Source organism: Streptomyces flavidovirens DSM 40150 (assembly GCF_000429085.1).
In the GTDB taxonomy this organism is placed as follows: Bacteria; Actinomycetota; Actinomycetes; order Streptomycetales; family Streptomycetaceae; genus Streptomyces; species Streptomyces flavidovirens.
This window is the reverse complement of sequence record NZ_AUBE01000001.1, coordinates 1-57,546: the sequence shown is the minus strand read 5'-3', so window position 1 is coordinate 57,546 and position 57,546 is coordinate 1. Positions and strand designations below refer to the sequence as shown.

The following is a 57,546-nucleotide window of genomic DNA, read 5'->3' as shown; positions in this document are numbered from 1 at the left end:
GGCGTCCATCGTGCTCACCGGGTATCCGGGTACGGCGGAGAACCTCCTCAAGGGGCTGCGTTACCCGCGAACAGCGCACACGCAGGCGCAGGCGGGCAGGATGCAGCCGATGATCCTGGTGATGCTGCGGCCGACCGTGGCACCGCCGCGTGACACCGAATGCGTGGATGTGCCCGGCGGCCCGCAGACCGAGACCTTCCTGGCCAAGGACGTTCCGAAGGCGGTGTCGGAGTCCTACAGGGTGGGCACGAAGCCGCGGAACTGGGGCGTCATAGGGAACTCCACCGGGGGTTACTGCGCGCTGAAGTTTGCCCTCCACCATCCCGCGACGTTCGGGGCGGGCGCGGGCCTGTCCGCGTACTACAGGGCAGCCGAGGACCCGACGACCGGTGACCTTTTCCACGGCGACAACGGCCGGCGCGAGCGGGCCGACCTGCTGTGGAGCCTGGACCATGTCAAGCCGTCGAAAACGTCGTTCCTCGTGACCAGTTCCAGGGAGGGCGAGGGAAACCTCAAGGACACGGTGAAGTTCATCGGGAAGGTGCGGCCGCCCGCGCGGGTCTCCTCGATCACGCTGGACAGCGGCGGCCACAACTTCGGCACCTGGCGGCGCGAGATACCGGCCGCCATGGAGTGGATCAGCGGCAGGCTCAGGGCGAGCTGACGGACTCCACTTCCACTGCCGTACGGGGAACGGCCTGTGCGTCGGCGTCGATGGACCGGCGCAGCGCCTCATGGAGACGCGCCGGTGTGAGCACACCGAGGAAGCGCCCCGCGCTCTCCTCGTCGATGACCGCGATCCAGCCGGCGTCGTGCTGGAGCATCGTGGAGAAGGCCTGCTTGAGGGAGGCGCCGACGGGCAGCCAGGCCTCCATACGGCGCGCGTGTTCGCGTACGGTCCCGGTGGCCGTACGGACCTGCTCGGCGGAGACCCAGCCGTGCAGATCGTCGGCGCTGTCCAGGACGACGGCCCAACGGGCGCCTTCGGCGACCAGCTTGGCGGCCGCCTTCGCGGCCGGGTCGTCGAGATGGACGACGGGCGGCTGCTCCAGGTCACCGGGCTCGATGGGGGTGACGGAGAGGCGCTTGAGGCCCCGGTCGGCGCCGACGAAGTCCGCGACGTACGGCGTGGCGGGTGCGCCGAGGACGGCGGCCGGGGCGTCGAACTGCTCGATCCTGCCCTGCCCGTAGACAGCGATGCGGTCACCGAGCCGGACGGCCTCCTCGATGTCGTGGGTGACGAAGAGGACCGTCTTGCGCACCTGGGGCTGGAGCCGCAGGAACTCGTTCTGCAGGTGCTCGCGGACCACCGGGTCGACCGCGCCGAAGGGCTCGTCCATGAGGAGTACGGGCGGGTCGGCGGCCAGGGCGCGGGCCACGCCGACGCGTTGGCGCTGGCCGCCGGAGAGCTGGTCGGGGTAGCGGTCGCCGTGCACGGACGGGTCGAGGCCGACCAGGTCGAGGAGTTCGGCGGCGCGCTCGCGGGCCTTGGCGCGCTTGACGCCGAGGAGGTGCGGGACGGTCGCGGTGTTGTCCAGGACCGTCTTGTGGGGGAAGAGGCCGACCTGCTGGATGACGTAACCGATACGGCGGCGGAGCTGGACGGGGTCGACGGTGGATATGTCGTCCCCGTCGAGGAATATCCGGCCGTCGCTCGGCTCGATCAGCCGGTTGACCATCTTCATGGTGGTGGTCTTGCCGCAGCCGGAGGGCCCGACGAGCGTGACCAGTTCGCCCTCGGCGACTTCGAAGGAGAGGTCGTCGACGGCGGTGGTGCCGTCGGCGTACCGCTTGGTGACGTGCTCGAATCGGATCATGAGTCCCCATTGTGGCCGGTCCGGTGTCAGGACCATGGTGCGGGAATGAGGCGGATTCCGGCGATTGTCAGTGGCCGGGGATAGGGTCGTCAGACATGGGCTCGGGCATGAGTTCGGCATGGGTTCGGGGTCTCGGGGGAGGTGGGGCGGCATGAGCGGCCGGAGTTGCCTGACGGCGAACGACTGGATCTGCGGGGAGTACGTCCGCTCCCGCGGCCAGGAGTTGGCCGACGCGACTGTGCAGCATGTGTGGATCACGGTGGTTTCGGTGGTGATCGGCCTGCTGATCGCCTTTCCGCTGGCGTTGCTCGCGCGTGGCCGGGACGGACGCCGGTCCAGGTTCGCGGGTCCGGTCCTCGGCCTCACGACCGTGCTCTACACCGTCCCCTCGCTGGCGATGTTCTCGCTGCTGCTGCCGGTGTTCGGGCTTTCGGCGGCCGTCGTGGTCACGGGGCTCGTCCTCTACTCGCTGACTGTCCTCGTGCGCAACATCCTGGCCGGGCTCGAAGCGGTGCCGGCGGAGGCGCGGGAGGCCGCGCTGGGCATGGGGTACGGGCGTGGCCGGCTGCTGTGGGAGGTGGAACTGCCGCTGGCGCTGCCCGCTCTGCTGGCCGGGGTGCGGATCGCGACGGTGTCGACGGTCGCCCTGACGACGGTCGGCGCGATCGTGGGGTACGGCGGTCTGGGGACACTGATCGTGGACGGCCTCGACTCCCTCTTCAGGGCGCAGGTGCTCACGGCTTCGGTGATCTGTGTGCTGCTGGCGGTGGTGGCCGACCTGCTGCTGCTCGGCCTGCAGCGGGCGCTCACTCCGTGGACCAGGGCGCCGGGGCGGCGTACGCCCCGAATACGTACCGGCCGACCGTCTGTCCGTACCACCCGTATCGCGAAGGCCGGCTGATCCATGGGAGCGATCGGGGACGCCTTCACGTGGCTGGCGACGGGCGCCAACTGGCAGGGGGAGAGCGGCGTCTGGAACCGGCTCGCCGAGCATCTGTACTTCAGTGGCGTGTGCCTGCTGCTGTCCTGTCTGATCGCGCTGCCCGTGGCGCTCTGGCTCGGGCACCTGGGCCGGGGCGGCGCGCTCGCCGTGAATCTCTCCAACGTGGGGCGGGCGATCCCCACCCTCGCGGTGCTGATCCTGCTGACGCTCACGCCTCTGGGCAAGCAGGGGGACCTGCCGACGGTCATCGCGCTGGTGCTGTTCGCCGTACCGCCGCTGCTGACCAACGCGTACATCGGCATGCGTGAGGTGGACCGGGCGGTGGTGGAGGCCGCGCGCGGGATGGGGATGTCGGGGCGTCAGGTGTTCGTACGGGTCGAACTGCCCCTCGCGTACCCGCTGGTCATGACCGGGCTCAGGTCGGCGGCCGTCCAGGTCGTCGCCACGGCCACGCTCGCCGCGATGGCGGGCGAGGGCGGCCTGGGCAGGATCATCACGGCCGGCTTCAACACGTACAACACGCCACAGGTGGTGGCGGGCGCGCTGCTTGTCGCCGCGTTGGCGCTGCTGGTGGAGGGCGTGCTGGTGGCGGCGGACCGGCTGCTGGACCCAAGGCGGCGGGGCGCGGCGCGGCGGGCGACGGCCTGACGGTGTCTTTCTTGTCTCTCCTTTCTTCTTCCTCTGGATGGTGAACCTCATGAGCAGAATCTCGCGTACGGCGGGTGCGGTACTGGGCGTGATCGCGCTGGCCGGCGGGCTGGCGGCGTGCGGCGGCGAAAGCCTGGAGAACGGCGGGACCGGCGGCGTGGACAAGGACGGCGGCGGCAAGGGGTCGCTGGTGGTCGGCTCGGCCGGATTCACCGAGTCCAAGGTGCTGGCCGAGCTGTACGCGCAGCTCTTGTCCGAGGCCGGATACAGCACCTCCATCAAGACGGTGGAGAACCGCGAACTGTACGAACCCGCCCTGGAGAAGGGCGAGATCGACGTCGTACCGGAATACGCCGCTACGCTTGCCGAATTCCTCAACGCCAAGGCGAACGGCCCCAAGGCGCCCGAGAAGAATCCGGTCGCCTCCAGCGATGTGGCCGCCACCTTCAAAGCACTGGAGAAGCTCGCGGAGCCGCGCGGACTGAAGCCGCTGCCGGCCGGCGAGGCCGTCGACCAGAACGCCTTCGCCGTCAGCAAGGAATACGCCGGGAAGAACAACCTGAAGACACTTTCTGATCTTGGTAAGTCCAAGCTCAAGGTGAAGATCGCCGCGGGTGACGAGTGCGAGATCCGGCCCTTCTGCGCACCGGGTCTGAAGAAGGAGTACGGGATCGACGTCATCGGCGTCGACCCCAAGGGCGTAGGCACTCCGCAGGCCAAGCAGGCGGTCAAGGACGGCGCGGATCAGCTTGTGCTGACCACGACGACCGACGCGACGCTGGAGGGCTTCGGACTCGTCCTCCTGGAAGACGACAAGAAGCTCCAGAACGCCGACAACGTACTGCCGGTGGTCAATGCGAAGGACGCCGGAGCGCCGGAGATAGCGGACGCTCTCGGCAAGCTCACCAAGGTGCTGACGACCGGTGATCTGGTGGAGCTGAACCGCAAGATCGACACTGACCGGGTGAAGCCCGCCGATGCCGCGAAGGAGTATCTGGAGGCCAAGGGGCTGGTCAAGAAGTAAGCCGGGTAAGGAATTGGGTAACCGCCCGGGAACAGATTGCCGGGCGGGTCCCCATCCGTCGTCCACGCACGGTAAATTTCAGGCCATGCCACGTGGACGCCACCGCCATTCCCCACCCCTGCACAGGATCCTTCCGCCTGCCGCGGTCGCCGGCTCGTCAATACTCTGCGCCGCCGGTGCTTGGCTGTTCGCGGAACCGGTGGTGTTGCGCGGCCTGGTCGCCGCCGCCGCGGCCGCGGCGGTCACCGGCGCGGTACTCATGCGCGCCTGGGACCGCGCGGCGGGCCGACGTGTGGCTGAACTGACGCGAGCGCGCGCGAGCGACGAGTGGAAGACCGAGGAGCGCCTGGCGGACCTCGAGTCGGACCTCGAGGAGTCGCGCGAGCTGCGCGCCAGGCTCGACGCGAAGCTGCGCGCCAAGCGGGTCGAACTGGCCGCCCTGCGCGGCGAGCACGCCGCGCTGTTGCGGCGGTACGCGACCGCGGAGACCGAGCGCGCCAGCGCCCTGGAAGGCCGGCGGCTGCTGGCCATCGAGGCGGCGGCCCCGAAGGCACTGCCGGCTGCCGGCGGTTCCCCGACACCGTCCGCGTATCTGCGTGCGTCCATGGCGCTGGACAATCTGTCGCGCAACGCGGCGGAGCAGGAGTCCCGCGAGTCGCGCGAAGCGCGGGGCCGTGGGGTGGCGGAGCCGGAGGGGAAGCGCGAGGCGGCCGCCGGTAGCGACACCGTGTCCTCCCCGGAACACGCTCGCCCGTCGTCCGCCGTCGTGCCGTACGCCGCCGAGCGGCGCCGCGCCTCGCGTGTGCAGGGGGGCTTCGACTTCTTCGGCAACCAGAAGTCGGCCGCAGCGGCCATCGAAGCCGTCCAGAACGAGGACCTCGCGGACGTGGTGGGCGAGGAGGCGCTGGCGGACGCGCACCGGGCGTCGGGGGACCGAGTGGTGGGCCAGGTCATCGACCTGACGGCCCATGACGAAACGGAACAGCTCGACGTGGCGGTCCTGCGCAGCGCGATCTCGTAACCCTGCGTGGTCATTTCGCCCGCGCGGCGGTGTGACATCGTGCGGCCGCCGCGTGAAGGGTGCGAGGGAGACGGGGTGGGGAACAGGCCCCGCGCGGCGGTGCGCCCTACAACCGGTTCGGGCCGGGGCCGCCGCCCGCCCGGACCAGGCCCGACTCGTAGGCCAGAACCACGACCTGCACCCGGTCGCGCAGGCCGAGCTTGGTCAGGATGCGGCCGACATGCGTCTTGACCGTCGCCTCCGACAGCACCAGCCGCGCCGCGATCTCCCCGTTCGACAGGCCCTGCGCCACGAGCAGCATCACCTCGCGCTCCCGCTCGGTCAGCCGGGCCAGCGCGGAGTCGACGGCGCGGGTCCCCTTGTCCGTACTCGGCAGCATCGACGAGAAGCGGTCCAGCAGCCGCCGTGTCGTGGACGGCGCGACGACCGCGTCCCCGCTGTGCACCGACCGGATGGCGGCCAGCAGTTCGCCGGGCGGCACATCCTTCAGCATGAAGCCGCTGGCCCCCGCCTTCAGCCCGGAGAAGGCGTACTCGTCCAGGTCGAAGGTGGTCAGGATGAGCACCTTCGGCGCGTCAGGGTCCGCACAGATGCGCCGCGTCGCCTCGACGCCGTCCAGCCTCGGCATCCGTACGTCCATCAGCACGACGTCCACTGCCGTGGAGCGCAGGACCTCGATCGCCTCCGCCCCGTCACCGGCCTCCGCGACGACTTCCATGTCGGGCTGGGCGGCCAGGACCATCCGGAAGCCGGTGCGCAGCAGCACCTGGTCGTCTACGAGCATCACGCGGATGGACATGGGGTGGGGTGCCTTTCGTCGGCGTAACCAGGGACGTAACCAGGGACGTGACCAGGGAGGGGAGGCGGCGGTTCAGTGGGCCGGTTTGAGCGGCAGCAGCGCGCTGATCCGGAAGCCGCCGCCCGGCCGCGGCCCCGCGTCGAGCGTGCCGCCGACCATACCGACGCGCTCCCGCATGCCGATCAGGCCGTGGCCCTGACCGTCCGCGCCGCCGTCCTCGTACAGTTCGTGCGCCGCGCCCCGCCCGTCGTCCTCGACGAGCAGGCCGAGCCCGTCGTCGAAGTACACAAGCCGGACGCTCGCGCCCGCCTCCGGCCCGCCGTGCTTGCGCGTATTGGTGAGGGCTTCCTGCACGATGCGGTACGCCGTAAGCTCCACGCCGCTCGGCAGCGGCCGCGGCGTGCCCTCCACCTTGAAGTCGACGGTCAGCCCGGCGGTGCGTACCTGCTCGACCAGGTCCTCGATCTGCTCGACGTCGGGCTGCGGCACGTACTCGCCGCTCTCCTGGTGCTCGCCGGTGCGCAGCACGCCCAGCAGGCGCCGCATCTCGGCGAGCGCCTGGCGGCCGGTTGTCGAGATCGTCTCCAGGGCCTGCCTGGCCTGGGCGGGCGAGGCGTCCAGGACGTACGCCGCGCCGTCCGCCTGGACGACCATCACGGAGACGTTGTGCGCGACGACGTCGTGCAGTTCGCGGGCGATACGGGCCCGCTCGGCGGCGACGGCCACCTTGGACTGCGCCTCGCGCTCCTTCTCCAGCCGCGCGGCGCGCTCCTCCAGCTCGGCGAAGTACGCCCGCCTGGTGCGCATCGAGTCGCCGAGGACCCACGCCAGCGCGAACGGCAGGGCCATGACGACCATGAAGAAGACGGACTCGAGGGCCGAGCTGTTACCCGGGTCGGCGGGCCAGCGCAGCTGCGCGAGCGGAGCCGCGGCCAGGCCGCCCATGAGCGCGAGGCGTGAGATCCAGCGGGGCCCGTCGCTCGCGGCGACGGTGTAGATGATGACGAGCATGGCCCAGTCGGCCGGATTGACCTCCACGTCGAACACGAGCTGCGCGACGCCCATCGCGATGGCCAGCAGCAGCATCTTCTCCGGCGCGCGCCGGCGCAGGGCCACCACCAGGCACAGGAGCGTGATGATCGGGAAGGCGGCGATGCGTGGTTCGGTCCCCATCGACGCCTCGACGGCCCACAGCAGGGAGAACCCGAAGAGCAGCACAGCCCAGAAGCTGTCGACACTCGTCGGGTGCCTGCGGATGAAATCGTAGAGGCGTTGCACGTAACCCAGCGTAGGGAAATCAAATAGGTGCAGGGGTCAACCGGAGGAGCGATCCGGTGGACCGGAGCCTACTCCCCAAGGTGGAGACTGGGTGCCGTGACGGATGAGTGGCAGGGGTGGCGGGAGGCGGCGGAGCAGGCGCTGTACGGTCCGGACGGCTTCTACGTACGGCCCGGCGGACCCGGCCCGTCCGGCCATTTCCGTACGTCGGTGCACGCATCCGCGCTGTTCGCCGGAGCGGTCGCGCGGCTGCTCGGGGACATCGACGAGTCGCTCGGGCGGCCGCGGGAGCTGGCGCTGGTCGACGTGGGCGCGGGGCGGGGCGAACTGCTGTCGGCGGTGCTGGCGGCGGCGCCGCGGGAGCTTTCGGCGCGCGTGCGGGCGTACGCCGTGGAGCGCGCGCCCCGGCCGCCCGGTCTGGATCACCGCATCGAGTGGCGCGCGGAGCCGCCGTCGGGGGTCGCCGGGCTGCTGTTCGCGAACGAGTGGCTGGACAACGTTCCGGTGGACGTGGCCGAGACGGACGCGGCGGGTGTCGCGCGGTACGTCCTCGTACGGCGCGAGGACGGTGAGGAGCGCCTGGGCGACCCGGTCACCGGGCCGGACGCCGACTGGCTCGCACGCTGGTGGCCGCTCGCGCCCGGCGGCGAGCCCGGACTGCGGGCCGAGATCGGCCGCCCGCGCGACGCGGTGTGGGCGGCGGCGGTGGCGACGCTCGACGCGGGACTGGCGGTCGCGGTGGACTACGCCCACGAGCGGACGGCGCGGCCCTCCTTCGGCACGCTGACGGGTTTCCGGGCGGGCCGGGAGGTACGCCCGGTCCCGGACGGCACGTGCGACATCACGTCCCACGTCGCACTGGACGCCTGCGCGCTGCCGGGTGCGGAGCTGCTGCCGCAGCGTGAGGCGCTGCACCGCCTGGGCGTGACCGCCGCCCGCCCGCCGCTTGCCCTGGCGAGCACGGACCCGGCGGCGTACGTACGGGCGCTGTCGGGAGCGGGAGAGGCAGCCGAGCTGACGGCCCGCGGGTGCCTGGGCGACTTCACCTGGCTGACGCAGCCGGCCGGCTCGTCCCCGCCGGACGGAATCGGCCCGTCCGGCGCCTGAGTGCCAGGGTCCGGGGCGGAGCCCCGGCCGTAACCCGCACCAGGGATACTGGCCGCATGACGGAGACCACGGTCGGCATCGGCGGCGCGGCGGAGAGCACCGACATGGTGCTCAACATCGGCCCCCAGCACCCCTCCACGCACGGCGTCCTCCGCCTCAGGCTCGTGCTCGACGGCGAACGGATCCAGCACGCGGAGCCGGTCATCGGCTACATGCACCGCGGCGCGGAGAAGCTCTTCGAGGCCCGTGACTACCGGCAGATCGTGATGCTCGCGAACCGCCACGACTGGCTGTCGGCGTTCTCCAACGAACTCGGCGTCGTCATGGCCGTCGAGCGCATGCTCGGCATGGAGGTCCCGGAGCGCGCCGTCTGGACCCGCACGCTCCTCGCCGAGCTGAACCGGGTCCTCAACCACCTCATGTTCCTCGGCTCGTATCCGCTCGAACTGGGCGGAATCACCCCGGTCTTCTACGCGTTCCGCGAGCGCGAGGAGCTCCAGGCCGTCATGGAGGAGGTCTCCGGCGGCCGCATGCACTACATGTTCAACCGCGTGGGCGGCCTCAAGGAGGATCTCCCCGCGGGCTGGCTCGGCCGGGCCCGCGAGGCCGTCGCGGACGTCCGGTCCCGGATGGACGTGTACGACGACCTCGTCACCGGCAACGAGATCTTCCGCGGCCGCACGCGGGATGTGGGCATCCTGTCGCCCGAGGCCGTGCACGCGTACGGAGTGAGCGGCCCCATCGCCCGCGCCTCCGGCGTCGACTTCGACCTCCGGCGCGACGAGCCGTACCTCGCGTACGGCGAACTCCAGGACACGCTGAAGGTCGCCACCAGGACCGAGGGCGACTGCCTCGCCCGCTTCGAGGTCCTGCTCGAACAGACGCACAACGCGCTGGACCTGGCGGACGCCTGCCTGGACCGGATGGCCGACCTCCCGCCCGGCCCGATCAACCAGCGGCTCCCGAAGGTGCTGAAGGCCCCGGAGGGCCACACCTACGCCTGGACTGAGAACCCGCTCGGCATCAACGGCTACTACCTCGTCTCGAAGGGCGAGAAGACGCCGTACCGCCTGAAGCTGCGCTCGGCGTCGTTCAACAACATCCAGGCGTTGGTGGAACTGCTTCCGGGAACGCTCGTCGCCGACATGGTGGCGATCCTGGGGTCGCTGTTCTTCGTCGTCGGCGACATCGACAAGTAGGTTCCTCCCCGCCTCAGCGCAGCACGCCCTCCAGGAAGTCGCTGCCCAGCCGGGACACCACCTGGAGGTCCAGGCTGTGCAGGACGTAGCGGCCACGGCGCTGGGTGGTCAGCAGACCGGCCTTCCGCAGGGTCGTCAGGTGCCGTGAGACCTCAGGGGCGGTGATCCCGTGCGATTCGGCGAGCTCGCCCGTCGTGTACGGGGAGCGGGCCAGGTTGCGGCACAGGCGCATGCGCATGGGGTGGGCCAGCGCTTCCATCCGCAGCTTCAGCAGCTCGACCGACGCGGGGGACGGCAGTTCCGGTGCGCCGACCGGGTAGTGGATCACCGGACGCCAGCCGGGGGCGTGCAGGACCGACAGATGCGGCCAGCCGAAGCTCGACGGCACGAAGGTGAGTCCCGCGCCGACGTCCGGCTCGACGGCGCTGGTGCGGCCCTCGGCGAGCTTGTCGGCCTGGATACGGGTCCTGGCCCCGCCCGCGCCACCGCTCTCCTCCAGCGTCAGCGCGGGGGAGACCGCGTGCAGCGCCTCCGCGAGGCCCTTGCGGCGCAGCACCTCGCCGTTGTGCCGTGCGTCGGCGGCCAGCTGGACCCGTATCCGACGCCAGGTGTCCGCGAAGAACGCCTGGTCACAGTCCTCGAAGAGCCGCCGCAGCCAGGCCCGTACGGACGCCGGATCGGCCAGCAGGCGGCGCGCGAAGTCCGTCTGCTTCGGCCCCCGCGCGGCGGCCAGGTCCAGCGCCCGCTCGCGCATCGTGGCGTCGACGAGCGGGGACGGGCTGGGCGTGCCGTACGTACTGGAGCAGGTGAACTCCAGGGCCGCGGAGACGAATCGTTCGTCGTCCAGCCGGTCCAGCGCGTCCAGGTCGTCGCTGAGCGTCGCCCCCGTCCTGCCGTCACCGCCCCGCAGGCCGGCGAACGGCATGAAGACGTCCGAGAACGTGCTGCGCCACAGGAACTCCGCCTCGCTCATCCGGTCGGCGAGGTCCGGCTTCAGCGAGGCGGCGGCCGCGGTCGCCCAGCCGTGCAGTCCGGGGTGGTGGCCCGGCTCGGACAGGGCGTGCAGGGCCATGCCGAGCTCCGCCAGCGGGGAGGTCTCGAAGACGATGCGCTCGGGCGGCAGGCCGGTGATGTCGATGGACACGCTCATGGGTACATCGTGCCCGGTGCCACTGACAGCGCGGCCGTCGATTGACGGGGCTCGTCAAACGATGCGCGTCGCGGGGTGCGGCGTACGCATGGTGAGGACATGAACGCCACTCAGCAGCACATGCTCGACGTCTACCGCGCCACCCGACTCGGCACTCCCGCGCCGCCGGCGCCCGGCCTCAACGACTGGCAGGCGGTGCGGGAGGTACGCGACTACCGGCGCCTCCGCGCGACGGCCGAGGACCGGCCACCCCGTACCCACCGACTCCGAACCGCCCTGGCGAACCTGTTCACCTCAGCGACCCGCAACTCCGCCACCCGTGGCTCGGCCGGCCGGGCCCAGCGCTCCCGCCGTGTCGCGGGTGCGGGTTCGAGTACGTGCGGCTAGGGGCGCGCGGAAGGGTCCGGCGCTTGAGGACCGAGGCGTGGGGCGGGTCCCGGCCGCACCCTCGCAGTACAACCAGCCGTCCGGCGCTTGAGGACCGGGGCGTGGGGCGGAGCCCCGGCCGCACCCTCGCAGTACAACCAGCCCGTCCGGCGCTTGAAAACCGAGCCTCGGGGCGGAGCCCCGGCCGCACCCCCGCAGCACAATCAGCCCGTCCGGCGTTTGAGGACCGGGGTCTGGGGCGGAGCCCCAGTTCGGGAAGGGGCGAGTAGGGGAACAGCCCGCCGCAGGCGGTGCGCCTTGTAGAACGACACGTACACGCTGTCCGCCGGCTCCGCGATGTCCGGGGAGCGTACGCCCGAAGTGAGGGGCGCACTCCCACAGTCGGGCGCCGTCGAAGTGCACCACGTACGAAACCGGCATCCCGCAGCGGCAGTTCCAGCATCAGCCCGCCGAAGGGCTCGCCGGATGCGCGGATTTCGTCCGCCAGCGCCTCGCCCGGCGCCCGCGCGACGAGCCGCTCAAGCCCGGCGACGACACCGTCGCCGTAGACGTCGGCCCACTCGTCCAGCGTCCGCGGTGTCCGTCAGCAGGCGATCATCGCGTACCGTGCGGCCTCTGCCCACAGCCTGTGGACAGCGAGGCAGCCGCACGAAACGCTGGCGTAGCATGACGAGAAATCGTCCGGTACCCCCCGCGGACTGGAACGGAAGGCCGTCCCCGCGTGAACGCACCAAACGCAGCACATGAGCCCCTGGACGCCAGGGACCGCCCCGCCCGCCTCACCGTCGGCGTGGTCGGAGCCGGCCGGGTCGGCCCCGCACTCGCCGCCGCGCTGCGGCTCGCGGGCCATCGTCCGGTCGCCGTCTCCGGTGTCTCGGACGCGTCCGTACGCCGGGCCGCGGCGCTCCTGCCCGACGTCCCGCTCGTCACCCCCGCCGAGGTCCTGGCCCGCGCCGAGCTCGTCCTGATGACCGTTCCCGACGACGCCCTGCCGGGCCTGGTCGAGGGGCTCGCGGAGACCGGCGCCGTACGCCCCGGACAGCTCATCGTGCACACCTCCGGACGGTACGGAACCCGCGTCCTCGCGCCCGCCCTGCGCGCCGGCGCGCTGCCCCTCGCCCTGCACCCCGCCATGACGTTCACGGGTACGTCCGTGGACGTGCAGCGGCTGGCCGGCTGCTCCTTCGGCGTCACCGCGCCCGAGGAGCTGCGCCTCGCGGCCGAGGCCCTGGTCATCGAGATGGGCGGCGAGCCCGAGTGGGTCGCCGAAGAGTCGCGCCCGCTCTACCACGCGGCCCTCGCCCTCGGCGCGAACCACCTGGTCACCCTGGTCGCCCAGTCCATGGAGCTGCTCCGCACGGCAGGCGTCGAGGCCCCCGACCGGATGCTCGGACCACTCCTCGGCGCCGCCCTGGACAACGCCCTGCGCTCCGGCGACGCCGCCCTCACGGGCCCTGTCGCGCGCGGCGACGCGGGGACGGTCGCCGCGCACGTCGCGCAGCTGCGCGAGCACGCGCCGCAGGCCGTCGCCGGCTACCTCGCCATGGCCCGTACGACCGCCGACCGCGCCCTCGCCCACGGCCTGCTCAAGCCCGAGCTCGCCGAGGAGCTGCTGGAGGTACTGGCCGACGGTGGCAGCACCGACGGTGGCAGCACCGATGGTGGCAGTACCGACGGGCCCAAGGGAGAAGACCGATGAGCGGCACCTTCGAGCTGGTCCCCACGCGCGAGGACCTCCAGTACGTCCTCGAACACTCCGGCGCCCCCGGCCGCACCGCCGTCGTCATGACCATGGGCGCCCTGCACGAGGGCCACGCGACACTGATCCGCACGGCGCGCGAGCACGTCGGGCCCAAGGGCTTCGTCGTCGTCACGGTCTTCGTCAACCCGCTCCAGTTCGGCGCCGGCGAGGACCTCGACCGTTACCCGCGCACTCTCGACGCCGACCTCGCCCTCGCCGAACAGGCCGGTGCGAACGCCGTGTTCGCCCCGTCCGCCGACGAGGTCTATCCGGGCGGCGAACCGCAGGTCCGTATCACCGCGGGGCCGATGGGCGAGCGCCTCGAAGGCGCGTCCCGTCCCGGCCACTTCGACGGCATGCTGACCGTCGTCGCGAAGCTGCTGCACCTGACGGGACCGGACGTCGCCTTCTTCGGGCAGAAGGACGCCCAGCAGCTCGCCCTGATCCGCCGCATGGCGCGCGACCTGAACTTCCCCGTCGAGATCATCGGCGTACCGACGGTCCGTGAGGAGGACGGTCTGGCCCTGTCCAGCCGCAACCGCTACCTCTCGCCCGCCGAGCGCCGCACCGCCCTCGCCCTCTCCCGCGCGCTGTTCGCCGCCCGCGACCGGCTCATCGCCCTGGAGGCCCTGCACGCGCGTGCCGTGGCCCAGGGCGCGGTGACGACCCCCGCGCGCGTGGCCGCCCTCGCGGGCCTCGGCGAGGCGCGCGCGGCGGCCGACGCGCACGCCGTCGAGCAGGCGGGCCACGCGGACCTGAGCGGCCCGGCGGCCGTACGCGCGGCAGCGGCCACCGTCCTGGACGAGGCGGCGCGCCTTGAGCCCCCGCTGAACCTCGACTACGCCGCCCTCGTCGACCCGTCGGACTTCACCGAGGTGCCCGACACCTACAGCGGTGACGCGATCCTCGCCGTGGCCGCCAGGGTCGGCGCCACCCGCCTCATCGACAACATCCCGCTGACCTTCGTCCACGAAGCCGGCGAAGACAGCGAAGCCGACGAAGACAACGAGGGCAGCGAAGACAGCGCAGTCCGCGAGCAGGGAGCCTCGGCATGACCCGGACCGGTATACGGCTGAAGGCCCCCGCCCCCGGCTGGACCGTCGACGCCGACGTCGTGGTCGTCGGCTCCGGCGTCGCCGGCCTGACCGCCGCCCTGCGCTGCACCGCCGCCGGTCTGCGTACGGTCGTCGTCACCAAGGCCCGCCTGGACGACGGCTCCACGCGCTGGGCGCAGGGCGGCATAGCCGCCGCCCTCGGCGACGGGGACACCCCCGAGCAGCACCTGGACGACACGCTCGTGGCGGGCGCGGGCCTGTGCGACGAGGAAGCCGTACGGGCCCTGGTCACCGAGGGCCCCGACGCCGTACGCCGCCTGATCGACACCGGCGCCCTCTTCGACACCGACCCCGAGTCGGGCGCCATCCAGCTCACCCGCGAGGGCGGCCACCACCGCCGCCGCATCGCCCACGCGGGCGGTGACGCGACGGGCGCGGAGATCTCCCGGGCGCTGGTCGAAGCCGTACGGTCCGCCTCTCTTCGTACGATCGAGAACGCCCTGGTCCTGGACCTGCTCATGGACCCCGACGGACGCACGGCGGGCGTCACGCTGCACGTCATGGGGGAGGGCCAGCACGACGGTGTCGGCGCCGTCCGCGCCCCGGCCGTCGTCCTCGCCACCGGCGGCATGGGGCAGGTCTTCTCGGCCACCACCAACCCGTCCGTCTCGACGGGCGACGGCGTCGCGCTCGCCCTGCGCGCGGGCGCGGAGGTCTCGGACCTCGAATTCGTCCAGTTCCACCCCACCGTGCTCTTCCTGGGCTCGGACGCGGAAGGGCAGCAGCCGCTCGTCTCCGAAGCGGTACGGGGCGAGGGCGCGCACCTCGTCGACGCGGACGGCGTGCGCTTCATGCTCGGGCAGCACGAACTGGCGGAGCTCGCCCCGCGCGACATCGTCGCCAAGGGCATCATGCGGCGGATGCGCGAGCAGGGCGCCGAGCACATGTACCTGGACGCCCGGCACTTCGGCGCGCGGATGTGGGAGTCACGTTTCCCGACCATCCTGGCGGCCTGCCGCTCCCACGGCATCGACCCGGTCACCGAGCCCGTCCCCGTCGCACCGGCGGCCCACTACGCGTCCGGCGGCGTACGGACGGACCTGCGCGGCCGTACGACGGTTCCCGGCCTTTACGCGTGCGGTGAGGTGGCCTGCACGGGCGTGCACGGCGCGAACCGGCTCGCCTCCAACTCGCTCCTTGAGGGCCTGGTCTTCGCGGAACGCATCGCCGAGGACATCGCGGCCCACCCCGCGACCCCCGGCCCCGCCGTGGAGAGCGAGGAGGCCCCCGGCCCGCTCCTCGACCCGGCGACCCGCATCGAGATCCAGCGGATCATGACGGCGGGCGCCGGAGTGCTGCGTTCCGCCGACAGCCTCGACCACGCGGCGGACGCGCTGGAGGTCCTGTACCGCAGCGCGGCCGCCGAAGCGGACGCGGGGAACGGGAGCGACGACGTCAAGGACGCCGAGCCCGGCGTGGACGCCTGGGAGGCCACCAACCTTCTCCTCGTCTCGCGCGTCCTGGTCGCCGCCGCCCGCGCCCGCGAGGAGACCCGCGGCTGTCACTGGCGCGAGGACCGCCCCGACCGCGACGACGACACCTGGCGCCGTCACCTCGTCGTACGGCTCACCCCCGGCCGCACCCTCGCCGTACACCGCACCGCATCCGCGTCCTTCCCGCCCGTAGACCCCGGCCCCGTACCAGCTCAGAGGGAGCAGTAACCGTGAGTACGCCCGACAACCCCCAGCTCCTGCCGACCGCCTCCGGCGGCTGCGGCGACGCCTGCGGCTGCGGCGGTGAGGAGACGTACGAACTCGACACCGCCGAGTGCAGCCTCGACCCGGACCTCGCCCAGCTCCTCGTCGCGGCGGGCCTCGACCCCGTCGAGGTCGAGGACGTCGCGAACGTCGCGCTCGCCGAGGACCTCGCCCACGGCCCCGACGTCACCACCGTCGCGACCGTCCCCGAGGACGCCGTCGCGACCGGCGACTTCACGGCCCGCGAGGCCGGCACCGTGGCGGGCCTGCGCGTCGCCGAGGCGGTCCTGTCGATCGTCTGTACGGACGAGTTCGAGGTCGAGCGGCACGTCGAGGACGGCGACCGGGTCGAGGCCGGGCAGAAGCTCATCAGCGTCACCACCCGCACCCGCGACCTGCTGACCGGCGAGCGCAGCGCGCTCAACCTGCTGTGCCGTCTGTCGGGCATCGCGACGGCCACGCGCGCGTGGGCGGACGTTCTCGAAGGTACGGGCGCCAAGGTCCGCGACACCCGCAAGACGACTCCGGGGCTGCGCGCCCTGGAGAAGTTCGCGGTCCGCTGCGGCGGCGGCGTCAACCATCGCATGTCCCTCTCGGACGCGGCGCTCGTCAAGGACAACCACGTGGTGGCGGCGGGCGGCGTGGCCGAGGCCTTCACACTCGTACGCAAGGCGTTCCCCGAGGTCCCGATCGAGGTCGAGGTCGACACCCTCGCCCAGGTGACCGAGGTCCTGGAGGCGGGCGCCGACCTGATCCTCCTGGACAACTTCACGCCGGAGCAGACCGCCGAGGCGGTCGCTCTCGTGAACGGCCGCGCGGTCCTCGAATCGTCCGGCCGGCTGACCCTGGAGAACGCCCGCGCGTACGCGGACACGGGCGTCGACTTCCTCGCCGTCGGGGCGCTCACGCACTCGTCCCCGATCCTCGACATCGGTCTCGACCTGCGCGAGGCGAAGTAACCCATGCTGCTCACCATCGACGTCGGCAACACCCACACCGTCCTCGGCCTGTTCGACGGGGAGGAGATCGTCGAGCACTGGCGCATCTCCACCGACGCCCGCCGCACGGCCGACGAACTCGCCGTACTCCTCCAGGGCCTCATGGGCATGCACCCGCTCCTCGGCGACGAACTCGGCGACGGCATCGAGGGCATCGCGATCTGCTCGACCGTCCCGTCCGTCCTGCACGAGCTGCGCGAGGTGACCCGCCGCTACTACGGCGACGTCCCCGCCGTGCTCGTGGAGCCCGGCATCAAGACGGGCGTGCCGATCCTGATGGACAACCCCAAGGAGGTCGGCGCGGACCGCATCATCAACGCGGTCGCGGCCGTCGAGCTCTACGGCGGTCCGGCGATCGTCGTCGACTTCGGTACGGCGACGACCTTCGACGCCGTGTCGGCGCGCGGTGAGTACGCGGGCGGCGTCATCGCGCCGGGCATCGAGATCTCCGTCGAGGCGCTCGGCGTCAAGGGCGCCCAGCTCCGCAAGATCGAGCTGGCCCGACCGCGCAGCGTGATCGGCAAGAACACCGTCGAGGCCATGCAGTCCGGCATCGTCTACGGCTTCGCGGGTCAGGTCGACGGCGTCACGCAGCGCATGGCGCGGGAGCTCGTGGGCCCCGACGGCGACCCGGACGACGTGACCGTCATCGCGACGGGCGGGCTGGCACCGATGGTGCTCGGCGAGGCCTCGGAGATCGACGAGCACGAGCCGTGGCTGACGCTGATCGGCCTGCGGCTGGTGTACGAGCGCAACGTCGCCCGGATGTGACGGCCCCGGCCGCCGCGCCGTCGTAGATCAATTAAACAGATTTTGTCCGTTTGGTGCGTATTGTCACTGCATGCCCACGCCATACGGATCCCGTGGCGGCATGGCGTTCAGCGCGGACGAGCTGCGTGTGCTCCGACGCGCCGTCGCCATCGCCCTCCATCCCGCGTCACTGTCCGACGAAGACGTCCAGGACTGCCTGCGCCTCGCAGGCACCCTGGACGAGGCGGTCCGCGAAGCGGCCCGGCTGCGCGCGTTCCTCCTCGCCGACCTGGCCCGCTACCGCGACGCGCTCCCCGCGGCCGCGGGCGGCTACCTGGGGCTGCTCCAGGACGCCCTGGCCACCGGCTACCAGCCGGTCCCCGACGACCTCGTGGCGCTGCGCGGCCTGCGCGGCACGCCGGCCGGCGCGGCACTCCTCGACCGCTGCCGGGCCATCGCGGAGCAGTCCGTACGGGCCCGCCTGGCCGGCCGCAGCACCGCCCCCCTCCCGCGCACCCGGCTGCTGGCCATCGCGGGCGGGCGGGCTCCCGGTGCCGGGGAACCGCCGAAGCCCAAGAAGCCGGAGCCCGCCCGCGAGCCCTTGGAGCGTCCTATGCGGCCCGCACGGCCCGCGCCGAAGCCTTCCGAGGTCTTCCCGCCCCGCAGACGCCCCGTGCCCCCGCCAGAGCAGAGGGCGGCCGGGTAGCTACTCTGGACGGCATGGACTACGTTTCCGCGCTCCTGCCCCCCGTGGTGATGGCCGCGTTCTTCATCGCCCTGGTCACGACGATCGTCAAGACGCAGGGTGGTTCCAACAAGGCCAAGGAAGACGCGGCCGTGGACGCCACCATGGCCCGGGCGGAGTCCGCCCGCCAGGCGGGTGCGCCGAAGACCGGCGACGCCTGACCGCCGTCCTGCCCGTGCTTCACCGAGCGCTTCACAAGGGCGTACGGCTCATTCCGAGCCGTACGCCCTTTTCGCTGCGCAAATAACCAGCCATTACCGAAATCTCCTACTATGGTGGCGCTGTGCCTCGCCAATTGGGAGAGCTGGAAGACGCCGTCATGACGCGCGTGTGGCAGTGGAACCGACCGGTCACCGTCCGGGAAGTCCTTGAAGACCTTCAGAAGGAACGGTCCATCGCCTACACCACGGTCATGACCGTAATGGACAATCTCCATCAGAAGGGCTGGGTCCGCAGGGAAGTCGAGGGGCGGGCCTATCGATATACGGCTGTCTCCACCCGCGCCGCCTACTCGGCCGCACTGATGAACGAAGCCTGGTCGACGAGTGACAACCCCGCAGCGGCTCTTGTCGCCTTCTTCGGCATGATGTCGGCGGAGCAGCGCGAGGCTCTTGAGGACGCGATGCGCGTCGTTCAGCGCGCCGATCCCGCGACAGAACCACCCGCGGGTCCGGCAGAGGGCGCCGAGAGTCCACCGGGTCCGGGGCGATAGCGTCGACGTATGCCGTCAGAGCGAAAAGCCATCACCGTCCGGCGGGCGAGGACCAGTGATGTGCCCTCCGTGCGCAGTCTCGTCGACACGTACGCGCAGAAGCGGATCCTGCTCGACAAAGCGAACGTGACGCTTTACGAGGACATCCAGGAGTTCTGGGTCGCCGAACGCGACGAGGACGCCGCAGTCGTCGGCTGCGGCGCGCTGCACGTGATGTGGGAAGACCTCGCCGAAGTGCGAACTCTCGCCGTCGATCCCGCCTTCAAGGGCGCCGGAGTGGGGCATCAAGTACTGGACAAGCTGCTCCAGACCGCGCGCTGGCTCGGGGTGCGCAAGGTTTTCTGCCTCACCTTCGAAGTCGAGTTCTTCATGAAGCACGGCTTCGTGGAGATCGGAGAGGCGCCGGTCGACGGAGATGTCTACAGCGAGCTGCTGCGTTCCTATGACGAGGGCGTAGCGGAGTTCCTGGGACTCGAACGAGTGAAGCCGAACACCTTGGGCAACAGCCGGATGCTTCTGCACCTGTGATCGACAGAAGCGGCCGGAGCCCTATGTCCGAAACGCGCACGTTTCCCGTCTTCTAGAGGTACTGAACCTCCACCGGGGGTTTGTGTTTTTCAGGGAAAAGCGGTTTCCTTTCCGCGTACTGCATTTTCGATGAAAGGAAATCCGGTGGCACAGAAGGTTCAGGTCCTTCTTGTCGATGACCTCGACGGTGGCGAGGCGGACGAGACCGTGACGTTCGCTCTGGATGGCAAGACCTACGAGATCGACCTCACCACCGCGAACGCGGACAAGCTCCGTGGTCTGCTCGACCCGTACACCAAGAGCGGCCGACGCACCGGTGGCCGTGCGGCTTCGGGTCGCGGCAAGGCGCGCGCCGCTGCCGCGGGCGGCAACCAGAACACCGCCGAGATCCGTAAGTGGGCCAAGGCGAACGGTTACAACGTGAATGACCGCGGCCGTGTCCCGGCCGACATCCGTGAGGCCTACGAGAAGGCCAACGGCTGAGCATTCGCGTGAGCGGAATTCGTACGCGACAACCGGGCCCGGTGGCATTCCGTCGCCGCCGTGCCCACAAGACGTACGAGATCGGGTGTTTCCCCACGGCACCCGAGTCCGGCGAAAGCCGGAAGTGTCGGTTCCACCTCGTGCCGCGGCTCGGGGGGCCGCAGCCATACGGCGGCCCCCTGCGCGCCGGCCCAGCCGGGCGGTGAGGGCGCGGTCATCCGTCCGCCCGCGCCCAGCACGCGCAGGTCCAGGGCGACGCCGCCCCACTCCAGCCAGTCGAGGAGCCCGGGGAGTTCCTCGGCGCTTCCCGCGGCCACCAGCAGCCGCATCAGCCGCCCGGCCAGCGCGACGGGACACCTGAGCCCCGCGTGACGCCGCAGTACAGCGAAACCCGCGTCCGCAGGCAGCTCCAGTACGTCGAAGCGCAGGCCGGTCAGCAGTTGCACCGGGCGACCGTCGCCGCTCGCCGCGGTGGCCCAGCCGAGCTCGTGTGCGTACCACTGCGCGACCCCGTCTTCGGGCGGCGTGCGCGGGAACGGAACCGTGGGCGTCATGTCCGGAGCAACTCCTGAAACGCCTCGGGGTTACGCAGCGTCCGCTGCCGACTGCGCTGTGTTGATGACGCGGGAGCGCCTGGGGTCATTCGGCGGCGCAAGAATGTTCGCCCTTAGCTGAGGGAACAGGCGCGCGCCGCATGGAGTGTCAGTGCTTACGGGTAAGACATTCCTAGTGGGAAGGGCCGACACGCCTGAGGAAACGTCTCACGTTCGCCATGGGCGTAGTGGATGAACGGGTATCTGCTTGGCCTGCGGGAACATCGTCTCCCACCATCAGGTTGGAGCAGGTGTCGGCTGTTCGGCAGCTCGATTCCCCGCGGAGGCGGGGGTGATCCGGACGGATGTCGGCAGTTGGAATGAGCTGTCCCGTCCTACGGGACTAGCATGCGGAAGGACTGGGAGGGGACCGACCCCTCACTGACCGACCGCTCTGAGGAGCGATTAACGATGTTCGAGAGGTTCACCGACCGCGCGCGGCGGGTTGTCGTCCTGGCTCAGGAAGAAGCCCGGATGCTCAACCACAACTACATCGGCACCGAGCACATCCTCCTGGGCCTTATCCACGAGGGTGAGGGTGTCGCCGCTAAGGCCCTGGAGAGCCTCGGGATTTCGCTCGAGGCGGTCCGCCAGCAGGTGGAGGAGATCATCGGGCAGGGCCAGCAGGCTCCGTCCGGTCACATTCCCTTCACCCCTCGTGCCAAGAAGGTCCTGGAGCTGTCGCTCCGCGAGGCCCTCCAGCTCGGCCACAACTACATCGGTACAGAGCACATCCTGCTCGGCCTGATCCGCGAGGGCGAGGGCGTCGCCGCCCAGGTCCTCGTGAAGCTGGGCGCCGATCTGAACCGGGTGCGGCAGCAGGTCATCCAGCTGCTCTCCGGTTACCAGGGCAAGGAGACCGCCGCTGCCGGCGGCCCGGCCGAGGGCACGCCCTCGACCTCGCTCGTCCTGGACCAGTTCGGCCGCAACCTGACGCAGGCCGCCCGCGAATCCAAGCTCGACCCGGTCATCGGGCGCGAGAAGGAGATCGAGCGGGTCATGCAGGTGCTGTCCCGCCGTACCAAGAACAACCCGGTCCTCATCGGCGAGCCCGGCGTCGGAAAGACGGCGGTCGTCGAGGGCCTGGCGCAGGCCATCGTCAAGGGCGAGGTGCCCGAGACCCTCAAGGACAAGCACCTCTACACCCTCGACCTCGGCGCGCTCGTCGCCGGTTCCCGCTACCGCGGTGACTTCGAGGAGCGCCTGAAGAAGGTCCTGAAGGAGATCCGCACCCGCGGCGACATCATCCTGTTCATCGACGAGCTCCACACCCTGGTGGGTGCGGGCGCCGCCGAGGGCGCGATCGATGCGGCTTCGATCCTGAAGCCGATGCTCGCCCGTGGTGAGCTCCAGACCATCGGTGCGACGACGCTCGACGAGTACCGCAAGCACCTTGAGAAGGACGCCGCGCTTGAGCGCCGCTTCCAGCCGATCCAGGTGGCGGAGCCTTCCCTCCCCCACACGATCGAGATCCTCAAGGGCCTGCGCGACCGTTACGAGGCGCACCACCGCGTGTCCATCACGGACTCGGCGCTGGTCGCGGCGGCCACCCTGGCCGACCGCTACATCTCGGACCGCTTCCTGCCGGACAAGGCGATCGACCTGATCGACGAGGCCGGTTCCCGGATGCGCATCCGCCGGATGACCGCACCGCCGGACCTCCGTGAGTTCGACGAGAAGATCGCCGGTGTCCGCAGGGACAAGGAGTCCGCGATCGACTCGCAGGACTTCGAGAAGGCGGCTTCTCTGCGCGACAAGGAGAAGCAGCTCCTCGCGGCCAAGACCAAGCGCGAGAAGGAGTGGAAGGCCGGCGACATGGACGTCGTCGCCGAGGTGGACGAGGAACTGATCGCCGAGGTCCTGGCCACGGCCACGGGCATCCCGGTCTTCAAGCTCACCGAGGAAGAGTCTTCCCGCCTGCTGCGCATGGAGGACGAGCTGCACAAGCGCGTCATCGGCCAGAAGGACGCCATCAGGGCCCTCTCGCAGGCGATCCGCCGTACGCGAGCCGGTCTGAAGGACCCGAAGCGCCCCGGTGGCTCGTTCATCTTCGCCGGCCCGTCCGGTGTCGGTAAGACCGAGCTTTCCAAGACGCTCGCCGAATTCCTCTTCGGCGACGAGGACGCACTGATCTCCCTCGACATGTCGGAGTTCAGTGAGAAGCACACGGTTTCCCGTCTCTTCGGTTCTCCCCCCGGTTACGTGGGATACGAAGAGGGCGGCCAGCTCACCGAGAAGGTGCGCCGTAAGCCGTTCTCCGTCGTTCTCTTCGACGAGGTCGAGAAGGCCCACCCCGATATCTTCAATTCCCTGCTCCAGATTCTGGAAGACGGTCGTCTGACCGACTCCCAGGGCCGGGTCGTGGACTTCAAGAACACGGTCATCATCATGACGACCAACCTCGGGACCCGGGACATCTCCAAGGGCTTCAACCTGGGCTTCGCGGCTGCGGGCGACGTCAAGACCGGTTACGAGCGGATGAAGAACAAGGTCAACGAAGAGCTGAAGCAGCACTTCCGCCCCGAGTTCCTCAACCGTGTCGACGACACGGTCGTCTTCCACCAGCTCACCGAGGAAGACATCATCCAGATCGTCGACCTCATGCTCGCCAAGGTGGACGAGCGCCTGAAGGACCGCGACATGGGCATCGAGCTCAGCTCGGAAGCCAAGTCGCTGCTCGCGAAGAAGGGCTACGACCCGGTCATGGGCGCCCGGCCGCTGCGCCGGACGATCCAGCGGGAGATCGAGGACATCCTGTCCGAGAAGATCCTCTTCGGCGAGCTGCGTCCCGGCCACATCGTGGTCGTCGATGTCGAGGGCGAGGGTGACGCGAAGGCGTTCACCTTCCGCGGCGAGGAGAAGTCGGCTCTGCCCGACGTCCCCCCGATCGAGCAGGCAACGGGCGGCAGCGCCGGCCCGAACATGTCGAAGGACGCGTAACGGCGCGTGAAGCGCGCTTGAGCGCTTGAAGGGGTGGCCTCGGAACCATTGGTTCCGGGGCCACCCTTTTTTGCTGCTGCTGATGCCGCTGTTTCAGCAGAGGGCGGGCTTGCGCCAGGAGCATTCGACGGTGGTGTCGGTGGCGGCAGCAGCGCGCCGGGTGGCTGGGCGTACGAGGGTCGTGCTGGTCCTGGTCGAGGAGGCGAGGGTGGTCACGATCGCGTCCTCGATGCTCTTCACCGAGGAGGCCAGGTAGTTGTTGAGGACGATGCTGAAGACCAGCTCGCGGCCGCCCGCGTCCGTGACGTACCCGGAGAGGCCGGAGGCGCCGGTCAGGGAGCCGGTCTTCGCGCGGGCGTTCAGGGCGGCGGGGGTCTTGCACATGCGGGAACGGAGGGTGCCGCCGATGATGCGGTCCGGGCCGCAGGCGACGGGGAGCGACTCGTACCAGTCGGCATACCAGGGCGCGGTGCGTACCGCGAGGAGAAGCCTGGCGAACTGGGCGGCCGGGATGTTGTTCATGCGGGACAGGCCGGAGCCGTCGACCTGGCGGAGAGCGGCCGTGTCCACGCCTTCCTTCCTGAGGTACGACGAGATGCCGGCGAGGCCGGCGCTCCAGGTGCCGCTGCCCGCCGTCTCGTAGCCGATGGTCTTGGTGAGGGCCTCGGCGTGCATGTTGTTGGACAGCTTCATGAAGGGACGCATCAGCTCCTTGAGCGGCATGGAGGTGTGCGTGGCGAGGGGCTTGGCGTTCTTGGGGGTGGGGCGGCTCAGCCGCGTGGGGCCCGTGACGCGTACGCCGTGGGCGGTCAGCGCGTCGGCGAAGACGGCGGCGGCGTAACCCGTCGGCTCCCAGACGGTGACCCACTGCTTGGTGGCGTTCGCGCCGACGGGGATGTCTCCGGTGACGCTGATCGTGTTCGAGCCGTGCCGGCGTTCGACCGTGAGGGTGCCCGGCCGGCCGGCGGGGACGGTCGTGGCGCGGATGTCGAGGTCGACGTAGTCCGTGGGCGGGGTGAGGGTGAGTTTCGGCGCGGCGCCGGGTGCGGCGCCGGGGGAGGCCGTGACGATGACCGTTCCGGAGTCGTAGTCGGTGTCCGGAGCGACGGTGAGTGCCGAGATCTGAGCGGAGTAGTACGACGACTCGTCATCGGCGGCCCAGGAGCGGCCGAGGCGCTGGGTGTCGAAGCGGGTGTCGTCGGGGATCAGCCGCCCGGTGATCCGTTTGATGCCGGACCGGGCGACCCGGGCGGCGAGTTCGTCGTAGTCCTTGGCGAGGGTGGTGGGGTCACCGGTGCCGCGCAGGTAGAGGTCGCCGCGGAGTACGGAGCCATGGCGGCTGCCGGTGGCGAGGGCGTCCGTACGGTAGCGGTAGTCGGGGCCGAGGAGAGCCATGGCGGCGGCGGAGGTGGGCAGCTTGGTGTTGGAGGCGGGCATGAGGCGGTCGGCGCCGTCGCGCTGGTAGAGCGTCTCGCCGGTGGCGGCGTCGGCCACGACGACGCTCGCGGCGCCGCCGTCGAGGCGGGCGTCGGTGAGGATCGTGTCGATGGCGCCCTTGATGCCGGTGTCGGAGGGGCCGGCGGCGGTCGTGGCGGGTGAACTCCATGTGAGCGTGCAGGCGAGGGCGACGGCCAGGGGCCAGATCCAGACGCGGGTACGGCGCGCTGGGCGCTTCGCTCGAATCACGGGTCTACTCATGGCACGCAGCATCCCGGACGGGGACGGCCGCCGGAAGGACGCCCGGCCGCGCCCGTCCCGGTGTTCTGTGGTCAGGCACCGGTACGGGCGGGCGCGTACGAGGGCTGCGCGGGCATTGGGGTGATGCCCGCAGAGGGAGGGAAGGGCGTGTGGTGTCAGCGCGACCGGCCGGGAAGCCCGTACACCCGGATGTCCTCGGGGAGGCGGTCGAGGCCGCGCACGGTGTGGGTGCCGCTGGGAAAGTGGATGACCTGAAGCTCGGTCAGGGACGCGAGGGGCGTGACGTCGAAAGGCTCCTGGCTGGGGCCATTGAGCATCAGTTCCGTGAGGTGGGGGAAGAGTTCCGGGACTCTGTCGAGCGAGGGCCCCGGCGTTTCGCTGTGGAGCCAGAAGTCCGTGACGGGCGCGATGGTCAGGGCCTGAGGGGCTCGGGCAAGGAAGTCGCCGGTTGCCGAGAGGGTCGACAGCTTCGGCAGTCGGCTGATCTCCACCCACTCTTCCGGGTCCTGGGGTGTGCACCGGAAGCCCAAGTAGAGGGCTTCCAAGGTCTCGCTGTAGGTGCGGAGTCCGCACAGCCCGTCGGCAGGCCTGGCCGCGTCCTGCAGGTTGAGCGAATCAAAGGGGGCGCGTGAGGGGAGGTCCCTCATGGACCAGCGGATCTCGTCTCCCATCAGGGTGAGGGTCTGCAGGCCTTCCAGGGATGACAGCGGGCCGAGAGCGGCGTCGCCGATCCGGTCCAGGGTGAGCATGTGGAGGGGCAGCCCGTCGAGTCCCGTGAGGTCCGTCAGCTTGGGGCACTCGGAGACGAACAGGCCGGACAGTCCGCTCTGGCCCTGAAGGAACGACAGGTCCCGCAGCGACGGGTTCTCGCGGATGCGGGCAAGGGTGAGCGAGGCCTCGGCCGTGTACGTCCGCAGGGCGTGTTCGGAGAGATCACCTCTCGCATCGAGCATCGGCCGGGTACCGAGTGCCCGCAGGGCCGCGAGGTGCTCGTCCGTCGTGGCGGTGAAGTACACGCCCGTGGGGTCGATGTGGGCGATGACCTCCTCGGCGTACGCGCCGGTGTCGAACCGGGCCCAGGACCAGATGAGCTGAGCCCGGACGCGCGGGCTTTTGTGCCCGGCGAAACGGGCCAGGTACGGAATCGCACGGTCCGAGGTGACATGGGACGCGGCGATGACCACACGCGCGGCTGTGGGTTCGTCCAGCCCTTCCGGACCCGGCAGCAGGTCCAGGATCACCGGACCGGCCGCCGCGAGCTCGCGGGCCGCCTGCGCGTGGGCCGGTGGGATGAGGGCCGCCGCGCGGTGTTGGACCTCCTGGCGTACGGCCGGGGAGAGTTCGGCGGCGTCTTCGAGGCAGGCTGCCGCAAGGAGGTGGACTCGGGTGCGTACCGCGGCGTCCGCGTGGCTGTCGCCGTAGGACAGCAGGTCCGTGAAGAACTGCGCCCGTTCTCGCGGGCGCGCGTGCGCCACCGCCATGCGGATGACGTCCTCCCACTGGTCGTCCGCCGCGTGCCCGACCAGGACGCCGAAGTCGCCCTCGTCGACGGCGGCACGCGCGCCGAGGAAGTCCTGGAAGGTGCGGTGGATGAAGTCGACCGTTCCCGGGCCCGGTTGACGGAGCAGGCCGCTCCGGTGCAGGAAGTGGGTGAAGACCGCCTTCGCGTCGCCCAGCGCCGCGACCTCCGGCACGGCGGGGAGGGTGTCGGCGATGATGCTTTCCGCTCGCGTACGGTCCATCTCCGTGCGGCCGTTGCGGATCAGCCAGTACGCCAGCCGCTGGAGGAACTGGATCTGCGGCTCTTCGCGCAGTTCCGGTACGCCCATGTCCCGTTCGCGGTCGCGGCGTACCAGCAGCATGGAAAGCGCCGCCGTGTAGAGGTCCTTGCGGCCGAGGGGCAGGAAACCGTGCCGGTCGCGGTGCAGGGCGCAGATCAGGCCGCACATCAGGGGGTTGGTGGCGAGGCGGCCCAGGTCGGGTTTCGCGCGTACCGCTGCCAGGAGTTGACGCTCGTACGAGACCAGGGCCGCGTCCTCGTCCTGTGAGCCGGTACGGGCCGCCGCGTGCCAGCGTGTGATGAATGCCGCCACGTCGGCCCGGCTCATGGCGGAGAGGGTCAGTTCCGTGAAGCCCTCGTCCGCCAGCCAGTCCTCGCGTACGGCGGAGGGGCGGGAGGTGACCAGCCAGCGGTTGCCCGGACAGGCGTCGATCAGGTCGCTCAGCCATGCGCGGGTACGGGAGCGTTCGGCTTCCGGGATCTCGTCGATGCCGTCGACGAGCACGAGGGCGCGGCCCGCCGCCAGTACACGGGACTCCCAGCCGGTGGGCTGTTCGCCGGCGAGCGGGGAGCCGACCGCGGCCAGGAAGTCCTTGGGGGCGGGGAGGCGCTCGCCGTGGCGGGTCAGGGTGCGCAGGGGGAGGACGAAGGGGATGCGGTCGTGGAGGTACGCCATCCGGTCGGCGCTGTGCCGGCGGGCGGCGGAGACCGCCAGCCACTGGATCAGTGTGGTCTTGCCGGAGCCGGCCTCGCCGCGCAGCAGGACGCGTTCGTGGTCGGCGAGGGCCTGGTCGGCGGGGCGGGGGGCGAGGGCGTGGGGCATCACCTCGGCGAACCACGGGCTGCGGTGCTGGGATCCGAGCCCGTCCGCCATGAACTGGCTCTCCGCGAGAGCGGGGGCAGCAAACCACGGCTCGTCTGTGGCCGGCACGTGAGCCGTCGCCTCCAGGCTCAGATACGCCGCGTCCAGCGGCCACTTCCCCGGTGAGTTGCTCAGGTCGATGCCGTAGATCGTCAGCTTGCTGTGCTTCTTCGCCATGTGCGCCAGGTAGCGCTGCTCGAAGGCCACGTCCTGCGCTCCCGGCAGGGGGCTGCGGGCGATGAGGGTGTCGACCCTGGCGATCAGTTCGCTCTGGCGGCGGCTCTGCGCGACCAGGGTCGCCGCGACGAAGGCCGAGCGCTGGGTGAAGAAGTGGAGGATGTGCAGGCAGGTGGCGGCCAGGAGGCGCTCGTAGAAGTACGTCGCGTCGGCCGACAGGTGGCGTTCCGGTCCGGGGCTCGCGCGGCGCAGTTCGGCCGCCAGGGCTGTGTGGCCCAGGTCGACAGCCTCGACGTCGGTGAGGGTGAGGTCTCCCAGGGCGTACAGCGTGGTGGTGAGGGCGTCCACGACCGCTTGTTCCTCGTCGGCGGGCAGCGGGCGCTCGCCCGTGCGGAGCGCCTGCCTGACCAGCTCGGCTGAGAGTTTGCGCAGGTCGGAGCGGGTGAGGGTGCGCTTCTCGCCTCGGAAGGACACGTAACCGGCCAGGCGCGTCGGTTTCTCGACCAGGCCGGCGCCCGGGCCCTGAGCCACGAAGAGCTTCCTGATCAGTGGTCCGGCCACGCTCGATGCGAGGCGAGTGCCGATTACTGCGGGATCCACGTGCCGTCCCCCCTGGGCCTGTGCTGTCCAGTTGATCAGCGTATCGGGGGGTGTCTCGGTGACAAGGCGCACAGGCGTTTTGGCCTCTACGAGGCGCAGTAGTGGGCCTGTGGCACGCCGGGGGAGGGACTTTCGGGCCGTGGGCGGCAGGACTTTCGGCCCAAGGGGGAGGTGGCGACGGGAGCCAGTGCGCATGGCTGGTTTGGGGCGGTCTGGCGTGGGGTTAAACCGGGCGAAGTCGCTTTATTTCGCTGGTTCTGCAGAGTGCGGCGGATTGCGTCAAGAGTCGAATAGTTGATGGCGTTAATACGGCCATTGGTAGTAGATGAGCCATTTTGGGTGCGGCGGGAGCGCGGGTTACCAATGTGAAGCCAGCCCGGCGGTCTGCCGGGTTCACTCACGCCCGGAGGTTCCCCCCGTATGACGAAGTTCGACATGTTCTCCCGCGCCCGCTCCTCGTCCGTCCGTACCCGCCGCAACGCCGTCGTGGCCGCCGGGCTCGGCGCGTCGATGATGCTCGGCACGGCGGGCGTGGCGTTCGCCGCCGAGGGGACCGCGGCCGCGGCCGTCGAGAAGCAGGCCCAGGTTCAGGCCAAGGCCGCCGCCAGCGCGAAGAAGGCCGCCGCCGACGCGAAGAAGGCCGCGGACCTGAAGAAGGCCGCGGCCAAGGCCGCCGCCGCGAAGAAGGCGCAGGCCAAGAAGGCATCCTCCTGGATGAAGCCGGTCCAGCACTACTCGCTCAGCGCGACGTACGGCAAGGGCGGCGGCATGTGGGCCAGCAAGCACTCCGGCCAGGACTTCGCGGTGCCCACCGGCACGCCGGTCGACGCCGTGCACGGCGGCACCGTCGTGAAGGCGGGCCCGAACGGCGCCGGCGACGGCCCGGCGTACGGCAACGCGATCGTGGTCAAGCACGACAACAACACGTACTCGCAGTACGCGCACCTGTCGAAGGTCAACGTGTACCCCGGTCAGAAGGTCAAGACCGGCGAGCGCATCGGCCTCTCCGGCAACACCGGAAACTCCAGTGGCCCGCACCTGCACTTCGAGATCCGTACGACGCCGAACTACGGCACTGCGATCAACCCGGTGTCGTTCCTCCGCGCGGAGGGCGTCAGCGTCTGACCCGCGTCAGCGTCTGACACGTAAAAACAGCGTGTGACACCCGCGTCAGCGTGTGCCCCCCGGAGCCTGGCCGTGTGCCTGGCTCACCAGATCGATGGCGACTTCGAGAGCAGCCTTGCGCTTCTCCTCGGGGTCGCCTTCGGCGTCCCTGAGTGCGTACATCGCCGCGTGCATCGTGAAGAGCGCGCTGACGCACCGGACCTGGTCGGTCAGCACCGCCTCCGGGTCCTTGACCAGCTCCAGCAGCACGAGCATGCGCTCCTTGAAGGTCTCGCCGATGCTCAGGTCGCGCATCGTCGCCTGGTTCTCGTGCATGAACCGGAAGAGCGGGGCCGCGGCGGCGAGCGCCTGGCTGTAGCGGGCCAGGATCTCCTTCTTCGTCTCCAGGGTGCGCGGCTGCTCCTGCCCCCAGGCGATCAGCTCGTCCATGGGCCTGGTCAGGTCCTGGAAGAGGCTGACGATGATGTCTTCCTTGGTCTTGAAGTGGTAGTAGAGCGCCGCCTTCGTGACGTCGAGCCGCTCGGCGATCTCGCGCAGCGAGGTCTTCTCGTAGCCCTGCTCGGCGAAGAGCTCCATGGCGACGTCCTGAATGCGCTGACGAGTGTTGCCTCTGGACACGCTGCTCTCCCAAGAAAACTTACTTGACGCCCGGCTAGTAGGGGTCTACCTTCCCCAGTGTAGTCAACTTGCCGGGCGGCAAGTAAGTAGCCGGGGGACGGGGAGCGGGGATCATGGTCACGATGAAGCCACAGGTGAAGGTGAAGCAGGGGGAAGAGAAGAAACAGGCGAAGGAGGCCCAGCCGCGCAGTGTGCGCGTGGTGCTCCTCGCGCTCATGATCGCGATGCTGCTGGCCATGCTCGACAACATGATCATCGGCACCGCCATGCCGACCATCGTGGGCGAGCTCGGCGGCCTGGAGCACCTGTCCTGGGTCGTTACGTCGTACACCCTGGCCACGGCCGCGTCCACGCCCATCTGGGGCAAGCTCGGTGACCTGTACGGACGCAAGGGCATCTTCCTCACCGCCATCGTCGTCTTCCTCGTCGGATCCGTGCTCAGCGGAATGGCCCAGGACATGGGCCAGCTGATCGGCTTCCGTGCCCTTCAGGGGCTCGGCGCGGGCGGTCTCATGGTCGGCGTCATGGCGATCATCGGTGACCTGATTCCGCCACGGGAGCGCGGCAAGTACCAGGGCATGATGGCCGGCGTGATGGCGCTCGCCATGATCGGCGGGCCGCTCGTCGGCGGCACCATCACCGACCACCTGGGCTGGCGCTGGAGCTTCTACATCAACCTGCCGCTCGGCGCGGTCGCGCTGGCGATGGTCACCGCCGTACTGCATCTGCCCCGGAAGGAGCGGTCGCAGGCGCGGATCGACTACCTCGGCGCGGCGCTGCTGACGGTCGGCATCACGGCGATCGTGCTGGTCACGACCTGGGGCGGTACGGAGTACGCCTGGTCCTCGGCCATCATCATGGAGCTCATCGCGGTCGGTGTCGCCGCACTCGTCGGTTTCCTCTTCGTCGAGTCCAGGGCAGCCGAGCCGATCATGCCGCTGCACATCTTCCGCAACCGCAACTTCACGCTCATGTCGGTGATCGGCTTCCTGACCGGCTTCGTGATGTTCGGCGCGGTGCTCTTCCTGCCGCTGTTCCAGCAGTCCGTCCAGGGCGCTTCGGCGACCAACTCCGGCCTGCTCCTGCTGCCGATGCTGATGTCGATGATGGTCGTCTCGCTGATCGCGGGCCGGATGACCACCCACAACGGCAAGTACAAGATCTTCCCCATCCTGGGCGGCGGACTGATGGTCGCCGGGCTGCTGCTGCTCGCCCAGATGGACACCGGGACCTCGCGGCTCACCTCGGGCCTGTACATGGCCGTACTGGGCGCCGGCATGGGCTTCCTGATGCAGATCACGATGCTCGTCGCGCAGAACAGCGTCGAGATGAAGGACATGGGCGTCGCGTCCTCGTCGACCACTCTCTTCCGTACGCTCGGAAGCTCCTTCGGCGTCTCGATCATGGGCGCGCTCTTCACCAGCCGGGTGCAGGACGCGATGGCCGAGCGCGGGGGATCCGCCGCCACCCAGCAGTCGGCGCAGCTCGACGCGGCGAGCCTGGCGAAGCTGCCGGAGCAGGTGCGCGAGGCGTATCAGTTCGCGGTGGCTTCCGGTACGCAGGCGGCGTTCCTGCTGGCCGGGATCATCGCGGTGATCGGGTTCGTGGCGGCCTTCTTCGTGAAGGAGGTGCCGCTGCGGGGCGCGGGGCCGCAGGCAGCGCACGGTGCCGGTGCCGGTGCGGGTGCGGGTGCGGGTGCCGATGGCGATGGCGGTGGCGGTGCGGATGCGGATGCGGGTGCGGGTGCGGGTGCCGTTGCGGCGGGCCCGGTCGGGCGGCGGTGACGCGAACCGCCTGAGCCGGCGGCCGGCCCGGCTCGACACTCCGCCCGGCACGGTCTCACCGCGGCCCCTGGCGTTCGCGCCGGGGGCCGGCCGTCGTCAGTGGCGCGAGCCGACGTCCGGGAGCTGGACGACCGGGAAACTGCCGGTCGTGGTCGGCGCGTGTTCCGGCAGCCACAGCACCGCGATCGCCCCGCCGTCCTGCTGCGCGTTGCGGAAGGTGAGGCGGGCCCCGAGGACGCGGGCCTGGCCGGACGCGATGGTCAGGCCCAGACCGTGCCCGTGGCCCGCCCGGTCACTGCTGCCCGTACGGAAACGGCTCGGCCCCTCCTTGAGCAGCGCCTCGGGGAACCCCGGCCCGTGGTCGCGCACCCGTACGACGCGTCCCTCGACCGTGACCTCGAAGGGCGCCTTGCCGTGTTTGGCGGCGTTGCCGAGGAGGTTGCCGAGGATGCGTTCCAGGCGGCGCGGATCGGTGTTCACCCACGACTCGTGCACCACACGGACCACCGCGTCCGGGTGGAGGAGCGCGACCCGGCGGCTCACGAACTCACCGAGCGCGATCTCCTGGAGCTCGGCCCGTTCGGCCGCGCTGTCGAGCCGCGCCACCTCCAGTACGTCCTCGACGAGCGTCCGCATCGCCTGTGCCCTGTCCCGTACGAGTTCGGTGGGGCGGCCGGGAGGCAGCAGCTCGGCCGCGGTGAGCAGGCCGGTGACCGGAGTGCGCAGCTCGTGGGCGATGTCCGCCGTCACGCGCCGCTCCGCTTCGAGCCGCTCCTGGAGCGCGTCGGTCATGGCGTCGACGGCGCGCGCGAGCTCGTCCGTCTCGTCGCGTACGACGCCGCCGACAGCGTCCCGTACCCGCACCTCGGTGTTGCCCTGCGCGACCTTGCCCGCCGCGGCGGCCGCCTTGCGCAGGCGGCGGGAGAGCTGGCCGCCGATCAGCACGCCGAGCGCGCAGCCGCAGAAGACGACCGAGACCGAGCCGATGACCAGGGCGCGGTCGACCTCGTCCATGATGGCGGCGCTGCGGTCGGTGAACGGGGTGTGCAGCGACAGGACGTCGCCGTTGCCGAGGGGGGCGGCGGCCCATACGTCGGGCACGCCGTTGGGGCGGTCCGACACGTAGGTGGCCCGGCGGCCGTTCGCCATGCTCGCCTTGAGCTCTTCGGGCAGAGCCGGGTCGTTGAGCTTGGTGCCGAACCTGGGCTCGCGTGAGGACTCGTACCACCGCTGGGCGAACTGCAGGCGCTCGATCTGTACGTCGCGGGCGTTGTCGAGCATCGAGACGCGGGCGGCGTTGTGCACGACGAGGCTGAGCGCGACGGCGATGAGCGCGCCGACGGCGGCGATGGCGATGCTGATCTTCCAGCGAACGCCGGTGCGCAGGGCTAGGCGCATGGTGCGGGGGCCCCGTTCTGTGTGCGGACGCGGTGCGGTGGGGTGTGTGGCGCTCCGCACCCGGTTCCGGGGCGCGGAAGTCGCCGGGCGGGGTCGGACGTCATGCCTTCAACTTGTAGCCGAAGCCCCGGACCGTCTCGATGCGGTCCTGGCCGATCTTGGTACGCAGCCGCTGCACATGGACGTCCACGACCCGCGTGTCCCCGCCCCACCCGTAGTCCCAGACCCGCTCCAGCAGCTTGTCGCGCGACAGCACCGTGCCCGGCGCGGACGAGAACTCCAGCAGCAGCCGCATCTCCGTCGGCGTCAGGCCGACCGGCACACCGCCCTTGCGGACCTCCATGCCCTCGGTGTCGACCTCCAGGTCACCGAAGACGAGCAGCCCGCCGGCCGGCGCCGCGCCGTCGTCGTACGTCCCGCCCGCCGGCCCGCCCGCATGCCCGAAGCGGCGCAGCACCGCGCGGATGCGCGCCACGAGCACCGCCCCGTCGAAAGGTTTCGTCACATAGTCGTCGGCCCCCGCCTCCAGGCCCAGTACGACATCGATCGAGTCGGCACGCGCCGACAGCATGATCACCGGCACCGTCGACTCGTCCCTGATGCGCCGGCACAGGCTCACACCGTCCAGGCCCGGCACCATCACATCGAGCAGCGCGATGTCCGGCCGGTCCCTGCGGAAGGCATCGAGACCGGAAAGCCCGTCGGGCATGGCGGTGACCACGAAGCCGTCGCGCTCCAGCGCGAGCTGGGTTGCCTCGCGGATGACGTCGTCGTCCTCCACGAACAGGACATGGGTCTCGGCCATCCGTTGCTCTCTGTTCTCTGAGGTGGTTCTGTGAGGTGGTGTTTGGTTTGGGCGCGACCCGACACCAGCACATCAAAGCCGCATCCCAGGATGAAACAACAGGATGAAACGACCTCTCAGGTGGTCAGGTCTCTCAGTTCTCCGGCGCAGCGGTCGCGGCGGGCTCGGACCCGCCCGCGTCACCGTCCCCGCCGACCGCGCGGCTGAAGTCGTTGTGCACCTGGTCGTGCACGGTGAACTTGCTCCCGGCCCAGCGGTACGTGATGACTTCCTCGCCGGACGGATACGCCATCGGGTCGTCTTTCCCGTACACCGGCTTCGTCAGCACCAGGTCGCCGCGGTCGATCTCCGCGTAGACCGCGGGGGCCTCGGCGGCGAAGACATTCTCGTACGCGTCCCCGTCCTCGCGGTACACATACGTCCCCACGCCCACAGCGTCCCCACACGTCATCACATTCACCACGACGTCATTCGCGGGCCCGCCGGTCAGCTTCCCGTACGACGTGTCGACCGGGTACTCGTCCTTCACGCACGGCTTCAGGTCCCGCTTCACCGTGTCGCTGACCTTCGGATCGCCCCGCAGCAGCGCCACCGGGTCCACCCGCTTGGTGGCGGGCGGCGACGGCTCGCCCGCCGATGGAGTCGCCCTGGCCACCGGGTCCGTACGCGCCGGACCCGCGTCCCGCGCGCCCGTCCCCCCGGCGTTGCACGCCACCACGAACAGGCCGACGGCGGCGACACCGGCCACCGCCGTGCCACCCGCCGCCGCTGTGAACCTGCCGCCCCTGCCTAGGCCGCGCAACGCTCCATCCCCCGTTCGTCACCCTGCTCCGCACGCTCCAGGGCGTGCGCGTCCAGTTCGCGGCTCTCCAGCTCCTGCCGGAGACGGGCCAGCGCCCGGTGCAGCGTGCTCTTGACCGTACCTGCCGACATGCCCAGGGCCGCGGCCGTCTCCTCGGTGCTCATCTGCTCCCAGTGTCGCAGCACGACTACGCTGCGCTGCTTGGGAGCCAGTACGCCGAGTATGTCCATCAGCAGCGCGCGGTCCGCGCGCTGCTCGGTGCCGTCCTCGACGCTCGCGTCCGGCAGCTGCTCGGTGGGCACCTCTTCGAGCTTGCGGGCCCGCCACCACTCGGTCCGCGTGTTGATCATGACGCGGCGCAGGTAGGCGTCGGCCAGCGACTTGTCCGCTATGCCGTCCCAGCGGCCGTACGTACGCACCAGAGCGGTCTGGAGCAGGTCCTGGGCGTCCACCGGGTCGGGGACCAGACGCCTGGCGCTCCGCAGCAGAGCATCCTGCCGAGTGCGTACGTACTCTTCGAATTCGAGCACCTCGCCGTGCGCCATGTCAGAACCGCCTCCGTCCCACTGACAAACAGACCCCGTGACCTGCTTGCTTACGGCGATGACGCTACGGAGGCGTTGTCACGGCACTGTGCGGGTCAGCCCTCGGCAGACGCACGGCTGTCCATCGGTTGTGTAACGGAGATGTGTTCGGGTCGCGGTCCGGCTGTGGTCAGCCGGCGGGGAGCCGGTAGACGCCGTTCTCCAGCGGCTCCACCAGCCCGTCCGCGACCAGCCCGTCCAGTGCCCGCGCCCGCTGCACCGGTTCGTGCCACACCGCGTCGAGCGCTGCCTGCCCCACCGGCCCGGCCGCTTCCCGCAGTACGGCGAGCAGCTTGCCGCGCACCTGGCGGTCCGTACCGGCGTACGTCTGACCGCGCCGCGGCGGCCCCACGTGCGCGGGCTTGCCCGCCAGCCGCCACGCGCACTGCTGCGAGACGGGGCAGGCCCCGCAGTCCGGACTCTTCGCGGTGCACACGAGCGCGCCGAGCTCCATCGAGGCGGCGGCCCAGCGGGCCGCCCTCGCCTCCTCTTCGGGCAGGAGGGAACGGGCGAGCCGGCGCTCGGCGGCGGTGGTGGCGTTCGGCGGGTACTGGATGCCGGTGACCGCACGGGCGAAGACCCGGCGGACGTTCGTGTCGAGGACGGCGTGCCGCTGCCCGTACGCGAAGGAGGCGACGGCCGCGGCCGTGTACTCGCCGATGCCGGGCAGTGCCAGGAGCTGACCGTGGTCGCTCGGTACGTCGCCGTTGTGCCGGTCCCTTATCGCCACGGCCGCGCCGTGCAGCCGCAGCGCGCGGCGCGGATAGCCGAGCCTGCCCCACGCCCGGACCGCTTCACCGGGGGAGTCGGCGGCCAGTTCGGCGGGGCTCGGCCAGCGTTCCATCCACTGCTCGTACACCGGGAGCACCCGGCTGACCGGCGTCTGCTGGAGCATGAACTCGCTGACCATCACGCCCCAGGCACCGGCCTCGGGGCGGCGCCAGGGCAGGTCGCGGGCGTTCGCGTCGAACCACGCGATGACGGGGGTGTGGAGGGCGGCGGTGGCGGCGGCGTTCGTGGCGCTCGGGGTGATTTCACTTGTCGCAGTCATGGCACCCCCGATCCTGACACGTTTCGCCGCACGGCCGGGCGAGGCTCGGTACGTAGCCTTGCCCCGGCGGAAGACAGGGGTGGTGGCGGGGCAGCGGGATGGCGGGGGGCGTCCGGAATGATGATCGTGAAAAGTTGAGGCACGGGCGGCGGGTGGGGCAGGAGTTGGCCGCGATCTCTCGTACAGTTTGCGCCGTGGGATCTATGCGCAATCCAGTCGGGCCGCTTCCCTCCTCCATTTACTGGCGCCGGAGGGCAGTCGCGCTGTCCCTGCTGGTGCTGCTCGCGCTGGTGATCCTATGGATCGTCATGTCCGTGGGCGGCAAGGACAACAAGAACGAGAATGCCCGCAGCGGCGCCACTCCCGCGCCGTCCACCATCACTCCGGGACCGGACTCGTCGGGACCCGCCATCAGCGAGGACCCCGGCGGCCGCGACGACTCGGGCGGCACGGGCGGTGACAACGGCGGCAGCGGTGACGGCGGCGGCGGCGGTGACGGCGGCGGCGGTGACGGCGGCGGTGGGGAAGACGCCGGTACGGGCGCGGACAACGGCGGCAGTGGCGGTGGTGGTGACGGCGGCAGCGACGGCGCCGGCTCGGGTGGCGGCGGCGAAGGTTCCGGTGGAACCGGTGGCTCCGGAGCGGGCGGCTCCGGAGCGGGCGGCGGCAGTGGCGCCGGCGGCGGTGGCGGTCAGCGCGTACCGGTCGGCTCCAGTCTCCCCGACTGCAACGCCTCCACCGTGGAGTTGTCCCTGCGCAGCGTCAAGAACGAGTACGAGCCGGGCGAGAAGCCCACGTTCGAGGTGATCGCCGAGAACACCTCGGGCGCCGCCTGCAAGATGGACTTCGGCCCCAAGGCCGCCGTACTCACGATCACGGACGACGACAACAAGACGGTGTGGTCCTCCAAGGACTGCCCCGAGGGCCCCGGCAGCCTGCTGCTCCGCGTCCCCGCGCACAGCACCGTCAAGCACACCGTCGACTGGGACCTCAAGAAGAGCGCGCCGAAGTGCGCGACGCCGCCCGCCTCGTCGGTCGGCGAAGGGACCTACCTGCTGGAGCTGCCGGGCGCGAAGTCACCGGCGGCCTTCACGCTGAAGAAGGACTGACCGCTGCGGTACGCCCCGAGAGGAGCGACCGCAGCGCCGCGCCGGCGGACTCAGACGTAACGTTCCAGGATCGACGACTCCGCCAGCCGCGACAGGCCCTCGCGCACCGAGCGCGCCCGCGCCTCGCCGACGCCGTCCACCGTCTGGAGGTCGTCCACGCTCGCGGCGAGCAGCTTCTGCAGGCCGCCGAAGTGCTCGACGAGCCGCTCGATGATCGCGCCCGGCAGCCGCGGCACCTTGGCCAGCAGCCGGTACCCGCGCGGCGAGACCGCCGCGTCCAGTGTCTCGGGCGAGCCGCTGTACCCCAGCGCACGCGCCACCACGGGCAGTTCGAGCAGCTCGGTGTGCGGCAGCGCGTCCAGGTCGGTCAGCGCTTCGTCGACCGTGCGGGAACGCTTCGCCGTGGGCTCCGGCACGTAGTCCCGTACGACCAGCTCGCGCTCCGGCTCGACGCCCGCGATCAACTCGTCGAGCTGGAGGGAGAGAAGGCGCCCGTCGGTGCCCAGCTCCACCACGTACTCGGCGATCTCGGTGGCGATACGCCGCACCATCTCCAGGCGCTGCGCCACCGCCGTCACGTCGCGGACCGTCACCAGGTCCTCGATCTCCAGCGCGGACAGCGTGCCCGCGACCTCGTCGAGGCGGAGCTTGTAGCGCTCCAGCGTGGCGAGCGCCTGGTTGGCGCGGGACAGGATCGTCGCCGACTCCTCCAGGACGCGGCGCTCCCCGTCGACGTACAGCGCGATCAGACGCATCGACTGGGAGACGGAGACGACGGGGAAGTTGCACTGCTTGGAGACGCGGTCCGCCGTGCGGTGGCGGGTGCCGGTCTCCTCGGTGGGAATCGACGCGTCCGGTACGAGCTGGACGCCGGCCCGCAGGATCTTGGTGATGTCCTTGTCGAGGATCAGCGCCCCGTCGAGCTTGCACAGCTCGCGGAGTCTGGTCGCGGTGAATTCCACATCAAGCACGAATCCACCGGTACACATCGATTCGACGGTTTTGTCCATACCGAGGACGATGAGACCGCCGGTGTTGCCGCGGAGGATGCGCTCCAGGCCGTCGCGCAGCCCCTTGCCGGGCGCGACGGCGCTCAGCGAGGCGCGCATCAGCGCTTCGGTGCCCGAGCCTCCGCCGGACTTCCCGGATGCTGCTGCCCGGTCGATGGCTGCCACTGCATTCCTCCGGTCACACGGTTGCGGTGCCCTTGGGGCACTGAACTTCGCCTCGCGTACTCGTACGGGTGGGCGAGACCAGGGCAAAGTCTACCGGCGCTGTTCCTCGCCTTGTGGGGCCTGTGGACGAGAGCGGCGCGGAAGGACGCGGAGGGCGTCTCCCATGTCCGCGACCTCGGTGACTTTCATGCCGGCCGGGACCTTCCCCGGATCGGCCGGGACCAGTGCGTGTGTGAAGCCGAGACGGTGCGCCTCGGCCAGTCTGCGCTGGACCCCGGTGACCCTCCTGACCTCTCCCGCGAGGCCCACTTCACCGATCGCGACGAGGTTCTTCGGGAGCGGGGTGTCGCTGGCGGCGCTGGCGAGCGCGAGCGCGATCGCGAGGTCGGCGGCGGGCTCGGTGAGCTTCACGCCGCCCACCGTGGCGCTGTAGATGTCGCGCTTGCCGAGGGCGGTGATGCGGCCGCGCTGCTCCAGCACGGCGAGCATCATCGACACGCGCGAGGTCTCCAGGCCCGAGGTGGTGCGCCGGGGGGAGGGGATCTGCGAGTCGACGGTCAGCGCCTGCACTTCCGCGACCAGCGGGCGGCGCCCTTCGAGTGTGACGGTCAGGCACGTCCCCGGCACCGCCTCGGCACGCCGCGTCAGGAAGAGCCCCGAGGGGTCGGCGAGACCCGTGATGCCCTCGTCGTGCAGCTCGAAGCAGCCGACCTCGTCGGTCGCGCCGTAACGGTTCTTGACTCCTCGTACGAGCCGCAGGCGCGCGTGCCGGTCGCCCTCGAAGGACAGCACGACGTCGACGAGGTGCTCCAGCAGGCGCGGCCCCGCGATCGCCCCGTCCTTCGTGACGTGTCCCACCAGCAGCGTCGACATGGCGCGCTCCTTGGAGGCCCGGATGAGCGCGCCCGCGACCTCGCGGACCTGGGCCATGCCGCCCGGCGCGCCGTCGATCTCGGGCGAGGCGACCGTCTGGACGGAGTCGAGGACGAGGAGGGACGGCTTGACCGCGTCGAGGTGCCCGAGGACGGCGGACAGGTCGGTCTCGGCGGTGAGATAGAGATGATCGTTCAGAGCGCCGATCCGGTCGGCGCGCAGCCGCACCTGGCTCGCGGACTCCTCAGCGGTCACGTACAGCGTGCGGTGGTCGTCGCTCGCCGCCTTCGCGGCCACGTCGAGCAGCAGCGTCGACTTGCCGACGCCCGGCTCGCCCGCGAGCAGCACGACGGCGCCGGGGACCAGGCCGCCGCCCAGGACGCGGTCCAGCTCGTCGACCCCGGTGGAGCGTGCGGTGGCGGTGCGGCCGTCGACCTGGCCGATGGGGAGCGCGGCGGTGCTCACCCGGCCGGCCGCGGTGGTCCGTACGGCGGGCGCGCCGGTTTCCTCGATCGTGCCCCAGGCCTGGCATTCGGGGCAGCGGCCGAGCCACTTGGCGGTCGTCCACCCGCATTCGGCGCAACGGTAGGACGGCCGGTCCTTGGCGGATGAGCGAGATGTACGGGCAGCCATGGTGGTGACCGTACAGGCCGGGTCCGACACGCGGTCCCCACCCGCTCCCCGCGGCCGGAATCCCGGATTCCTGTCCCCTTTTGAGGGATGTGTTCACCCGTACGGGTTAAAACTGCTCAAGGGGTACTAAGGCACCCGCCTCCGTTGCCTACGGTCGCCGGGTGACGAGCAGCAGGCTGGAGCCCCCTACGCACACCACCGGCGCACACCGGGCGCAGACCCGTGCGCCCCGGCCCTCGCTGGCGCAGGCCCCGCCGACACGGTACGGACCGTATCTGGACGGCCTGTTCACCTACTGCCTGTCCGTGCTCTGCGACCACGACGCGGCGACGGCGGTGCTCGGTGACGTACTCGCCATCTCCGAGCGGCAGCACGCCCGTTGCCCGTCCCGCGAACCGGAACGCAAGGCCTGGCTGTACGCGCTGGCGAGATGGGCCTGCCTGCGCCGGGTCGCGGAGCAGAAGCGGCGCAGGCAGGGGGCGCACGGCGGCCACCGCACGGCCCCTCCCCGGCCCGTGAGCGCCGCGGCCGCACCGGACGAGACGGCCGTACGCCGTCGGCGCGAGCTGGCACTCCTCGCCTGGCCCGAGGCCGCGGGCACCACCCCCGAGCAGCGCGAGGCGCTGGAACTCGCGGTGCGCCACGGCCTCGGCCCGCGCGAGGTCGCCGCCGTGCTCGGCATGGACTATCCCGCCGCACGGGAACTGCTGGCCGCCGCGGCCTGCGAGGTGGAGCGGACCCGCGCCGCGCTCGCCGTCGTGGAGAGCGGCAGTTGCCCGATCGTCGCCCGGCTGACCGGCGACAACCAGGTGCTGCTCGGCGCGGCCCTGCGCCACGAGCTCGTACGTCACGTCGACGACTGCCCGCGCTGCCGCCGCTCGGCCGGGCGGGTCGGGGCCGGCCAGCCCTGGCCGGGTGCGGTCACGGCGTCGCCCGCGGCGCTGCCCGTGGTCGAGGCGCCGCGGGCGGCGGCGTACGCGGCGATGGCGAACGTCCCACGGGCGCGCCTGAGCGCACCCCGGTTCGGCCGCGACGGCTTCCCGCTGGACCCCAAGGACCACGCGGCGCGCCGCGACCGGCTGCGGACCCGGGCGGTCACGACAACGGTCGTGGCGACCGTCGTCGCAGCCCCCGTGTTCGCGCTCTGGGCGGCGTACCGGGGCGCACCGTTCACCGGCGAGAGCCCCGGTGGCTCGTCGGTCACGGCGACCAAGGCGGACGGCCCCGACCGGCTCGGCGGCCGCCCGTACGCCGGTCCGGGCGGCGACGCCGGCGGACCCGCGTACGAGAACACGGGCAACGCCCGCACGACCCCCGAGCCCGGCTTCACGGCGGGCGGCCCCTCCCCGGACGTGTCGGTCGAGGTCGTCAGCGGCGGTACGTCGATGCCGGGGGAGGCCGGGGCGGGGCGGCTGACGGTGGAGGCGAGACCGGCGGGCAGCACGACGGTCGTCACCCTGACCGCGACGGGTGACTCGCCGGTGTCCTGGTCGGCGTGGACGAACGCGTCCTGGCTGTACCTGAGCCAGACCTCGGGCACGCTGGAGCCCGGCCGGTCGATCACGCTGTACGTGTCCGTGGACCACGAGCGGGAGCCGGCGGGGCCGTGGCGGGCGCGTATCGGGGTCGACCCGGCGGGAGCGGTGATCGCGGTGCGGGGACATGGCCGGGCCACCCAGCCGCCCTCGAATCCGCGGCCGACGCCGCCGCCCTCGTCCCCGGACCCGACGCCCCCACGGCCGTCCCCGGACCCGACTCCGACGGAGTCGACACCCCCACCGTCCCCGGACCCGACCCCAACGGAGTCGACACCCCCACCGTCCCCGGACCCGACCCCGGCGGAGGAAACGTCACCCCCGGCGCCGTAGGCGTGGGGGCAAGCCCCCAGACGCCCAATGACCAGCCCTGTCCGGCACCGCGCGCAGCGGCTCCCCGCGGCTAGGCGGACGGCGTCGGCGGGTCCGCCGGATGCGGGGCCATGGGCAGCAGCGACGACAGCCGCTCCTCGCACAGCTCCACCAGCCGGTCGTACGCCGGCTTGCCCATCAACTCCGTCAGCTCCGGCCGGTACGTCACGTACACCGGGTCCCCCGCCCCGTGCGCGGACGTCGCCGACGTGCACCACCAGTGCAGATCGTGACCCCCCGGCCCCCACCCCCGCCGGTCGTACTCACCGATCGAGATCTGCAGGACACGCGTGTCGTCGGGCCGCTCGATCCAGTCGTACGTACGCCGCACCGGCAGTTGCCAGCACACGTCCGGCTTGGTCTCCAGCGGCTCCTTGCCCTCCCGCAGCGCCAGGATGTGCAGCGAGCAGCCCGCGCCGCCCGCGAAACCGGGGCGGTTCTGGAAGATGCACGAGCCCTCCCAGCGGCGCGTCTGGCGTTCGCCGTCCTCGTCGGTCTGCGTCCAGCCCGACTCCGTACCGACGCCGTGGAACTGCCACACGTCGGGGGTGAGGCGCGCCACGTGCCCCGCGACGCGCTCTTCGTCGTCCTTGTCGGAGAAGTGCGCGCCGAGCGTGCAGCAGCCGTCGTCGGCGCGGCCCGCCTGGATCCCCTGGCAGCCGCTGCCGAAGATGCAGCTCCAGCGTGACGTCAGCCACGTCAGGTCACAGCGGAAGATCTGCTCGTCGTCGGCGGGGTCGGGGAACTCCACCCAGGCGCGGGCGAAGTCGAGCCCGCCCTTCTCGTCCTGGACCGGCACGACAGGAGGGACCGGCAGGGTTGTCTTCGGCTGCTTCGGCTGCTTCGGCGTTGTGGCTTTGCCCGGCTTCGCCTTTTTCGTCTTCGACACGGGGCCAAGGGTAAGCGCGCCGCCGCAGTAGCGTTCCGCCTATGAGACTCGGAGTCCTCGACGTGGGTTCGAACACGGTTCATCTGCTGGTGGTCGACGCGCACCCTGGCGCCCGCCCGCTGCCCGCCCACTCGCACAAGGCCGAGCTCCGCCTCGCCGAGCTTCTCGACGCGGACGGGGCCATCGGCGCCGACGGCGTCGACCGCCTCGTGGCGACGATCGCCGACGCGCTGCAGGCCGCCGAGGACAAGGGCTGCGAGGACGTCCTGCCGTTCGCGACCTCCGCCGTGCGCGAGGCGACGAACGCCGACGAGGTACTGGCCCGCGTCAGGACCGAAACCGGAATCGATCTTCAGGTGCTCAGCGGCCCGGAGGAGGCGCGGCTGACCTTCCTCGCCGCCCGCCGCTGGTTCGGCTGGTCGGCCGGCAAGCTGCTGGTCCTCGACATCGGCGGCGGCTCCCTGGAGATCGCGTACGGCATGGACGAGGAGCCCGACGCCGCCGTGTCGCTGCCGCTCGGCGCCGGCCGCCTCACCGCCGCCTGGCTGCCCGGCGACCCACCGGACCCGCAGGACGTGAAGGCGCTGCGCCGTCATGTACGGGCCCAGATTGCCCGTACGGTCGGCGAATTCGCCCGCTTCGGCAGGCCCGATCACGTCGTCGCCACGTCCAAGACGTTCCGGCAGCTGGCGCGGATCGCGGGCGCGGCCCGCTCCGCCGACGGGCTGTACGTGCAGCGTGAGCTCAGTCGCAAGTCGCTGGAGGAGTGGGTGCCCAAACTCGCCGCGATGCCGATATCGCAGCGCGCCGGCCTCCCCGGAGTCCCGGAGGGCCGCGCCGCGCAACTGCTGGCAGGAGCCCTGGTGGCGGAGGGTGCGATGGACCTTTTCGGTGTGGAGACGCTGGAGGTCTGCCCCTGGGCGCTGCGCGAAGGTGTCATCCTGCGTCGCCTGGATCACCTGCCGACCGCCTGACGCCCGACCGGGAAGGGCCCGTACGCTGTCCCTCGTGGCAGAACCAGTGGTGCGCATCCCTGATGCGAAGGTCGCGCTGTCCACGGCGTCCGTGTATCCGGAGTCGACGGCGACGGCCTTCGAGATCGCCGCACGCCTCGGCTACGACGGTGTCGAGGTCATGGTGTGGACGGATCCCGTCAGCCAGGACATCGAAGCGCTGCGCAGACTCTCCGACTACCACGGTGTGCCCGTCCTGGCCGTCCACGCACCCTGCCTGCTGATCACCCAGCGCGTGTGGACCACCGACCCGTGGACCAAGCTCCGGCGCGCGCAGGCGGCCGCCGAGAAGCTCGGCGCGTCGGCCGTGGTCGTACACCCGCCGTTCCGCTGGCAGCGGCAGTACGCCCGCGATTTCGTCGACGGGATCTGGCGGATGGCGGACGAGACCGACGTCCGGTTCGCCGTCGAGAACATGTATCCGTGGCGCTACAAGGACCGCGAGATGCTGGCGTACGCCCCCGAGTGGGACGTGACCAAGGACGACTACCGGCACTTCACCGTCGACCTGTCCCACACCGCGACCGCCCGCACCGACACGATGGCCATGGTCGACCGGATGGGCGACCGGCTCGGGCACGTCCACCTCGCGGACGGCAAGGGGTCGGCGAAGGACGAGCACCTCGTGCCGGGGCGCGGCAACCAGCCCTGCGCCGAGCTCCTGGAGCGCCTCGCCCTCAACGGTTACGACGGCCATGTGGTCATCGAGGTCAATACGCGCCGGGCCATGTCGTCCGCCGAACGCGAAGCCGACCTCGCGGAGGCCCTCGCCTTCACCCGCCTGCACCTGGCGTCGCGGGTGTCGCAGCAGTGACCGACAGCGCAAGCGACGGCGACAGCGGTACGACGCCACCCGGGCCCCGCCGTCGCGGCCGTCCGCGCCGGTCGCCCGAGGACGCCGGGCCCGGCGCCCGCGAGCGGATCCTCCAGGCCGCCCGAGACGAATTCGCGGAGCGCGGCTACGACAAGACGTCGATGCGCGGCATCGCGAAGGCGGCGGGCGTGGACGCGGCGCTCGTGCATCACTACTTCGGTACGAAGGACGACGTCTTCGCGGCGGCCATCGAGATCTCCTTCGAGCCGGCCACGGCGGTGCCCGCGGTCCTCGGCCAGGGCGGCACCGACGGCATCGGCGAGCGGCTGGCCCGCTATTTCATCGGCGTGTGGGAGAACCCGGCGACCAGGGCCCCGCTGCTCGCGGTCGTACGGTCGGCGCTGACGAACGAGACGGCGGCGAAGGTGCTGCGTACGTTCGTACTGCGCCGGCTGCTGGAGCGGGTGGCGGCGGAGCTGGACGTACCGGATCCGACCTTCCGGGCGGAGCTCGCGGCCTCGCACATGGTCGGGATCGCGATTCTGCGGTACGTGATCAAGGCGGAGCCGCTGGCTTCGGCGGATCCCGAGCAGATCATCGCGATGGTGGCCCCGACGCTCCAGCGGTACCTGACGGAGGCGTGACGCGGGGCACGCCGCGAGGAGCGGGCGCGCGTCCGGCCCCCTGTCCTGCCCGGTGCGTGACCGGAGACCGAGCGCGCCGTCCCGCATAGCGGACGACCTGTCCGAATCGTGGATCGGGGGCGTACGCTCGAAGTTACTCTCGTGAGTAAGCCTCGTACGTCCCATCTGCCTAAGGAGCGAGCGACGATGCCCGAGCTGAGGTCCCGCACAGTCACCCACGGCCGCAACATGGCGGGCGCGCGCGCCCTTATGCGGGCGTCGGGCGTAGCGAGCGCGGACATCGGCAAGCCGATCATCGCGGTCGCGAACTCCTTCACCGAGTTCGTTCCGGGGCACACGCACCTCGCGCCGGTCGGCCGGATCGTCTCCGACGCCATCCTCGCCGCGGGCGCCGTCCCCCGCGAGTTCAACACGATCGCCGTCGACGACGGCATCGCGATGGGCCACGGCGGAATGCTCTACTCGCTGCCCTCCCGCGACCTGATCGCCGACTCCGTCGAGTACATGGTCGAGGCGCACTGCGCGGACGCGCTGATCTGCATCTCGAACTGCGACAAGATCACTCCGGGCATGCTGATGGCCGCGCTGCGCCTCAACATCCCCACGATCTTCGTCTCCGGCGGCCCGATGGAGGCCGGCAAGGCCACGCTGGTCGACGGCACCGTCCGCAAGCTCGACCTGGTCGACGCGATCTCCGACGCGGTCAACGACAAGATCTCGGACGCGGACATCCTCCGTATCGAGGAGAACGCCTGTCCGACCTGCGGCTCCTGTTCCGGCATGTTCACCGCCAACTCGATGAACTGCCTGGCCGAGGCCATCGGCCTGGCCCTGCCCGGCAACGGCTCGGTCCTCGCCACGCACACCGCCCGCAAGGCGCTGTACGAGAACGCCGGCCGCACGATCGTCGAGATCACCAAGCGCCACTACGAGCAGGACGACCTGAGTGTCCTGCCGCGCAACATCGCCACCCGTGAGGCCTTCGAGAACGCCATGGCGCTCGACATCGCCATGGGCGGCTCCACCAACACGATCCTGCACCTGCTGGCCGCCGCCCAGGAGGCCGAGCTGGACTTCGGCCTCGACGACATGGACGAGGTCTCGCGCCGCGTCCCGTGCCTGGCCAAGGTCGCGCCGAACGTGGCTCCCGGCGGCACGTACTACATGGAGGACGTGCACCGGGCCGGCGGAATCCCCGCCATCCTGGGCGAGCTGTACCGCGGCGGCATGCTCAACGAGGACGTCCACTCCGTTCACTCCGAGACCCTCGCCGAGTGGCTGAAGACGTGGGACGTGCGCGGCGGCTCCCCGTCCGCCGAGGCCGTCGAGCTGTGGCACGCGGCGCCCGGCTGCGTCCGCTCCGCGACCGCCTTCTCGCAGTCCGAGCGCTGGGACACCCTGGACACGGACGCCGAGGGCGGCTGCATCCGCTCCGTCGAGCACGCCTACTCCAAGGACGGCGGCCTGGCCGTCCTCAAGGGCAACCTCGCCGTCGACGGCTGTGTCGTGAAGACCGCCGGTGTCGACGAGTCGATCTGGACCTTCGAGGGTCCGGCGGTGGTCTGCGAGTCGCAGGACGAGGCCGTCGACAAGATCCTCCGCAAGGAGATCAAGGACGGCGACGTCGTCGTCATCCGCTACGAGGGCCCCAAGGGCGGCCCCGGCATGCAGGAGATGCTCTACCCGACGTCCTTCCTGAAGGGCCGAGGCCTCGGCAAGACCTGCGCGCTCGTCACGGACGGCCGCTTCTCGGGCGGTACGTCGGGCCTGTCCATCGGCCACGCCTCCCCGGAGGCGGCGTCGGGCGGCACGATCGCCCTCGTCGAGGACGGCGACCGTATCCGCATCGACATCCCGAACCGCACGATCGAACTCCTCGTCGCGGACGAGGACCTGGCGGCCCGCCGCGAGGCACTGGGCGGCGTGTACGCCCCGAAGAACCGCGAGCGCAAGGTCTCGCAAGCCCTGCGCGCGTACGCCGCGATGGCGACCAGCGCCGACAAGGGCGCGGTGCGCGACGTCACCAAGCTGGGCTGAGCGGATCACGCACGCTTCGGCGGCCGGGCGGGACGGGGCACACGCCCGGTCCCGCCCGGCCCCGTTTCACCAGCGCGCCGGGTCCCCGTCCCGCACGGCGAAGACCGACCCGTCGGGCGCGGTGGCGAACACCTTGCCGTGGGCGGGCACGGGCGCGGGGAGCGTCGGCGCGAAACCCAGCTTTCCGTCCCGCAGCCGGGGTCCCGTCCCGCCGAGAAGCACGCCGCGAGCCGTGTCGACGGCGAGCAGCCGGCCGTCGGCGGCGGAGAAGTAGAGCCGGTCGCGGCCGGCGACGACGGGCCGCGAGGTCCGTGCCGCCCCGGTCTCCAGATGCCACAGCTCGGCGGACTCCCCGTCCCGCGCGGGGCCTGTCCCGACGGCCAGCAGTGTGCCGCCGGGGGCCAGGAGGTACGCGGTGTCGCCGCGCAGGGCGATCTGCGGCTCGTCGACGGGGTACGGCAGCGGGACGCGCCGTACGCTCCCGCGCCGGGGGTCGTAGCGGACGAGGGCGTCGGTCCGGCTGTCCGGGTCCGTGGAAAGCAGGTGAAGGACGCCGTCCACGGCTGCGGCCGGCGTGAGAGTCCCCGGCAGTCGGCGCTCCCACTTCTGGGCGCCGGTCGCCGGGTCCACCGCGGCGACCAGCGTGCTCGTTCCGTCCGTTGCCCGCTGGGCGACATACGCGGTGTCCGTACCCGCGTCGTACAGCTCGAAAGCGGGAGCGGGATGTCCGGCCACGGCGCGGCGCCAGCGCTCCTTGCCCGTCGTCGTGTCGAGAGCCCGCACGGTGCCGTCGGCCGAGACCAGCAGCACGGTCCGGCCCGCCGGATAGACCCGTCCCTGGTACGCGGAGACATCCGCGCCCCAGCGACGGGCGCCGTCGGTGGTGTCGTACGACTGGACTCTCCGCTCGAACGGCGCGCCCAGCACCACCCCGGCCGACACGGGCGGCGCCGACAGGGCGGCGTCACCGGTATCGGTCTTCCGCGACCACAGCACCCGGCCGTCGGCCGGATCCAGGCGGGCCGCGCCGACGCCGGGGGCCGAGCAGTAGAGCGCCGGGCCCGCGAGCGAGCAGGCCGGGGGAGCGCCGTCCTTCGTGGTCAGCCCGGTGCGCCAGGGGAGGAACGCGCCGGAGCCCGCGCCCTTGTCCGCCGCCGGCCCCGAAGCGGCTCGCGAGGTGCTCCACACCTGGACCGCGACGGCCCCTCCGGCCACCAGGGCACACAGCGCCAAGACCGCTGTCACCCGGGCCGCACGGCGCCGCCGCGCACCGGACGGTGCCGTACGGTCCCCGGATTCGCCGTCGGACGGTTCCGGTGCGGGCCGCCCGAGCGACCTGGTGACGTGATCACCACCGGCCTCCACGCCATCCCCCGCACGCCCACCACCTCCCGTACCGCCGGCGCGCCGCTGCGCCGGCACGAACGCGGCGGCCTCGTACGACGGCGGCTTCAGCGCGGCCATGATGTCGTCCGGGGTGGGGCGGTCCGCGGGATCCTTGGCCAGGCACTGCCCGACGAGCGCCGCGAGATCTTCCGGTACGCCGGTCAAGTCCGGGGCATCGTGGACGACTTGATACGCAACGATGTACGGACTGTCCGAGTCGAACGGACCGCGACCGGTAGCCGCGTGCACCAGCACGGACCCGAGCGCGAACACATCGGCGGCCGGGCCGACTTCGCGCGGCCGCTGGAACTGCTCGGGAGCCATGAAGGGCGGCGACCCGATCAGCTTGCCCGTCTCCGTACGCAGATCACTGTCCGTGGGCCGCGAGATCCCGAAGTCGATGACCTTCGGCCCGGCGTCGGTGAGCAGCACATTCCCCGGCTTGAGATCGCGGTGCACCACACCCGCACGATGAATGTCCCGCAGCGCCTCGGCGAGCCCGGCCGTCAGCCTGCGCAGCTCAGCGGGGCTCATCGGCCCATTCCGCTTGACCTGTGCGGCCAACGTGGGGCCGGGCACGTGGAGGGTGGCCATCCAGGGCCGTACGGCATCGGGATCCGCGTCGACGACGGGGGCGGTGAACGCCCCGCTCACCCGCCGCGCGGCGGCGACCTCCTGCCGGAAACGGGCCCGGAACTCGGGGTCGGCGGCGTACTGGCGGTGCACGACCTTGACCGCGAGGGCAAGCCCCGAAGCCGAGCGCGCGAAGTGCACGATGCCCATGCCGCCGGATCCGAGACACGCCTCAAGGCGGTACTGCCCGGCGTACTCCGGATGTTCCGCTTCCGGTACTGGCCCGCTATTGCGCAGCGGCGGCATCGCCCCCACCCCCGTGTGTTCGTCCGCAAGCGCGACGCACGGAGCCTAGTCGATGGTGCGTACGAGACGCGTGGGGCTTGCTAGCCTGCGCGCGTCACTTCTGCGGGACATCATCCGCAGGACATCAACGGGGGAGAACTTCATGAGTACTGAAGAGAGCGTGCCGACCGCATCGGTGGCGACGGCGGCAGCCCTGAGCGACGGCGTGAGCAGATACCCGGTCGCGCCCGGCTACCGGGTGAACGTCCGCTCGGGCCCGGGAACGCAGTACCGGCTGATCAAGACGCTGCCGCACGACGTCAAGGTCGCGATCTACTGCCAGAAGCCGGGCGAGTCGATCTCCGGCCCGTACGGGACCTCGAACCTGTGGGACAACATCGCGGACGGACAGTTCGTGTCGGACGCGTACGTGAACACCGGCCGTGACGGTTACGTCGCGCCGCGCTGCAGCTGACCCGCCCGCCCTCGCTCACGGGGATAATCGACCCCGTGAGCGAGAACACCGACGGCACCCCGACCCCCGACGCCCCCACCGTCCCGGCCGGCGGCGGCGGTCCGCAGCCCGAGCCCATCCGGTTCTTCGGTACGACCTGGGTGGGCCACGACAACGGCTACGGGCTGCGCCGCGCCGGGGTCGCCGTCGGTTCGCTGGCCGCCGCGGCCGCCGGCTGCTTCGTACTCCGCTTCGCCTACCAGGGCCTGGCGATCGCGGATGTGGGCGGCTTCGTGAACATCCTGGTGGTCGCCATGTTCGCCATCTGCAGCGCGATCGCCTTCCGCCGCACCTGGGAGGGGTACGCGCGCCGCCCGGACCCCACCACCGAGGCCCAGTTGCGCAGCCTGAAGGCCATCGGCTTCATCGGCTCGCTCCTGGCCTACTTCTTCCGCTCGCTGACCGAGGCGCCGGGCGAGAAGCTGCGCCGCAGCGAGTACGAGACGGCCCTCACCCAGCACAAGCGCCGCCGAGGCTCCCGCACAGGCAACCCCGCGACCCGCAAGAAGACCCCCAAACGACGCCGCTGACCCCACCGAACCCCCACCAACGCCCGGACATGCCTGAAGTGCCGCAATCCGCCCGACGGTTCGAAAGTGCCAGGGACCGGCTGGGTCAGCCGGCAGGAGATGCCGCTCGACAAGGCCCCCCAAGATGTCCGCTGGGCAGTGCTCGCAGCGGAGAACGCGAGCTCTTACGAGGACCCCGGCACCGACGCCGCAAACATCCTGCGCGCGATAACCCGCATGGCTGGCGGCGGCGAGACGCCGGTACGTCAAGACCGCCTATCTGAACCAGGATCCCAGGCCCACCCGCACGGGGTGGTCGTACGGCATCACTTCCAGCGTGTCCCTCATTTTCGGCGCCCGCAGGAACGCCGCAGTCGCCGTCCCCCTTCAGCGCCGCCGGGCACGCATGCTGACGTGCCGCAATCCGCCCAGGCCCACCCGCACGGGGCGGCCGTGCGGCATCACTTCCAGCGTGTCCCTCATTCTTGGCGCCCGCAGGAACGCCGCAGCCGCCGTTCCCCCTTTCAGCGCCGCCGGGCACGCATGCTGGCGTGCCGCAATCCGCCCAGGCCCACCCGCACGGGATGGCCGTGCGGCATCGCTTCCAGCGCTTCCCTCAGTCTCGGCAGCCACACGAACCGCCGCAGTCGCCGTCTCCCCTTTCAGCGCCCCTGCGCACGCATGGTCGACGTGCCGCAATCCGCCAGGTCGCTCGTACTGGGCGGTCGTGCGGCAGCGCTTTCCCAGCGCGTCCATCAGCTTCAGCCGCGGGAACGCCGCATAGCCGCGCACCTGGGGCCCGCACCCACCGTGCAGACCCTCCGGCTCCACCTGCACCTCACGTGCACCGGCACTTGACCGGTGTCCCACACGGTCCACGCGACAGCGAGCAGCGGACCCACCAGAACCCCTGCGAACAGGTTCGTCGCCACGATCGCCCCGGTCGTCACCACCAGCACCCTGCCAGCGCCGCCACCGGAATAACCTGAGCGCCGCAGGCACGGCGGCCGTGAACACCAGCAGCCGCACCCCGTCTGGCACCCGTGAGCCCTTCGTGCCCGCGCCCGCCCGCCCGCACATTGGCCACGCTGCGCACGATGACGGCGGTCATCGGCAGCGCCCCGCGCACCGCGTTACCCGCCCCTGGGCCGTGATCAGCTCCTTGTCGTAGTCCGTCCGCGCCCCGTCGTGCAGCCGGTCGAGGGCGGTGGCGGCGCTGAACAGCGACTCGGCGGAGGCGCTCAGCGCGAACGCCCGGTACCTCCGCCCCCACCCCCCCTCACTCCAGCCACCAACGCCACCGCGATAAGCGGCCCCACACCACACGCGCCGCACCCCGCCTCGGTGCCCACGAAGCGCGAATCAGCCGGACGCTTCGCCTCCGATCGCGCCGCCGCCCGCCTGCGCGGCTCCTCCGCACCCCGCACCCCGCACCGCGCGCACGCCGACCCTGCCCCCTACCCGCGCCGCGGCCCGCGCCGATGCCCGAGTTCTTGACGCGGGGACCCACCGGGAGGATTATTCAACACATGATGAATTACTCCCCCGAGCACGCCCCGCCGCCAAAGGGGGCAGCCATCACCGCCCACGACCTCACCGTCGTACGCGGCCCCCGAACCGTCCTCCGCAGTCTCGACTTCGCCCTCCCCAAAGGCAGGATCACCGGCCTCCTGGGCCCCTCGGGCTGCGGCAAAACGACCCTCATGCGCGCCGTCGTCGGCACCCAGGCCAAAGTCACCGGAACCCTCGAAGTCCTGGGCCACCCGGCGGGCGCCGCCGCCCTGCGCCCCCGCATCGGCTACGTCACCCAGGCCCCCTCGATCTACTCCGACCTGACGGTCCGCCAGAACCTGGACTACTTCGCCTCCGTCCTCCAGCCCGGCCGCGACCACCGAGAAGCCCGCCACGACGCCGTCACCCGCGCCATTGCCGACGTCGACCTCACCTCGCACGAATCGGCCCTGGCCGGAACCCTCTCCGGCGGCCAGCGCAGCCGAGCGTTCCTGGCGGTCGCCCTCCTCGGTACGCCCGAACTCCTCGTACTCGACGAGCCGACCGTCGGCCTCGACCCGGTCCTGCGCCGCGACCTGTGGAACCTCTTCCACACCCTCGCGGACCGCGGCGCCACCCTCCTCATCTCCTCCCACGTAATGGACGAGGCCGAGCGCTGCCACCGCCTCCTCCTCATGCGCGGCGGCGAGATCCTGGCCGAGGACACCCCGGACGCCCTCCGCTCCCGTACACACTCCGCCACAGTCGAAGAGGCATTCCTCCACCTGGTCGACGACGCAAACTCCCGCCAGGAGACGCCCCGATGAACGCTTCCCGCACCCTCGCCACCGCCGCCCGCGTCCTGACCCAGCTGCGCCACGACCGCCGTACGATCGCGCTCCTGCTCCTCATCCCGGTAGTGATGATCACGCTGCTGCACTTCGTGTTCGACGCCTCGCCGCAGACTTTCGACTCCATCGGCGCATCACTCCTCGGAATCTTCCCCCTGATCACAATGTTCCTGGTGACGTCGATCGCCACCCTGCGCGAACGCACCTCGGGCACCCTCGAACGCCTGCTCGCCATGCCCTTGGCCAAGGCCGACCTGATCGCGGGCTACGCCCTGGCCTTCGGCGCCCTGGCCGTGGTCCAGTCAGCCCTGGCCACGGGATTCTCCCTCTGGCTGCTGGACCTGGACGTGGTCGGCTCCCCGTGGCTGCTGCTCCTGATCGCCCTCCTGGACGCACTGCTCGGCACAGCACTGGGCCTCTTCGTTTCCGCCTTCGCGGCGTCGGAATTCCAGGCGGTCCAGTTCATGCCGGCGGTGATCTTCCCGCAGCTGCTCCTGTGCGGCCTGTTCACACCGCGCGACACCATGCAGCCGGTCCTGGAGGCGATCTCGAACGTACTCCCCATGTCGTACGCCGTGGACGGCATGAACGAGGTCCTGCGCCACACGGACATCACGGTCACCTTCATCCGCGACGCGACGATCGTCGCAACCTGCGCCCTCCTGGTCCTGACCCTCGGAGCAGCCACCCTCCGCCGCCGCACGGCCTGACCCACGGGGAACCACGCTGGGCAAAGCCCCGCACAACGTCCCGCCCACCGGACACCGCGCCGCACCCCCACACCCCGGTGCGAAGATGTCCCCTGGGACGCCGGAGCAACCCAGGCGCACCCCTACGAACAACGCGCACCCACACGCACGCAGCCCCACCGGCGAGGTGAACCGCATGACCCAGACAGTCGCAGTCCTCGGCACCGGAAAAATCGGCGAGGCCCTGCTCAGCGGAATGATCCGCGCCGGCTGGCGCCCCGCCGACCTCCTGGTCACCGCCCGCCGCGCCGAGCGCGCCGAAGAGCTCCGCACCCGTTACGGCGTCGAGCCGGTGACGAACGCCGAAGCCGCCAAGCGCGCGGACACCCTGATCCTCACGGTCAAGCCGCAGGACATGGGCAAGCTCCTCGACGAGCTCGCCCCCCACGTCCCGGCCGAGCGCCTGGTCATCAGCGGCGCCGCCGGCATCCCCACCGCGTACTTCGAAGATCGCCTCGCCCCCAACACCCCCGTCGTCCGCGTCATGACGAACACGCCCGCCCTCGTGGACGAGGCGATGTCCGTCATCTCGGCCGGCACCCACGCCACCGCCGAACACCTCCTCCACACCGAGGAGATCTTCGGCGGCGTGGGCAAGACGCTCCGCGTCCCGGAGTCCCAGCAGGACGCGGCCACCGCCCTCTCCGGCTCGGGCCCGGCGTACTTCTACTACCTCGTCGAGGCGATGACCGACGCCGGCATCCTCCTCGGTCTGCCCCGCGCCCAGGCCCACGACCTGATCGTCCAGGCGGCCATAGGGGCGGCCGTGATGCTCCGCGACAGCGGCGAGCACCCGGTGAAGCTCCGCGAGGCGGTCACCTCGCCCGCCGGCACCACCATCAACGCGATCCGCGAGCTTGAAAACCACGGCGTACGAGCCGCCCTCATCGCCGCCCTGGAAGCGGCCCGAGACCGAAGCCGCGAACTGGCCTCGGGCAACGGCTGACCACCAACCACGGCCGGACCGCCGGCCTCCCGGAGCCAACTCCGAACCGACACCGAAAGCCACCCCCGACCGGGAACGGGAGGCCGCAACCGCACCCCAAGCGAGCCAAGCCCACAACACCGACCGGGAGCCGGCCCCAACCGGGAGCCGGCCCCGGAGACCGGTAACTTGCCCGCAGCCGCAGCCGCAGCCGCAGCCGCAGCCGCAGCCGCAGCCGCAGCCGCAGCCGCAGCCGCAGCCGCAGCCGCAGCCGCAGCCGCAGCCGCAGCCGCAGCCGGAGGCCGGCCCGGCCCGGAACCGGAGGCCGCAACCGTGCCCCCAGGGAGCCACGCCCGGAGCCGGAAGCGGCCCCGGACCGGTAGCTGGCCGCTGCCACAGGACGGGCAGCCGCACCCGCACGCGCAGCCGGCTCCGGCACCACCCCCCGCACCCGCACCCGCACCCGGACCCCGCCCCTCAGCCCGTCGGCAGCAGCCCAATCGCCCGATAGGCCGCGTCCACCGTCGGCCGCGCCATCCCCCGAGCCCGCTCAGCCCCCTCCCTCAGCACCTTGTCCACATAACCGGGATCGGCCGCCAGCTCCGCATGCCGCTCCCGCACCGGCCGCAGCAACTCCACAACAGCCTCCGCGGTGTCCTTCTTCAAGGCCCCGTACGACTCGTATGCACCGGCCAGCTCCTCAGGGTTCCCACCCTCACAAGCCGCGAGTACATCGAGCAGATTCGCGACCCCGGGCTTCTCCTCCCGGTCGTACTCCACCTCGCGCCCGCTGTCCGTCACGGCCCGCATGATCTTCTTCCGCACAACGTCGGGTTCATCGAGCAGATAGACGATTCCCGCCGTGGCCGCGTGTGACTTCCCCATCTTGGAGGTGGGGTCCTGCAGGTCCATGACCCGAGCCGCAACCTGCGGCTGCGTAGCCTTCGGCACCACAAAGGTGTGCCCGTACCGCTGGTTGAACCGCACCGCCAGATCCCGCGTCAGCTCGACATGCTGAGTCTGGTCGTCACCCACAGGCACCTCATCGGCCCCGTACGCCAGAATGTCCGCGGCCATCAGCGCCGGATAGGTAAGCAGCGACAACCGCACACTCTCCCCGGCCGCCCTCGCCCGCGCGCTCTTCTCCTTGTACTGGATCATCCGCCGCATCTCGCCGTCCGTGGCGGTGCATTCCAGTACGAACGAGAGCCGCGCGTGTTCATCCACATGGCTCTGTACGAACACGGTGCACACCGCCGGATCCAGCCCCGCCGCCAGCAGCAGAGTGGCGGCCTGCCTGCTGAGTCGCCGCACCCGTGCCGGATCGTGCTCCACGGTCAGCGCGTGCAGGTCCACCACGCAGAACAGCGCGTCGGCCCGGTGCTGATCGGTCTCGGCCCACCGCCGTACGGCCCCGAGATAGTTGCCCAGCGTCAGGTGCCCGGTCGGCTTGACCCCGCTGAAGATCCGCGTCATCTCTCTTGTCTCCTGGTCGGAGCCGCCGCCACCAGTGACCGGCCTCCCGGAGGGGAAACGCGAACGGCCGCCGAAGCGGCGGCCGTTGAGTGCATACGTGTCTGCCGGCCGCCGTCAGGCGGCCCGCCACCCCTGGGTGTACGTACGCGAAGTCATGAGTCCCACTGTAGCCGCGCAGGCCCCGGTTGACAGGGGATTGACGCGTACGTAGTGTTCTCCGAGTTGTCCGACGTGAGCACCGGCCCTGGTCGGCCCCGGACAACCATTCCGCAGTAACCACTGGAGCAAACGACAGCTGTCGTCCTGCTTTTGTGCGCGTTTGCGAAATGAGGAATCCGCGTTCGAACGAGCGCCACCCCGATTAGCTCGGGAGCCAGGATTCCGCTAAAGTCTCACTCGTCGGAACGGCCGAACAGCCGGAAAGACAAACCCCGCTGACTGGGAGTCAGGCCCGAAAGGACCTGATAGAGTCGGAACCGCCGGAAAGGGAAACGCGAAAGCGAAGAACTGGAAAGCGCCGAGGAAGTCGGACACGAAAGAGTCTGATAGAGTCGGAAACACGAAATACCGAACGAAAGCCCGGAGGAAAGCCCGCGAGGGTGAGTACAAAGGAAGCGTCCGTTCCTTGAGAACTCAACAGCGTGCCAAAAGTCAACGCCAGATATGTTGATACCCCGGCCCACCTCTGGTGGGTTGGTGGTTCCTTTGAAAAGTCCTGGGTCGTCACGTGTGAC

At 70.9% G+C, this 57,546-nt stretch carries 50 protein-coding genes and 1 pseudogene (1 of these 51 only partly in view); 32 read left to right on the top strand and 19 right to left on the bottom strand.

Going from position 1 to position 57,546, the window contains the following annotated elements:
* A protein-coding gene (locus G412_RS0100255) for an alpha/beta hydrolase (RefSeq protein ID WP_028810311.1) crosses the window boundary here: on the top strand, positions 1-664 show its 3' portion. The gene continues 449 nt to the left of window position 1, outside the view; 664 of the gene's 1,113 nt are visible here — the last part of the coding sequence; its start codon lies off the left edge, out of view; the stop codon is at positions 662-664.
* Here G412_RS0100255 and G412_RS0100250 read toward each other — a convergent pair.
* Positions 651-1,817, bottom strand: coding sequence for an ABC transporter ATP-binding protein (locus G412_RS0100250; RefSeq protein ID WP_028810310.1), 1,167 nt, complete (start codon positions 1,815-1,817; stop codon positions 651-653). The genes G412_RS0100255 and G412_RS0100250 overlap by 14 nt on opposite strands.
* 151 nt (positions 1,818-1,968) lie before the next feature.
* Between G412_RS0100250 and G412_RS0100245 the strand changes: the two genes are divergently transcribed.
* The 4 genes from G412_RS0100245 (at position 1,969) to G412_RS0100230 (ending at position 5,453) form a co-directional block, all read left to right on the top strand.
* On the top strand, positions 1,969-2,718 hold the full coding sequence (locus tag G412_RS0100245) for an ABC transporter permease (protein WP_028810309.1): 750 nt from the start codon (positions 1,969-1,971) through the stop codon (positions 2,716-2,718).
* 3 nt (positions 2,719-2,721) lie between these two features.
* Positions 2,722-3,408, top strand: a complete 687-nt coding sequence (locus G412_RS0100240) for an ABC transporter permease (protein ID WP_028810308.1) — start codon at positions 2,722-2,724, stop codon at positions 3,406-3,408.
* A gap of 49 nt (positions 3,409-3,457) precedes the next feature.
* Complete coding sequence (locus G412_RS0100235; RefSeq protein WP_028810307.1) at positions 3,458-4,432, top strand: ABC transporter substrate-binding protein; 975 nt, start codon at positions 3,458-3,460, stop codon at positions 4,430-4,432.
* A gap of 85 nt (positions 4,433-4,517) precedes the next feature.
* Positions 4,518-5,453 carry a hypothetical protein gene (locus G412_RS0100230; RefSeq protein WP_028810306.1) on the top strand — a complete coding sequence of 312 codons (936 nt, stop codon included), beginning with the start codon at positions 4,518-4,520 and terminating at the stop codon, positions 5,451-5,453.
* A 106-nt stretch (positions 5,454-5,559) separates the two neighbouring features.
* Here G412_RS0100230 and G412_RS0100225 read toward each other — a convergent pair whose 3' ends face one another.
* Together G412_RS0100225 and G412_RS0100220 are read right to left on the bottom strand one after the other, a co-directional pair.
* A complete protein-coding gene (locus G412_RS0100225; protein WP_028810305.1) occupies positions 5,560-6,252 on the bottom strand; it encodes a response regulator in 693 nt (230 codons plus the stop codon).
* A gap of 72 nt (positions 6,253-6,324) precedes the next feature.
* Complete coding sequence (locus G412_RS0100220; RefSeq protein WP_028810304.1) at positions 6,325-7,530, bottom strand: sensor histidine kinase; 1,206 nt, start codon at positions 7,528-7,530, stop codon at positions 6,325-6,327.
* A gap of 96 nt (positions 7,531-7,626) precedes the next feature.
* On the opposite strand from G412_RS0100220, the gene G412_RS32670 reads away from it, so the two are divergent.
* A complete protein-coding gene (locus G412_RS32670; RefSeq protein ID WP_037647226.1) occupies positions 7,627-8,637 on the top strand; it encodes an SAM-dependent methyltransferase in 1,011 nt (336 codons plus the stop codon).
* 56 nt (positions 8,638-8,693) lie between these two features.
* Positions 8,694-9,836: an NADH-quinone oxidoreductase subunit D gene (locus G412_RS0100210; protein WP_028810303.1), complete on the top strand. Its 1,143-nt coding sequence runs from the start codon at positions 8,694-8,696 to the stop codon at positions 9,834-9,836.
* Positions 9,837-9,849: 13 nt separating this feature from the next.
* Here G412_RS0100210 and G412_RS0100205 read toward each other — a convergent pair whose 3' ends face one another.
* Complete coding sequence (locus G412_RS0100205; RefSeq protein ID WP_028810302.1) at positions 9,850-10,980, bottom strand: DUF5937 family protein; 1,131 nt, start codon at positions 10,978-10,980, stop codon at positions 9,850-9,852.
* A 105-nt stretch (positions 10,981-11,085) separates the two neighbouring features.
* Between G412_RS0100205 and G412_RS40395 the strand changes: the two genes are divergently transcribed.
* Complete coding sequence (locus G412_RS40395) at positions 11,086-11,373, top strand: hypothetical protein (RefSeq protein ID WP_208857824.1); 288 nt, start codon at positions 11,086-11,088, stop codon at positions 11,371-11,373.
* A 293-nt stretch (positions 11,374-11,666) separates the two neighbouring features.
* On the opposite strand, the pseudogene G412_RS40655 reads toward G412_RS40395, so the two are convergent.
* A pseudogene (locus G412_RS40655) lies at positions 11,667-11,911 on the bottom strand (threonine aldolase); the annotation flags it as partial.
* Positions 11,912-12,094: 183 nt separating this feature from the next.
* On the opposite strand from G412_RS40655, the gene G412_RS0100195 reads away from it, so the two are divergent.
* From G412_RS0100195 to G412_RS0100150, 10 genes are all read left to right on the top strand, one after another.
* Positions 12,095-13,072, top strand: coding sequence for a Rossmann-like and DUF2520 domain-containing protein (locus tag G412_RS0100195; protein ID WP_028810301.1), 978 nt, complete (start codon positions 12,095-12,097; stop codon positions 13,070-13,072).
* Entirely contained in the window at positions 13,069-14,169 is a 1,101-nt protein-coding gene (gene panC / locus G412_RS32660) for a pantoate--beta-alanine ligase (protein WP_078606694.1), read from the top strand. The genes G412_RS0100195 and panC overlap by 4 nt, the downstream gene beginning before the upstream one ends.
* The gene (locus G412_RS0100185; RefSeq protein ID WP_028810300.1) at positions 14,166-15,890 is read left to right on the top strand and encodes an L-aspartate oxidase; all 1,725 of its coding nucleotides are present in this window, start codon (positions 14,166-14,168) and stop codon (positions 15,888-15,890) included. Before panC ends, G412_RS0100185 begins: the two co-directional genes overlap by 4 nt.
* 2 nt (positions 15,891-15,892) lie before the next feature.
* A complete protein-coding gene (gene nadC, locus G412_RS0100180; protein WP_028810299.1) occupies positions 15,893-16,885 on the top strand; it encodes a carboxylating nicotinate-nucleotide diphosphorylase in 993 nt (330 codons plus the stop codon).
* Between the two features lie 3 nt (positions 16,886-16,888).
* Positions 16,889-17,695, top strand: a complete 807-nt coding sequence (locus G412_RS0100175) for a type III pantothenate kinase (protein WP_028810298.1) — start codon at positions 16,889-16,891, stop codon at positions 17,693-17,695.
* Positions 17,696-17,795: 100 nt separating this feature from the next.
* A complete protein-coding gene (locus G412_RS0100170; RefSeq protein ID WP_028810297.1) occupies positions 17,796-18,380 on the top strand; it encodes a hypothetical protein in 585 nt (194 codons plus the stop codon).
* Positions 18,381-18,394: 14 nt separating this feature from the next.
* Positions 18,395-18,580, top strand: a complete 186-nt coding sequence (locus G412_RS0100165; protein WP_028810296.1) for a hypothetical protein — start codon at positions 18,395-18,397, stop codon at positions 18,578-18,580.
* Between the two features lie 122 nt (positions 18,581-18,702).
* Complete coding sequence (locus G412_RS0100160) at positions 18,703-19,131, top strand: BlaI/MecI/CopY family transcriptional regulator (RefSeq protein WP_028810295.1); 429 nt, start codon at positions 18,703-18,705, stop codon at positions 19,129-19,131.
* 9 nt (positions 19,132-19,140) lie between these two features.
* Positions 19,141-19,659, top strand: coding sequence for an amino-acid N-acetyltransferase (locus G412_RS0100155; RefSeq protein WP_051338015.1), 519 nt, complete (start codon positions 19,141-19,143; stop codon positions 19,657-19,659).
* 144 nt (positions 19,660-19,803) lie between these two features.
* Positions 19,804-20,142 (top strand): histone-like nucleoid-structuring protein Lsr2, encoded by a 339-nt coding sequence (locus G412_RS0100150; protein ID WP_028810293.1) that lies wholly within the window; start codon positions 19,804-19,806, stop codon positions 20,140-20,142.
* Here the strand turns inward: G412_RS0100150 and G412_RS0100145 are convergent.
* On the bottom strand, positions 20,121-20,696 hold the full coding sequence (locus tag G412_RS0100145) for an SCO3374 family protein (RefSeq protein WP_028810292.1): 576 nt from the start codon (positions 20,694-20,696) through the stop codon (positions 20,121-20,123). The genes G412_RS0100150 and G412_RS0100145 overlap by 22 nt on opposite strands.
* Positions 20,697-21,146: 450 nt before the next feature.
* Between G412_RS0100145 and G412_RS0100140 the strand changes: the two genes are divergently transcribed.
* Complete coding sequence (locus tag G412_RS0100140) at positions 21,147-23,675, top strand: ATP-dependent Clp protease ATP-binding subunit (protein WP_028810291.1); 2,529 nt, start codon at positions 21,147-21,149, stop codon at positions 23,673-23,675.
* Positions 23,676-23,768: 93 nt separating this feature from the next.
* Here the strand turns inward: G412_RS0100140 and dacB are convergent, their stop codons facing one another.
* Positions 23,769-25,373, bottom strand: coding sequence for a D-alanyl-D-alanine carboxypeptidase/D-alanyl-D-alanine endopeptidase (dacB, locus tag G412_RS0100135; protein WP_028810290.1), 1,605 nt, complete (start codon positions 25,371-25,373; stop codon positions 23,769-23,771).
* 155 nt (positions 25,374-25,528) lie between these two features.
* Positions 25,529-28,792 carry an NACHT domain-containing protein gene (locus G412_RS32655; RefSeq protein ID WP_051338014.1) on the bottom strand — a complete coding sequence of 1,088 codons (3,264 nt, stop codon included), beginning with the start codon at positions 28,790-28,792 and terminating at the stop codon, positions 25,529-25,531.
* Positions 28,793-29,212: 420 nt separating this feature from the next.
* Here G412_RS32655 and G412_RS0100125 point away from each other — a divergent pair, with 420 nt between their 5' ends.
* Positions 29,213-29,917 (top strand): M23 family metallopeptidase, encoded by a 705-nt coding sequence (locus G412_RS0100125; protein WP_051338013.1) that lies wholly within the window; start codon positions 29,213-29,215, stop codon positions 29,915-29,917.
* 45 nt (positions 29,918-29,962) lie between these two features.
* Here G412_RS0100125 and G412_RS0100120 read toward each other — a convergent pair whose 3' ends face one another.
* On the bottom strand, positions 29,963-30,493 hold the full coding sequence (locus G412_RS0100120; protein ID WP_051338012.1) for a TetR/AcrR family transcriptional regulator: 531 nt from the start codon (positions 30,491-30,493) through the stop codon (positions 29,963-29,965).
* 164 nt (positions 30,494-30,657) lie between these two features.
* On the opposite strand from G412_RS0100120, the gene G412_RS32650 reads away from it, so the two are divergent.
* Entirely contained in the window at positions 30,658-32,319 is a 1,662-nt protein-coding gene (locus G412_RS32650) for an MDR family MFS transporter (RefSeq protein ID WP_078606736.1), read from the top strand.
* Between the two features lie 96 nt (positions 32,320-32,415).
* Here G412_RS32650 and cseC read toward each other — a convergent pair whose 3' ends face one another.
* The 5 genes from cseC to G412_RS0100090 form a co-directional block, all read right to left on the bottom strand.
* Entirely contained in the window at positions 32,416-33,717 is a 1,302-nt protein-coding gene (cseC, locus tag G412_RS0100110) for a two-component system sensor histidine kinase CseC (protein WP_028810287.1), read from the bottom strand.
* A gap of 100 nt (positions 33,718-33,817) precedes the next feature.
* Positions 33,818-34,522: a two-component system response regulator CseB gene (gene cseB / locus G412_RS0100105; protein ID WP_028810286.1), complete on the bottom strand. Its 705-nt coding sequence runs from the start codon at positions 34,520-34,522 to the stop codon at positions 33,818-33,820.
* 133 nt (positions 34,523-34,655) lie between these two features.
* Complete coding sequence (locus G412_RS0100100; protein ID WP_028810285.1) at positions 34,656-35,270, bottom strand: hypothetical protein; 615 nt, start codon at positions 35,268-35,270, stop codon at positions 34,656-34,658.
* A 41-nt stretch (positions 35,271-35,311) separates the two neighbouring features.
* The gene (locus G412_RS0100095) at positions 35,312-35,869 is read right to left on the bottom strand and encodes a SigE family RNA polymerase sigma factor (protein ID WP_028810284.1); all 558 of its coding nucleotides are present in this window, start codon (positions 35,867-35,869) and stop codon (positions 35,312-35,314) included.
* Positions 35,870-36,038: 169 nt separating this feature from the next.
* Positions 36,039-36,959, bottom strand: a complete 921-nt coding sequence (locus G412_RS0100090; RefSeq protein ID WP_028810283.1) for an HhH-GPD family protein — start codon at positions 36,957-36,959, stop codon at positions 36,039-36,041.
* Between the two features lie 194 nt (positions 36,960-37,153).
* On the opposite strand from G412_RS0100090, the gene G412_RS0100085 reads away from it, so the two are divergent.
* Positions 37,154-38,068 (top strand): hypothetical protein, encoded by a 915-nt coding sequence (locus G412_RS0100085; RefSeq protein WP_078606692.1) that lies wholly within the window; start codon positions 37,154-37,156, stop codon positions 38,066-38,068.
* A gap of 50 nt (positions 38,069-38,118) precedes the next feature.
* Here G412_RS0100085 and disA read toward each other — a convergent pair whose 3' ends face one another.
* Together disA and radA are read right to left on the bottom strand one after the other, a co-directional pair.
* Entirely contained in the window at positions 38,119-39,243 is a 1,125-nt protein-coding gene (gene disA, locus G412_RS0100080; RefSeq protein WP_028810281.1) for a DNA integrity scanning diadenylate cyclase DisA, read from the bottom strand.
* Positions 39,244-39,333: 90 nt separating this feature from the next.
* Positions 39,334-40,749 carry a DNA repair protein RadA gene (gene radA / locus G412_RS0100075; protein ID WP_028810280.1) on the bottom strand — a complete coding sequence of 472 codons (1,416 nt, stop codon included), beginning with the start codon at positions 40,747-40,749 and terminating at the stop codon, positions 39,334-39,336.
* A gap of 161 nt (positions 40,750-40,910) precedes the next feature.
* Here radA and G412_RS0100070 point away from each other — a divergent pair, with 161 nt between their 5' ends.
* Positions 40,911-42,617, top strand: a complete 1,707-nt coding sequence (locus G412_RS0100070; protein WP_028810279.1) for a BACON domain-containing protein — start codon at positions 40,911-40,913, stop codon at positions 42,615-42,617.
* A gap of 70 nt (positions 42,618-42,687) precedes the next feature.
* Here G412_RS0100070 and G412_RS0100065 read toward each other — a convergent pair whose 3' ends face one another.
* Positions 42,688-43,545: a DUF3109 family protein gene (locus G412_RS0100065; RefSeq protein WP_028810278.1), complete on the bottom strand. Its 858-nt coding sequence runs from the start codon at positions 43,543-43,545 to the stop codon at positions 42,688-42,690.
* Positions 43,546-43,586: 41 nt separating this feature from the next.
* On the opposite strand from G412_RS0100065, the gene G412_RS0100060 reads away from it, so the two are divergent.
* The 4 genes from G412_RS0100060 (at position 43,587) to ilvD (ending at position 48,053) form a co-directional block, all read left to right on the top strand.
* Entirely contained in the window at positions 43,587-44,519 is a 933-nt protein-coding gene (locus G412_RS0100060) for a Ppx/GppA family phosphatase (protein WP_028810277.1), read from the top strand.
* A 34-nt stretch (positions 44,520-44,553) separates the two neighbouring features.
* On the top strand, positions 44,554-45,372 hold the full coding sequence (locus G412_RS0100055) for a sugar phosphate isomerase/epimerase family protein (RefSeq protein WP_078606691.1): 819 nt from the start codon (positions 44,554-44,556) through the stop codon (positions 45,370-45,372).
* Positions 45,369-46,016 carry a TetR/AcrR family transcriptional regulator gene (locus tag G412_RS32645; protein WP_051338011.1) on the top strand — a complete coding sequence of 216 codons (648 nt, stop codon included), beginning with the start codon at positions 45,369-45,371 and terminating at the stop codon, positions 46,014-46,016. The genes G412_RS0100055 and G412_RS32645 overlap by 4 nt, the downstream gene beginning before the upstream one ends.
* Before the next feature lie 186 nt (positions 46,017-46,202).
* The gene (gene ilvD / locus G412_RS0100045) at positions 46,203-48,053 is read left to right on the top strand and encodes a dihydroxy-acid dehydratase (RefSeq protein ID WP_028810275.1); all 1,851 of its coding nucleotides are present in this window, start codon (positions 46,203-46,205) and stop codon (positions 48,051-48,053) included.
* A gap of 66 nt (positions 48,054-48,119) precedes the next feature.
* Here the strand turns inward: ilvD and G412_RS0100040 are convergent, their stop codons facing one another.
* Entirely contained in the window at positions 48,120-50,318 is a 2,199-nt protein-coding gene (locus G412_RS0100040) for a protein kinase domain-containing protein (RefSeq protein WP_028810274.1), read from the bottom strand.
* 142 nt (positions 50,319-50,460) lie between these two features.
* Between G412_RS0100040 and G412_RS0100035 the strand changes: the two genes are divergently transcribed.
* The 5 genes from G412_RS0100035 to proC all read left to right on the top strand — a co-directional run bounded on the left by G412_RS0100035 (position 50,461) and on the right by proC (position 55,357).
* Positions 50,461-50,772 (top strand): SH3 domain-containing protein, encoded by a 312-nt coding sequence (locus tag G412_RS0100035; protein ID WP_028810273.1) that lies wholly within the window; start codon positions 50,461-50,463, stop codon positions 50,770-50,772.
* A 35-nt stretch (positions 50,773-50,807) separates the two neighbouring features.
* Positions 50,808-51,341: a hypothetical protein gene (locus G412_RS0100030; protein ID WP_028810272.1), complete on the top strand. Its 534-nt coding sequence runs from the start codon at positions 50,808-50,810 to the stop codon at positions 51,339-51,341.
* Positions 51,342-52,849: 1,508 nt separating this feature from the next.
* Positions 52,850-53,638 carry an ABC transporter ATP-binding protein gene (locus tag G412_RS0100020; RefSeq protein ID WP_028810270.1) on the top strand — a complete coding sequence of 263 codons (789 nt, stop codon included), beginning with the start codon at positions 52,850-52,852 and terminating at the stop codon, positions 53,636-53,638.
* The gene (locus G412_RS0100015; RefSeq protein ID WP_028810269.1) at positions 53,635-54,372 is read left to right on the top strand and encodes an ABC transporter permease; all 738 of its coding nucleotides are present in this window, start codon (positions 53,635-53,637) and stop codon (positions 54,370-54,372) included. The genes G412_RS0100020 and G412_RS0100015 overlap by 4 nt, the downstream gene beginning before the upstream one ends.
* A 175-nt stretch (positions 54,373-54,547) precedes the next feature.
* On the top strand, positions 54,548-55,357 hold the full coding sequence (proC, locus tag G412_RS0100010; protein WP_028810268.1) for a pyrroline-5-carboxylate reductase: 810 nt from the start codon (positions 54,548-54,550) through the stop codon (positions 55,355-55,357).
* A gap of 456 nt (positions 55,358-55,813) precedes the next feature.
* On the opposite strand, the gene trpS is transcribed toward proC, so the two are convergent.
* On the bottom strand, positions 55,814-56,812 hold the full coding sequence (gene trpS, locus G412_RS0100005) for a tryptophan--tRNA ligase (protein ID WP_028810267.1): 999 nt from the start codon (positions 56,810-56,812) through the stop codon (positions 55,814-55,816).
* Positions 56,813-57,546 lie beyond the last annotated feature (734 nt).

Coding starts and splice junctions, on each gene's coding strand:
- G412_RS0100250 (WP_028810310.1), bottom strand. CDS start 1,817: ATGATCCGATTCGAGCACGTCACCAAGCGGTACGCCGACGGCACCACC.
- G412_RS0100245 (WP_028810309.1), top strand. CDS start 1,969: ATGAGCGGCCGGAGTTGCCTGACGGCGAACGACTGGATCTGCGGGGAG.
- G412_RS0100240 (WP_028810308.1), top strand. CDS start 2,722: ATGGGAGCGATCGGGGACGCCTTCACGTGGCTGGCGACGGGCGCCAAC.
- G412_RS0100235 (WP_028810307.1), top strand. CDS start 3,458: ATGAGCAGAATCTCGCGTACGGCGGGTGCGGTACTGGGCGTGATCGCG.
- G412_RS0100230 (WP_028810306.1), top strand. CDS start 4,518: ATGCCACGTGGACGCCACCGCCATTCCCCACCCCTGCACAGGATCCTT.
- G412_RS0100225 (WP_028810305.1), bottom strand. CDS start 6,252: ATGTCCATCCGCGTGATGCTCGTAGACGACCAGGTGCTGCTGCGCACC.
- G412_RS0100210 (WP_028810303.1), top strand. CDS start 8,694: ATGACGGAGACCACGGTCGGCATCGGCGGCGCGGCGGAGAGCACCGAC.
- G412_RS40395 (WP_208857824.1), top strand. CDS start 11,086: ATGAACGCCACTCAGCAGCACATGCTCGACGTCTACCGCGCCACCCGA.
- panC (WP_078606694.1), top strand. CDS start 13,069: ATGAGCGGCACCTTCGAGCTGGTCCCCACGCGCGAGGACCTCCAGTAC.
- G412_RS0100185 (WP_028810300.1), top strand. CDS start 14,166: ATGACCCGGACCGGTATACGGCTGAAGGCCCCCGCCCCCGGCTGGACC.
- G412_RS0100175 (WP_028810298.1), top strand. CDS start 16,889: ATGCTGCTCACCATCGACGTCGGCAACACCCACACCGTCCTCGGCCTG.
- G412_RS0100170 (WP_028810297.1), top strand. CDS start 17,796: ATGGCGTTCAGCGCGGACGAGCTGCGTGTGCTCCGACGCGCCGTCGCC.
- G412_RS0100165 (WP_028810296.1), top strand. CDS start 18,395: ATGGACTACGTTTCCGCGCTCCTGCCCCCCGTGGTGATGGCCGCGTTC.
- G412_RS0100155 (WP_051338015.1), top strand. CDS start 19,141: ATGCCGTCAGAGCGAAAAGCCATCACCGTCCGGCGGGCGAGGACCAGT.
- G412_RS0100145 (WP_028810292.1), bottom strand. CDS start 20,696: ATGACGCCCACGGTTCCGTTCCCGCGCACGCCGCCCGAAGACGGGGTC.
- G412_RS0100140 (WP_028810291.1), top strand. CDS start 21,147: ATGTTCGAGAGGTTCACCGACCGCGCGCGGCGGGTTGTCGTCCTGGCT.
- dacB (WP_028810290.1), bottom strand. CDS start 25,373: ATGAGTAGACCCGTGATTCGAGCGAAGCGCCCAGCGCGCCGTACCCGC.
- G412_RS0100125 (WP_051338013.1), top strand. CDS start 29,213: ATGACGAAGTTCGACATGTTCTCCCGCGCCCGCTCCTCGTCCGTCCGT.
- G412_RS0100120 (WP_051338012.1), bottom strand. CDS start 30,493: ATGGAGCTCTTCGCCGAGCAGGGCTACGAGAAGACCTCGCTGCGCGAG.
- G412_RS32650 (WP_078606736.1), top strand. CDS start 30,658: ATGAAGCCACAGGTGAAGGTGAAGCAGGGGGAAGAGAAGAAACAGGCG.
- cseC (WP_028810287.1), bottom strand. CDS start 33,717: ATGCGCCTAGCCCTGCGCACCGGCGTTCGCTGGAAGATCAGCATCGCC.
- cseB (WP_028810286.1), bottom strand. CDS start 34,522: ATGGCCGAGACCCATGTCCTGTTCGTGGAGGACGACGACGTCATCCGC.
- G412_RS0100095 (WP_028810284.1), bottom strand. CDS start 35,869: ATGGCGCACGGCGAGGTGCTCGAATTCGAAGAGTACGTACGCACTCGG.
- G412_RS0100090 (WP_028810283.1), bottom strand. CDS start 36,959: ATGACTGCGACAAGTGAAATCACCCCGAGCGCCACGAACGCCGCCGCC.
- radA (WP_028810280.1), bottom strand. CDS start 40,749: ATGGCTGCCCGTACATCTCGCTCATCCGCCAAGGACCGGCCGTCCTAC.
- G412_RS0100060 (WP_028810277.1), top strand. CDS start 43,587: ATGAGACTCGGAGTCCTCGACGTGGGTTCGAACACGGTTCATCTGCTG.
- ilvD (WP_028810275.1), top strand. CDS start 46,203: ATGCCCGAGCTGAGGTCCCGCACAGTCACCCACGGCCGCAACATGGCG.
- G412_RS0100040 (WP_028810274.1), bottom strand. CDS start 50,318: ATGCCGCCGCTGCGCAATAGCGGGCCAGTACCGGAAGCGGAACATCCG.
- G412_RS0100035 (WP_028810273.1), top strand. CDS start 50,461: ATGAGTACTGAAGAGAGCGTGCCGACCGCATCGGTGGCGACGGCGGCA.
- G412_RS0100020 (WP_028810270.1), top strand. CDS start 52,850: ATGATGAATTACTCCCCCGAGCACGCCCCGCCGCCAAAGGGGGCAGCC.
- G412_RS0100015 (WP_028810269.1), top strand. CDS start 53,635: ATGAACGCTTCCCGCACCCTCGCCACCGCCGCCCGCGTCCTGACCCAG.
- proC (WP_028810268.1), top strand. CDS start 54,548: ATGACCCAGACAGTCGCAGTCCTCGGCACCGGAAAAATCGGCGAGGCC.
- trpS (WP_028810267.1), bottom strand. CDS start 56,812: ATGACGCGGATCTTCAGCGGGGTCAAGCCGACCGGGCACCTGACGCTG.